This window comes from Butyricimonas muris (assembly GCF_046365375.1).
Taxonomy (GTDB): Bacteria; Bacteroidota; Bacteroidia; order Bacteroidales; family Marinifilaceae; genus Butyricimonas; species Butyricimonas muris.
On the sequence record NZ_JBKEIT010000007.1, the window covers coordinates 115344 to 173014 of the forward strand.

At 44.6% G+C, this 57671-nt stretch carries 46 protein-coding genes (2 of these 46 cut by a window edge); 20 read left to right on the forward strand and 26 right to left on the reverse strand.

The genetic code is table 11. The features are described from left to right. The 19 genes from ACK8P8_RS12895 to rimP all read right to left on the reverse strand — a co-directional run. Positions 1–303: the beginning of a FecR family protein gene (locus ACK8P8_RS12895; protein WP_369859670.1), read on the reverse strand. Its footprint begins 840 nt before the window's first position; 303 of the gene's 1143 nt are visible here — the first part of the coding sequence; the start codon lies at positions 301–303; its stop codon lies beyond the left edge, outside the window. A 531-nt stretch (positions 304–834) separates the two neighbouring features. After that, entirely contained in the window at positions 835–1395 is a 561-nt protein-coding gene (locus ACK8P8_RS12900) for an RNA polymerase sigma-70 factor (protein WP_303178476.1), read from the reverse strand. Positions 1396–1845: 450 nt separating this feature from the next. After that, the gene (locus tag ACK8P8_RS12905) at positions 1846–3126 is read right to left on the reverse strand and encodes a thioredoxin family protein (protein ID WP_227216914.1); all 1281 of its coding nucleotides are present in this window, start codon (positions 3124–3126) and stop codon (positions 1846–1848) included. A 15-nt stretch (positions 3127–3141) separates the two neighbouring features. Continuing rightward, positions 3142–3570 carry a hypothetical protein gene (locus ACK8P8_RS12910; protein WP_099291837.1) on the reverse strand — a complete coding sequence of 143 codons (429 nt, stop codon included), beginning with the start codon at positions 3568–3570 and terminating at the stop codon, positions 3142–3144. 21 nt (positions 3571–3591) lie between these two features. Next, on the reverse strand, positions 3592–4221 hold the full coding sequence (locus tag ACK8P8_RS12915) for a fasciclin domain-containing protein (RefSeq protein ID WP_099291084.1): 630 nt from the start codon (positions 4219–4221) through the stop codon (positions 3592–3594). Positions 4222–4231: 10 nt separating this feature from the next. Further along, on the reverse strand, positions 4232–5860 hold the full coding sequence (locus ACK8P8_RS12920) for a RagB/SusD family nutrient uptake outer membrane protein (RefSeq protein ID WP_255469378.1): 1629 nt from the start codon (positions 5858–5860) through the stop codon (positions 4232–4234). Positions 5861–5864: 4 nt separating this feature from the next. Beyond that, entirely contained in the window at positions 5865–9347 is a 3483-nt protein-coding gene (locus ACK8P8_RS12925; protein ID WP_410025967.1) for a SusC/RagA family TonB-linked outer membrane protein, read from the reverse strand. Between the two features lie 80 nt (positions 9348–9427). Beyond that, the gene (locus ACK8P8_RS12930) at positions 9428–10591 is read right to left on the reverse strand and encodes a FecR family protein (protein WP_186974675.1); all 1164 of its coding nucleotides are present in this window, start codon (positions 10589–10591) and stop codon (positions 9428–9430) included. A 91-nt stretch (positions 10592–10682) separates the two neighbouring features. Next, entirely contained in the window at positions 10683–11249 is a 567-nt protein-coding gene (locus ACK8P8_RS12935) for a sigma-70 family RNA polymerase sigma factor (RefSeq protein WP_186974674.1), read from the reverse strand. A gap of 112 nt (positions 11250–11361) precedes the next feature. Beyond that, complete coding sequence (locus ACK8P8_RS12940; RefSeq protein ID WP_186974673.1) at positions 11362–12549, reverse strand: TolC family protein; 1188 nt, start codon at positions 12547–12549, stop codon at positions 11362–11364. A gap of 17 nt (positions 12550–12566) precedes the next feature. Then, positions 12567–15671 carry an efflux RND transporter permease subunit gene (locus tag ACK8P8_RS12945; protein WP_186974672.1) on the reverse strand — a complete coding sequence of 1035 codons (3105 nt, stop codon included), beginning with the start codon at positions 15669–15671 and terminating at the stop codon, positions 12567–12569. A 124-nt stretch (positions 15672–15795) separates the two neighbouring features. After that, the gene (locus ACK8P8_RS12950; protein WP_186974671.1) at positions 15796–17064 is read right to left on the reverse strand and encodes an efflux RND transporter periplasmic adaptor subunit; all 1269 of its coding nucleotides are present in this window, start codon (positions 17062–17064) and stop codon (positions 15796–15798) included. Positions 17065–17166: 102 nt separating this feature from the next. After that, positions 17167–17595, reverse strand: a complete 429-nt coding sequence (locus tag ACK8P8_RS12955; RefSeq protein ID WP_369859675.1) for a DUF6769 family protein — start codon at positions 17593–17595, stop codon at positions 17167–17169. An 86-nt stretch (positions 17596–17681) separates the two neighbouring features. Beyond that, positions 17682–18059 carry a methylglyoxal synthase gene (locus ACK8P8_RS12960; protein ID WP_369859676.1) on the reverse strand — a complete coding sequence of 126 codons (378 nt, stop codon included), beginning with the start codon at positions 18057–18059 and terminating at the stop codon, positions 17682–17684. Between the two features lie 206 nt (positions 18060–18265). Continuing rightward, positions 18266–19372, reverse strand: coding sequence for a CapA family protein (locus tag ACK8P8_RS12965; RefSeq protein ID WP_369859677.1), 1107 nt, complete (start codon positions 19370–19372; stop codon positions 18266–18268). A gap of 43 nt (positions 19373–19415) precedes the next feature. Further along, positions 19416–19877 carry a protein-disulfide reductase DsbD domain-containing protein gene (locus ACK8P8_RS12970; RefSeq protein WP_227216927.1) on the reverse strand — a complete coding sequence of 154 codons (462 nt, stop codon included), beginning with the start codon at positions 19875–19877 and terminating at the stop codon, positions 19416–19418. Between the two features lie 100 nt (positions 19878–19977). Further along, positions 19978–22866: a translation initiation factor IF-2 gene (gene infB, locus ACK8P8_RS12975; protein ID WP_369859678.1), complete on the reverse strand. Its 2889-nt coding sequence runs from the start codon at positions 22864–22866 to the stop codon at positions 19978–19980. A gap of 41 nt (positions 22867–22907) precedes the next feature. Next, a complete protein-coding gene (gene nusA / locus ACK8P8_RS12980; RefSeq protein ID WP_099291075.1) occupies positions 22908–24146 on the reverse strand; it encodes a transcription termination factor NusA in 1239 nt (412 codons plus the stop codon). A gap of 15 nt (positions 24147–24161) precedes the next feature. Beyond that, positions 24162–24626, reverse strand: a complete 465-nt coding sequence (gene rimP, locus ACK8P8_RS12985) for a ribosome assembly cofactor RimP (RefSeq protein WP_099291074.1) — start codon at positions 24624–24626, stop codon at positions 24162–24164. A 276-nt stretch (positions 24627–24902) separates the two neighbouring features. On the opposite strand from rimP, the gene lpxD reads away from it, so the two are divergent. From lpxD to lpxA, 3 genes are read left to right on the forward strand one after another with little or no spacing between them, the layout of a single operon-like run. Beyond that, complete coding sequence (gene lpxD / locus ACK8P8_RS12990) at positions 24903–25934, forward strand: UDP-3-O-(3-hydroxymyristoyl)glucosamine N-acyltransferase (protein WP_369859679.1); 1032 nt, start codon at positions 24903–24905, stop codon at positions 25932–25934. Positions 25935–25936: 2 nt separating this feature from the next. Then, positions 25937–27340 carry a bifunctional UDP-3-O-[3-hydroxymyristoyl] N-acetylglucosamine deacetylase/3-hydroxyacyl-ACP dehydratase gene (locus ACK8P8_RS12995; protein ID WP_186974666.1) on the forward strand — a complete coding sequence of 468 codons (1404 nt, stop codon included), beginning with the start codon at positions 25937–25939 and terminating at the stop codon, positions 27338–27340. Between the two features lie 53 nt (positions 27341–27393). Beyond that, positions 27394–28173, forward strand: a complete 780-nt coding sequence (lpxA, locus tag ACK8P8_RS13000; RefSeq protein ID WP_303181649.1) for an acyl-ACP--UDP-N-acetylglucosamine O-acyltransferase — start codon at positions 27394–27396, stop codon at positions 28171–28173. Positions 28174–28248: 75 nt separating this feature from the next. Here the strand turns inward: lpxA and pckA are convergent, their stop codons facing one another. Together pckA and ACK8P8_RS13010 are read right to left on the reverse strand one after the other, a co-directional pair. Beyond that, positions 28249–29856 (reverse strand): phosphoenolpyruvate carboxykinase (ATP), encoded by a 1608-nt coding sequence (gene pckA, locus ACK8P8_RS13005; protein ID WP_369859680.1) that lies wholly within the window; start codon positions 29854–29856, stop codon positions 28249–28251. A 133-nt stretch (positions 29857–29989) separates the two neighbouring features. Next, complete coding sequence (locus ACK8P8_RS13010; RefSeq protein WP_369859681.1) at positions 29990–30562, reverse strand: DNA alkylation repair protein; 573 nt, start codon at positions 30560–30562, stop codon at positions 29990–29992. A gap of 246 nt (positions 30563–30808) precedes the next feature. Here ACK8P8_RS13010 and ACK8P8_RS13015 point away from each other — a divergent pair, with 246 nt between their 5' ends. Continuing rightward, on the forward strand, positions 30809–33160 hold the full coding sequence (locus tag ACK8P8_RS13015) for a S9 family peptidase (RefSeq protein ID WP_440132432.1): 2352 nt from the start codon (positions 30809–30811) through the stop codon (positions 33158–33160). A 21-nt stretch (positions 33161–33181) separates the two neighbouring features. Here ACK8P8_RS13015 and ACK8P8_RS13020 read toward each other — a convergent pair whose 3' ends face one another. Further along, positions 33182–33709, reverse strand: a complete 528-nt coding sequence (locus tag ACK8P8_RS13020) for a TlpA family protein disulfide reductase (RefSeq protein WP_369859683.1) — start codon at positions 33707–33709, stop codon at positions 33182–33184. Positions 33710–33863: 154 nt separating this feature from the next. On the opposite strand from ACK8P8_RS13020, the gene ACK8P8_RS13025 reads away from it, so the two are divergent. Continuing rightward, entirely contained in the window at positions 33864–34427 is a 564-nt protein-coding gene (locus ACK8P8_RS13025) for a cupin domain-containing protein (protein WP_369859684.1), read from the forward strand. A gap of 15 nt (positions 34428–34442) precedes the next feature. Here ACK8P8_RS13025 and ACK8P8_RS13030 read toward each other — a convergent pair whose 3' ends face one another. The 4 genes from ACK8P8_RS13030 to ACK8P8_RS13045 form a co-directional block, all read right to left on the reverse strand. After that, a complete protein-coding gene (locus tag ACK8P8_RS13030) occupies positions 34443–36149 on the reverse strand; it encodes an O-antigen ligase family protein (RefSeq protein ID WP_369859685.1) in 1707 nt (568 codons plus the stop codon). Between the two features lie 100 nt (positions 36150–36249). Beyond that, positions 36250–37140: a hypothetical protein gene (locus ACK8P8_RS13035; RefSeq protein ID WP_369859686.1), complete on the reverse strand. Its 891-nt coding sequence runs from the start codon at positions 37138–37140 to the stop codon at positions 36250–36252. A gap of 20 nt (positions 37141–37160) precedes the next feature. Next, entirely contained in the window at positions 37161–38060 is a 900-nt protein-coding gene (locus ACK8P8_RS13040; RefSeq protein WP_227216934.1) for a hypothetical protein, read from the reverse strand. A 103-nt stretch (positions 38061–38163) separates the two neighbouring features. Beyond that, positions 38164–40155 (reverse strand): hypothetical protein, encoded by a 1992-nt coding sequence (locus tag ACK8P8_RS13045; RefSeq protein ID WP_237961749.1) that lies wholly within the window; start codon positions 40153–40155, stop codon positions 38164–38166. 489 nt (positions 40156–40644) lie between these two features. On the opposite strand from ACK8P8_RS13045, the gene ACK8P8_RS13050 reads away from it, so the two are divergent. The 15 genes from ACK8P8_RS13050 to ACK8P8_RS13120 form a co-directional block, all read left to right on the forward strand. Then, entirely contained in the window at positions 40645–42027 is a 1383-nt protein-coding gene (locus tag ACK8P8_RS13050; RefSeq protein WP_227216938.1) for an MFS transporter, read from the forward strand. A gap of 362 nt (positions 42028–42389) precedes the next feature. Then, positions 42390–42755, forward strand: coding sequence for a DUF6364 family protein (locus ACK8P8_RS13055; RefSeq protein WP_369859687.1), 366 nt, complete (start codon positions 42390–42392; stop codon positions 42753–42755). Beyond that, positions 42752–43177 carry a type II toxin-antitoxin system VapC family toxin gene (locus ACK8P8_RS13060; RefSeq protein ID WP_369859688.1) on the forward strand — a complete coding sequence of 142 codons (426 nt, stop codon included), beginning with the start codon at positions 42752–42754 and terminating at the stop codon, positions 43175–43177. Before ACK8P8_RS13055 ends, ACK8P8_RS13060 begins: the two co-directional genes overlap by 4 nt. Positions 43178–44059: 882 nt before the next feature. Then, positions 44060–44857, forward strand: coding sequence for a leucine-rich repeat domain-containing protein (locus tag ACK8P8_RS13065; protein ID WP_369859689.1), 798 nt, complete (start codon positions 44060–44062; stop codon positions 44855–44857). Between the two features lie 223 nt (positions 44858–45080). After that, positions 45081–45482: a VOC family protein gene (locus tag ACK8P8_RS13070; protein WP_369859690.1), complete on the forward strand. Its 402-nt coding sequence runs from the start codon at positions 45081–45083 to the stop codon at positions 45480–45482. An 8-nt stretch (positions 45483–45490) separates the two neighbouring features. Beyond that, positions 45491–45850, forward strand: a complete 360-nt coding sequence (locus ACK8P8_RS13075) for a hypothetical protein (protein ID WP_186974661.1) — start codon at positions 45491–45493, stop codon at positions 45848–45850. 146 nt (positions 45851–45996) lie between these two features. After that, positions 45997–46596, forward strand: coding sequence for a TetR/AcrR family transcriptional regulator (locus ACK8P8_RS13080; protein ID WP_369859691.1), 600 nt, complete (start codon positions 45997–45999; stop codon positions 46594–46596). Continuing rightward, on the forward strand, positions 46593–47195 hold the full coding sequence (locus ACK8P8_RS13085; protein WP_099291062.1) for a TetR/AcrR family transcriptional regulator: 603 nt from the start codon (positions 46593–46595) through the stop codon (positions 47193–47195). The genes ACK8P8_RS13080 and ACK8P8_RS13085 overlap by 4 nt, the downstream gene beginning before the upstream one ends. 75 nt (positions 47196–47270) lie before the next feature. Then, positions 47271–48722 (forward strand): TolC family protein, encoded by a 1452-nt coding sequence (locus ACK8P8_RS13090; protein ID WP_369859692.1) that lies wholly within the window; start codon positions 47271–47273, stop codon positions 48720–48722. 42 nt (positions 48723–48764) lie between these two features. Next, the gene (locus ACK8P8_RS13095; RefSeq protein WP_227215814.1) at positions 48765–49754 is read left to right on the forward strand and encodes an HlyD family secretion protein; all 990 of its coding nucleotides are present in this window, start codon (positions 48765–48767) and stop codon (positions 49752–49754) included. 9 nt (positions 49755–49763) lie between these two features. Further along, the gene (locus ACK8P8_RS13100; protein ID WP_369859693.1) at positions 49764–50936 is read left to right on the forward strand and encodes an ABC transporter permease; all 1173 of its coding nucleotides are present in this window, start codon (positions 49764–49766) and stop codon (positions 50934–50936) included. Between the two features lie 99 nt (positions 50937–51035). Further along, the gene (locus ACK8P8_RS13105; RefSeq protein ID WP_369859694.1) at positions 51036–52226 is read left to right on the forward strand and encodes an ABC transporter permease; all 1191 of its coding nucleotides are present in this window, start codon (positions 51036–51038) and stop codon (positions 52224–52226) included. Positions 52227–52268: 42 nt separating this feature from the next. Continuing rightward, on the forward strand, positions 52269–53336 hold the full coding sequence (locus ACK8P8_RS13110; protein ID WP_369859695.1) for an efflux RND transporter periplasmic adaptor subunit: 1068 nt from the start codon (positions 52269–52271) through the stop codon (positions 53334–53336). A 141-nt stretch (positions 53337–53477) separates the two neighbouring features. Further along, positions 53478–56609, forward strand: a complete 3132-nt coding sequence (locus tag ACK8P8_RS13115) for an efflux RND transporter permease subunit (protein ID WP_369859851.1) — start codon at positions 53478–53480, stop codon at positions 56607–56609. Then, positions 56606–57671 carry the 5' portion of a TolC family protein gene (locus ACK8P8_RS13120; protein ID WP_369859696.1) on the forward strand. The gene runs 347 nt beyond the window's last position, so 1066 of the gene's 1413 nt are visible here — the first part of the coding sequence; its start codon is at positions 56606–56608; its stop codon lies off the right edge, out of view. Before ACK8P8_RS13115 ends, ACK8P8_RS13120 begins: the two co-directional genes overlap by 4 nt.

Consider the following 57671-nt stretch of genomic DNA (forward strand, 5'->3'; position numbering starts at 1 on the left):
GTATAATGATAAACCTCCCACCAGAAGGATGGCTGCTGCCGCACTCCAACGCCAAACAATGGAACGTGTAGTACGTTTACGGCCTTTGTGAAAGCGGGATAATTGATATTCTACGTCTGTTTTAGAGTAATAATCGTTGAGTTCTGCCAGATCGATATAATCGGTTGAATGGTAAAGTTCACGATTTTCCTCGCTCTCCCGTAGCCAAGCGTCCAACTTTTCCTCTTCTTGTTTGTCGGTTTGAGTAAGTCGTCGTTTGATAGCCAAGCGGCACATTTTGATATATTTTTCCAGTTTCTCCATAGGTCTTTTTTCATGGGGAGGTTAATCTGATGCTCCCGTTTGACTATAGAACAACTAAATTTTGGAAGGGTATGAGTTTTTTTTGAAATATTTTTTCAATAGTTATTGTTTCGTGATGAATTGATTGCCAGTATTGCTGTTGATGTGAAAATATAGAATTTGGTGTAATGGATTGATTTTTATTGGTTTCTGTCCTATGTCCTATGGTTGGAAAACATTGATTTGATGAGGTGAGAACCTATATTATTTCTAAATAAATTCTGTATGAATTTCATATGAATTCCGCTTTACTTCCGTGTAAAACGCTATTAGAACCCTATTAAAGCGCTATTAAAACCCTATACTATAATAGCGTTTTAATAGCTCATTAAAAGGGTATAAATAACTTTTCAAGTACTACTGCACCGGAATTGATACGAGATTCATCATTGATTCATGTATTTCTTCAACATGTATTCGGTATGATTATATTTTGGAAACGACTTAAAACCAGAGGGATATGTTGATTGTTCTTGGTCGGTTTGTTCGTGATTAGTGCAGGGACGTGAGGAAAAGACAGAATATGATTTTGGATAAACTTTCTCGTAGTTGTCTGTAAGCAACCATTTTGTGGGATTTTACAGTCACGATGCTAATCTCCATAAGTTCCGCTATCTCTTGGTTCTTTTTCCCTTCCAAGTGGTAACGGATCACTTCTTTGCATTGCGGGGTAAGCGTGTCTATGGCCTTGTAAAGTAAATGGCGGGTTTCTTCATCCCACACGGATTTCACGAGAAAACTTTCACTCTCCATTTCCCTGCGCATTCGTTCATTGTATTTTTCCTGTATTTTTAAATGTTTCAGGTCATTCAAAATACGGTTGCGTATCATGCGATACATGTAAGCGGAAAGTGCCGGTTCCGATTCGAAAGTTAGGTCTGCCGTTTCCCACATCTGCACGAATGTATCTTGTACCACGTCTTCTCCTTGCTGAGTATCAACGAGAAAACGAGAGGTGAAAGCCACGAATTTGTTGAAATTACTTCTAAAATATTCGTCGAATATAATACTTTCCCCGTTCGTAAAATGTATATGTTTACTTCCCCTCGGCATAAAGCATCCTTATAATTATAGAGGATTTATAAGTATCAATAGTACCGTATATGAGCGGTATAGCTTGTTGATTGAAGCTTATTAATCCAACGTTTATTAAATGCAAAATTAATCAAAATCTATCAAAGAGAAAATGATATTGTTGATTCTTTCATTTTCATGGAAATCAATAGATTAACAATATTACCTTTTCAGAGGTAAAATCTTTCGATTGCCGTAAAATCCACTATCATTAAACGTTCGTTTATTGCTACCTCTCTTTGTCTATCTGGATCAGGATTATACGGGGATAATTCTGTTGCTATTCGGAATAGGTAAAGTTACGCTTAAGGTTCCTAAATAGTGGTGGTTGATAACCCGTAAATATCGGTATTAAGAATAAAACGAGCCAGCCGGAGTTTTGTCACTTGGCTGGCTCGTCGCGGGTGGTTAGTTCCGCGTGTTGCTTGTTTATTTCTCGTTTATAGCGTCTAACTTTTGTTTTACTTGGGCTTGCAGGTTGGGGTTTCCCGATTGCATGGACAGCATGTAGGCTTGTGTGTAAGCCTCTTTTGCTTTGGTGATTTCCTTTAAAGTGACGAGGCAGTCGCCGCTTGTCAGGTAGTACCAGAATAGATTTTGAGGTTGAAGCTGTTCTCCGGCTTTTTGACCGAGAGTCAAGTAAGCGTTCAGCCATTTCAGTACGGTACGGGCAGCGTCGTCGCTCAAATCCCCTTTGGTTGCCGCTAATAAATCGGATATGAAACTTTGGTATTCCTGCAACATGACGTTGTCTCCCGTTCGCGTGAGATAGTTGTCAATGAGTTGGACATAGGTTGCTTGATCCTTGTGACCGTAAAGTGCGTTGTAGGCATCGCCTAAAATTGTCAGGAATTCAACGGGGGAATACGTGCTGTGACGTAACGAATCGAAGATGACTTTCATGTCCCCGTCCGCGCGTGCGATCTCTTTCTTGTAATCGAGGTCGTTTTCCTTGGCCAGTTTGTTGATCAGGCTCATGGTGTAGCTGAACATCGGGTTGGCTACACGGCGGAAGGGCATGATTTTCAAGTAGTCGTTCAGGTGACTGATGACAAATTCCACGTGCTCGTTGTTTTTCTCCATTTCGGAATATCCCATGATGATGGTGAAATCGGTGGGATTCAAGAGGTCTTCTCGGGGTTTGGTTTGCATGTATTGTTCGAATACTTTCTTGACTCGGGCTTCCCAACCTTGTCCCCGGCGTTCCTGTATGATATAAGGCGCTTCATGCAGGATTTGCTGCATGACGTTCACGTCGTTTTTGTTTTTCTTGTGCATGTTCCACAATTCGTCGAAAGCGGGGAGTTCTCCCGTGGCTTCCTTGGCTTTTTGCAGCAAGCGGGTTTTGGAGGCGGCTCCCGTTACCCGGGTGACGGCTTTCCCGTTGTTGTCCATGAACACGAGGGTGGGCATGGCTTGAATCCGGTATTTGCGGGCAAGGTCTTTTTCCTTATCCACGTCGATTTGCACGCACACGAAACGGGCGTTGAAGTAGTCGCCGATTTCTTTGTCCGGGAATACTTTGGTGGCGAGTGTCTTGCACGGGCCGCACCACGTTGCCATGAAGTCCACGAACACGAGTTTATTTTCACTTTTGGCTTTTTTCAAGGCGTCTTGCAAGTTGCCGTTGAAAAAGTTGATGCCTTCTGCCCGGGAGGTTAATGTCCCGAGGCAACAAAGGATTAGGATTAAAAACTTTTTTACTAGCATGATTTTTTATTTGATTTATTCTACGATGATGACAGTTATCGCGTTTTCTACAACTTGGCTGTATCCCGGGTTTGTCAGGCGCACGGATATGGTGTAGGCTCCCGGTTGCGCGTTGTTTTCCAAGGGATATTCCAAGATTCCGCCGCCCCGGATGGATATTTCGTCACGGAATGTTTTAATGGCTTCCGTGCCGAGGGTGGAGGTGACGGATTCTATGGTGAAATAGATTTCCTCCGTTCCCTCGTATCCTTGCATGGCAATGCTTACCCACGGGGCTTTGTTCTGTATTCTCAAGGCATCGGTCACGGGATCGGGTGTTTTGTAAACGTACATGGTGTCCGGGACGTAGGCGGCGTTTTTCGTGATGAGGTATCCTTCCGTTTTCTCGTGGCAGGATAGGGCTATCGTTAATAGTATTCCGGCGAATAGTATTATTTTTTTCATAGTATTGTTTTTTGTCATGTTTTATTCTTCTTCTCCTATCGTGAATCTGTAATCCAAGGCGTGAACCAGACAGTTATCCGGTTCGATGTCCCCGGAAACAACTTGCAGCAGCCGTCCGGATTCCTCGAAGCGGATGTAGATGGGACGGGAGGCGTGTTGTACCACTCCGTTTTTTTCTTCTACCACGACGTAAGTCCAGATTTTGGTTCCGGCTAGCGTGGTGAGGGTTGTTCCTCCGGTACCGACGGTTTCATACAAGCCCGGTTCACCCGCGGGGATTTCTTTACGGTAGAGTTTACCGTCGATCAAGTGCTTCAAGAGGATGGTGCGGCACCACTCGGCATCCAGATCGCTGACTTGTTTCAGGTTGTGTTGCAGTAGATAACGGCGGATGGAATGGTTGGTCATCCCGAAGAAAGTGAATTCTTTGTGCCGCTCGTCTTTACCCTCGAATAATTTGACCATGTCGTCGCCGGCGTGGTGGATCATTACCCGCGTGGAATCCCAGTCGTAAGGGTGTGCCTGCATGTATTCCAGCATGTTTTTGCCTTCATGCCGACCGTCGCTGATTCCGGAGTAGTAGAAGTTGTCTTTCGTGCAGGAGGTTGCTCCCGCGAATATTATTAATACTATTAATATATTGAGTTTCATGCTTGTAAGATTATTGGTTATATCTGTTCCAAAATAGATTCTGTCTCATCAGGTCGTTGTTCGTGAAGAAGTTGGAGGATACTTCCGAGAATAAAGCCCCGTCCTCGATGTCTTTGTCCGTCAAGTACGAGAAGGCGGCGGGCAGTTCTTTCCGGATGTAGTCGTAACTGTCTTTATCGTGCAAGAAGCAGTAGCCGTTGCGCACGATATCGTAGAAGCGATGGTTCTCTTGGAATAGTTCTTTTTCTCTTTCCCGGAAGATGGCTAACTGAATGTTGTTTGCCAATCCTTTTTCCACGTCTTCGGCACAGGGATAGGCGTATTCGCTCTCTTTGGCCGCATCGACGATTCCTCCGGAGGCGGTCATGTTACCGTATGCCCGGCGACGGATCAGGTTGAGGTCGTCCACGGCGTCGGGTTTGTTTTGGCGGGCGCGACATTCCGCACGCAACAGGTAGATTCCTCCAAGGCGCCAGACGATTTCGTTTTGATTCAGACCGCGATATTGCGGTTCGGGGGTGTTGTCGGTGACATGGAAGTAGGGATACCTGAATTTATAGATGAAGGCTTGTTTAATCGTTTTGTTATCGTAGCTCTTCACGATGTTGTCGCCATCCTTGCGCGAGGTATCTGCCACGATGTTGCCGTTTACATTTTTCAGGTAGAGGAAGTCGGCATCCAAACCGTAGAAGTAGGCTTCACGGCGTTGGTCGTTCCGGGAATACATGTTGTTCACGGTTGTTTTGTGGATTTTACACCCGTAACTGTATCCCCCGACGGGGGCATAGCCGGAGGAGGTAATGATGGGGAAGCCGACGAAGTTGTTTGTTAAGTATCTGCTTTCCTGTGCGTTGTTTTCGAGTTCCCAGATGTTTTCGCGGTTATTGCCTTTCATGACGTCCAGCACGACTGATTCGGGGTTGATGGCCAACTGGTAGGAACCTACTTTTTGGTCGATAATCATCGTGCAGTATTCTTCCGCTTTAGCCCAGTATTCGGGTTCGTTTGCCACGCCGGCTCTCCAAGCGTACAGGTGAGCTAACAAGGCTGCCGCGGCTCCTTTGCTCCCGTAGTTTTTGATGATCGGGCCATCCAGACCTGCCAGTTCATCGTACACGGGAAGGTCCATCGCTTTCAGAGCCCATTTTTCAGCTTCGTCAAGGAGTTCTTTTTGGGAACTTTTAGCGAGAGGGGTGAAGTCCGTGGTTGAGCGGAGAATAACCATTTCCCCGTAATCCCGTGCCAGTCGCCAATACCCGACGGCGTTAGCGAAGTAGGCTTGTAACAGGTAGGGTTTCAGTTCTTCTTCCGGGATTTGGAAACGGTGAGCGTTTTCAATGATCAGGCTTGCTTGATAGATCAACCGATAGACGGAGCTTCCGTCAGCCGTGAGTCCCGTTGCCATGTTGCGCATGGATTGGTAGCGGCTATCTTCGTCGATAATCAAGCCCAGACCTAACCTGTTGGATTCTCCGTTGCGCAGGCGAAGCAGCAGTTCGGTCAACAGGGCTTCGGCGTCTTGGCGTGTCTGGAAGTAGTTGGTATATGTGGTCGCGTTTTCCGGTTGAACGTCGATTAAGTCCGTGCAACTGTTGAGCCCCAACACGATGGCTAATATAATACAGAATTGTTTCATCATCAGATTAAAAATTAAGGGTTAAACCTAATGTCCATTTTCGCGGCAGAGGGTATGATTTGCCGTCGTCCAATCCCGTGTAAACGTCGATGGTTTCCGGGTTGCCGTATGAATAGTTGCTCCAGCAGAATAGATTTTCCACGGTCATGAAGAAGCGCATACCGGAGAGTCCGGCTTTGCGTATCCAGTTGTCTTCGAAATTGTAACCCACGGTTAATTGACGCATACTTAGGGAGTGTACTTTTTCGATGTTGCTATCCAGCATGGGCTCTATTATTTTGCCGTATTTCGGGAAATCCGCCTTGTCCCCGGGAGCAGTCCAAAAGGTCACGTCCCGACTGTCGAAGAAGGCTTGCGGGATATTGGCGTAGAGTTGGTTGCCTGCGGTGCGAATGACTTTTCTGCCTAACGTGAAGCTGAATAACATGTTGATGTCGAAGTTTTTCCATTTAAGTTCGTTTACCCAGCCCCCGTAAGCGATAGGGAGGGGTGAGCCTGCGTTGTATTTGTCAGCCGAGCCGTCATGATCGAAGTCCGCTAGGTTGTAGTCCCCGACTTTGCCGCTTGTCTTGCTGCGATTGGTGACTCCGCCGATGTAGGTGGCGTCTCCGTTTATCTTGTAGTAGACGGGTACTTCATCATCCGAGTTATAGAAGCCGTTGTGTTTGTACACCATCATCCCGAATAGCGGACGACCGATGACAAACCAGTCTTGTTGGTTGTTGCGCAGGATGGAGATGTCTTTGTCGCTGTAAGAGTCTTCCAAGCGGTTCCATACTTTAGCCACGTTGAATCTCGTGCGCCATGTTACGGCTCGATCGCGCAGGATGTCTGCCAGTATTTCAAGTTCGATACCTTCGTTGGAAACGGCAATAGCATTTTCTTTGCGGGAGCTCACGGGAAGGAATCCCCCGGGTAACCCGACGTTCATGATTAATGAACTGGTATATTTGTAGTAATAGTCCAGTTTCAGGTTGACGCGGTAGTTGAACATATCGAGGTCTAATCCCAAGTCGTATTGTTCGGTTTTTTCCCAAGTCAAATCCGGTGCCACAGGTGTACCCGTGTAGACGCCCGTGCGGAACTGGAAGGAGGTCATGTTGGCTCTCATCAAGCCGTGGGCGAGGTATGCATCCGAGAATATTTGTCCGGAGGTTCCGTAACTTCCCCGAAGTTTTCCCCAGTTTAACCAATTGCCTGTCCAGCGTTTTATAAATGGTTCCTCCGAGAAGCTCCATCCCAAGGCAATGGAGGGAAAGTTTGCCCAACGATTGCCTTCACCGAATGTGGATGAGCCGTCGCGGCGGAAGGTAAATTCCATCAAGTAGCGCTGTTTGAAGTTGTAGCCGATACGCCCGAAGTAGCTGACCATTACTTTTTCTTCGAAGTCGGATTCATAACTGGTAGTTGATTCCCATCTCGGACTTTGTTCTGTCCCGTAATTGTAAATCGGGGAGTTGATCGAGGGGTCGTAGTAGTTGACGTTGTCGCTGCTGCCGCGTTTCCCGTATCCCCCGATGTAATGGTTTTGTTCTTTATTGATGTTTAAACCGAGCATGATGTCAATGTTGTGGATTTCGTTGAAGCTGCGGTTGTATTTGAACAGTTCTTCCGTGGAGATCATTAAGTTACGCATGATATCTCCTTGAGATTTGTTTTCGTGATAGGATTCGTCCAGAGTGCTGGGCGTAAATTTGTTCATGTTGTTTTGGGAGTAGTCTATACTACCGGACGCGGAGAGGCTGAATCCTTTGAGGAATTTGTATTCAAGGAAAAGGCTGGCCATAGCCCGGTAGTCGTCAGTTCTGTCCTTGATGCCCTTGGTCGCGTCCAGCCATTCACTGACGATTTCGTCGCTGGCTCCTTCATAAGTTTTCATTTGTTCGGGGACGACGCTCATTTTCTCGTAGCGGCTGCTTCCGCTGCCCGATTTGTTCATGGTTCTGTCGACGTATGCCAGATAGATACGAGAGTCTAAACGCAGGCTTTGAGTGAGTTGAGCGGTCGTGTTGGATATGAGGTTGCCCCGGGTATAACCGCTATTGACCATGATACCTTTCTCGTCATAGATCCCGGCTCCGATCATGTACTGGAATTTGTCGGAACCGCCCGAAGCCTGAATGTTGGCATTCAGGACTTTTCCCGTGCGGAAGGCGTATTTCCACCAGTTGGTGCAATTGTTGTAGTAAGGGTCCAAGCTGTCCTGCAGGTTCATTTCTACCCGAACGTTTGACGTCTGTCCGTTTTGCCAAAAAGCGTCGTACACGCCGGCTTTATTCCAGATTTCCTCGTAGGAGGTAGGCCAGTAGAAGCCTCTGTTTACCCCGAATACCATGTAATAGTTTGTTTGGTTTCTTCGGTTTAAAAGTTGCAGGTAACGATCCATGCGTCCCCCGGTTTGCACGGGGTATTCCATGACTTTAGACCAAGTGTAGGATATGTTGGCAGCGAATTTTGCCGCCCCGGCTTTTCCTTTTTTAGTGGTTACCAGAATGACCCCGTTGCCCGCACGGGAACCGTAGATAGAGGCTGCAGCCGCGTCTTTCAATACTTCGACGGATTCGATCATGCTCGGGTCGAGGTCTGCCAGTGTATTGGTTCCTGTTACCGGAGAAACGAACGAGTGCATGGGTACTCCATCAACTACCCAAAGCGGTTGCCCGTCGCTGGCTCCGTCCACGAGCAGGGAGTTGAAGCCTCGCACGGCGATAACCGAGGCACTGCCGGGGGCTCCCGATTGCTGGATAATGTTGACTCCTGCCAGACGTCCCTGCAACATGTTCGTGATGCTTGCAGACGGAAGTTCTTTCATTTCATCCGCTTTCACGGAAGATATGGCCGAGATCATTTCCCGTTTGTTTTGGGAACCGTAGGCCCGCACGACAACTTCGTCCAGATCGGCAACGTCTTCCTCGAGTTTGACGCGTATCGTGTCTGTCTTTTCGGTAAAAGGCACGGATTGTTTCCGGTATCCCACGAACGAAAATTCCAGAGCTCCGCTTGTCATCGGCAAGGTGATCGAGAACCAACCGTTTACGTTCGTGGCGGTTCCCACGGTGGTTCCGGCGACTCTCACGGTTACTCCCGGAAGCGGAACGGCTTGGCCGTCTGTTACAAATCCTTTTATTGTCACGGATTTTTTTTCATCCGCGAGTTTTTGCTTGATGGCAATCACGTTATCTTGGAATGAAAATATTAATCCGGTTCCTTGCAGGCAATGTGCCAGCACGTCTTTTACCATCATTTGGCGAGCGTTCACGTTCACTTTGCCCGCGGCACGTATGTCTTCGCTCTTGTACACGAACATGTAGTCCGTCAACTCTTCGATTTGTTGAAATACTTCGCTCAGGGTTACGCCTGACATCTGTAAATCGATGCGTGTTTCCTGTCCGTGTGCTACCGCGCGGACGGAACACAAGCCCAAAAGTGTAAATAACGCTAATAATTTCATTTCTCTTAGCGTTTGTTGAATTTTTGGTTTTTGTTTCATAACTTTGTTCTACTATTTTAATTAACATTTCGTTAGTATCGTGGAGTTACTAACGTGTAAGGGGATGTGGGGACATCCCTTTACTTTTTATCTAACACGTAAATTGTTTTTCCGACATAAGTGAATCGTACACCGCAAGTTGCTTGAAGGTGTTTCAGTACACCCTCTATTTCTGCATAGCGATTAGAGTGCAAGTAAAAGCGAACATCTTTTAATGACGGATCCGAGTAGATTACCTCGAAATCATACCAGCGGGAGAGTTCTTTGAAAATGTCTTCCAGACGGGCATCACTGATGGCGATTCTTCCATTGTGCCAAGCGAGTACCGTGTGAACTTTCACTTTTTGAACCGACAATGAACCGCTTTCCGGGTTAAACACTGCTTGAAGGGAAGGTGTTAACACGAGGCTTGTGTCGATACCCGGATAGTGTTGTATGACCTTGCCTGTCACGAGTGTGGTAATTACGTTTTGATCGTCCTCGTAGGCACGTATATTGAAACTTGTACCTAGTACCTGTACGTTCATTTCTTTTGTCTGTACGATAAAAGGGATTTGTTCATCTCGTTCTACTTCAAAATAACCTTCTCCTTCCAGAAATACTTCCCGCATTTCGCCACTAAAAACTTCGGGATACCGTAACGAGCTTCCCGCGTTCAGCCACACTCGGCTACCGTCTGATAACATTACGTTAAATTCGCAACCATAAGGGACGGTCAATTTGTTGTAACGTATCTGTTTTTTGTCGTTATTTGTTTTGTTCGTGTACTCTAGTCGCCCGAAATCGGTCAGCCGGATATCTATTTCATCGGAACGCAGTGTTGTGGAATCACCAAGGGGAAGAATGATTTCTTCCCCGTTATTTAGGGTTAATACCGGCATTTGCCGGCTTGTCAAAGGTATTGTTACCGGACGACGGACTTCCTGTTTCGCTGTTGACCACCACCATGTGGTTATCCCGATGGCTATGAATACGATAGCTGCTGCCGCGTAGCGAACCTGTAATCTTTGTAATCTTCGGGAGCGGATTCGTTGCATGGTTCGTTTTTCCGCTTGCATGTCGTTTACCTGATCCCACCGTTCAGCCCATTCGACACGCCTGAATTTTCGGACTTCTTCCCGGAAGAGTAGTTGTGCTTCTTCGTCTTTTTTTAACCAATGATTGAATGCTTGCTGTTTTTCTTCATCCATGGTTCCGGTCAGGTAGTCATGTATTCGTGTACGTTTTTCTTCTATTGTCATCATAGCTTTGGTTTCTGTCTATAAGATAATAGTAGAAAAGTGAAAATGGGTGAATGTATTTCTTCGTTTTTTTTTTGAAAAAGTTATATCTTGCTTATAAACAGGATTGTCGGAATTGCATGAAAAGGAATATTGCCGGGTCGGGAAATTGCCGGCGAAGTTGTTGCAGTCCATGATTGAGAAGGGTTTTGACTGTATTGACGGAAACGTTTAAGGACTCCGCTGTTTCTTTGTATTTTTTCTTTTCCACGATAATGGAGAGAATAACGGCACGGGTTCTTTCAGGTAATTGGCGGATAGCTTCGCGGATAGCCTCGACGAGTTCGGGGGAGAACGTTATAGCTTCTTCCTCGGTGGCTTCGAACGAGAGAAGTTCGGCATAGGTGTATTCGCGGGTATTTCGAATTTTGTTTACACAGAGGTTGCGCACGGCCCGGAAGAGAAACGCGGCTAACGTGTCCGGGGTGACGCGGGTGTATGCATGGGTGTTGATGAAATGGTAAAAAACGTCTTGTACGATATCTTCTGAGAAAGTATCATCATTGAGTAGGGAGTTGGAAAATAGAATAAGAGGTCTATAATAACGCCGAAAGAGGAGACTTCCTCCTTTATTGACATTCTGTTTGAATGTATTGAGGATATCCGTGTCCGCGATTTGCATGTAGTTCCTTATTTTATTTTCCTCAAAGGTAGATAATAAAATTCAGAATATAAAATAAGGAAGAATTCAACCTTGCTGAATTCCTCCTTGTTTTAGTTGAGTTTCCTGTGCTCTATAGTTTGTATTGATACAATTGAGCCAAAATGTTGTGGTATTCTTTTTCCACGTCCAGATAGCTTTGTTGGCTGTCGTAGAAAGTGGTGAGTTCGACGAAATAGTCGATCACGGAGAGTTGTCCGGCGTTGAGGGCTTTGTTGAGCAGTTCCACGTTGCGCTGTTGTTCAAGGACTTTGGCGTAGTCTTCACGGGAGATCTGCAAGGCTTCTGCCTGATGGTAGAGTTGTTGCAGGCTGGTGCGAAGATTCAGCCGGTTGTCTTCGAGAGAGGCTGTGGCGAATTCTGCTTGGGCTTTGGCTTTTTTGACGGTGTTTTTGTTTTCGAAAAGGGGGATGGATACTCCCACGACGAAACCGTTGGACGCGACGTTACCTGATGAGGCGCTACGTTTGTAACCGACGTCGAATTTGGGCAAGGAGAGGGAGCGGTTGAGTTTCACTTCCCGTTTGGCAATCTCTTGCTCTTCGGCTAAGCCTTTCAAGTTCGGATCGGCGGCGATGAAATCGGCTTGCAATTGCTCGAAGTCGATTAAGCTTTCCCCTGTCGGGTATTCCGTGTTTTGGAACGGGATCGGGTTACCGCCGTTCAAGTTTTGCAGTTGTTCCAACGCGGCGTTCAGTGCGGCTTGATTCAAGCGGCTTTGGTTCTGGGCGTTGAGTAATTCCAATTGGATTTTATTTAATTCCAATTGGTTGGCGTCTCCTGATGCTAACCGTTTTTGATAGAGGGTAAACATGGACTCGGCATTACTTAATCGTTCGTCCAGCAGGACTTTTTGTTTGCGGAGATAAACGATCTCGATGCAGGTTTGTTTTGCCGTCAGAAGAAGTTGTTGACGGTAAGCCGCAAATTGAAGGTCGAATGTACCGGACTTTAACGCGGCGATTTTGTTCTTATTCGCATACGTGTTGGGAAAGTCCAACGATTGTTTTACCGTGAATGAATATTCCGAACCGGGGTTATTCCGATTGCCCCACATTTGTTCCCACTCGAATGTCGGGTTAGCCAGAAATTTGCCGGTTTGAGATTCCAGTTTTTGGGCGTCGGTCATCTTTACGTTGGCTTGCAACGATTTGTTGTTGTTCTCGACGCTTTTCAGAACCTCGTCAATGCTGCTTTGGGCCCTCGCGGAGAGGATGCCCAACAGCATGATGCTTAATATGTATAATTTATATGTATTCATATTGTTTGTTTCAAAGGTTACGCTTCCAAGTTTTCGATATTTTTTTGCTTGTGGTTAAGCAATATGTACATGATCGGAACCACGAAGCCGTTCAACAAGGTGGAGCTTAATAATCCTCCCAAGATAACTTGAGCCAGCGGGCTTTGGATTTCATTGCCCGGAAGGTCTCCCCCGACTGCAAGCGGAATCAATGCCAAGGCGGAGGTTAAGGCTGTCATCAGAATCGGGTTCAACCGATCGAGAGAGCCGTGAATAACACTCTCGTATAATGAAAAACCTTGTTCCCGCAGGTGGTTGTAGTGCGACACGAGCAGGATTCCGTTGCGGGTGGCAATACCGAATAACGAGATGAACCCGATAATAGCGGGAATGCTGATGATTCCCGAGGTGAACCAGATGCTGATGATTCCTCCGATGATAGCCAAGGGCAAGTTCAGCATGATGATTCCGGATAAGGGCATACTGTGAAATTCGTTGAACAATAACAGGAATATCAACATGATAGAGATCAATGAGGTAAGGAACAAGGTACGTGAAGCCGCTTGTTCACTCTCGAATTGACCGCCGTATTCCACGTGATAGCCTTCGGGCAGGGAGATTTGTTCGTCTACTGTTTTTTGGATATCTTTCACGACACCGTTCAAGTCACGTCCTGCCACGTTGGCGGATACGACTATTTTTCGTTGCACGTTTTCCCGGCTGATGGTGTTCGGTCCCACGGAAGGGAGTATTTCAGCCACGTAGTGGAGCGGTACTTTTTGTCCGTTGGCGTCAATCATCAAGTTACCGATTTCTTCCATGTTTACCCGGTTGTTGTCGTGTACTTTCACGGTGAGGTCGAATACCCGACCGCCCTCGTACACTTGGGATATGACTCTACCGGAGAGTGCCACGTTGATGAACTCGGAGAATTCGGGCAAGGTAATGCCGTATTTGGCGAGCATATCCCGTTTCGGTTTGATTTGTAGTTGCGGGCGCTCGATTTGTTGTTCCAGAGTCAGATCGGCGATGCCGTCGATGCCTTGAATGGCGTCTTTGATTTGCCCCCCGATGGTGTACAGTTTGTTCAAATCGTTACCGAATAGCTTAATGGCTATGTTTGCTTTCGTTCCGGACAACATGGCGTCGATACGGTGGGAGATCGGTTGCCCGATTTCAATGTTCATGCCTTGTAGTTTACCCAATTGCTCGCGCACGTCGGCAAGAAATTCTTCCCGGGAGCGTTTGTCAAGTTCGAAAGGAGCTTCGATTTCCGATACGTTGACTCCCAAGGCGTGTTCATCCAATTCGGCACGTCCGGTCTTGCGGGCAACAGTCTGTATTTCCGGGATACCCAGTAATATTTCTTCTGCCATCCGTCCCATCTTGTCGGATTCTTCCAGTGAGATACCCGGCATGGTGCTGGTATTGATGGTGAGCGACCCCTCGTTGAACGGGGGCAGGAAGCTACGTCCCAATCCGGTCATGATGATGATCGTGAAGATTAACAGGGCGGCACTGGTTCCGATAACCACTTTCTTGTGGCGGAGAGCCCATTCCAAGGCTTTTTTATACCATTTTTTCAGCGTGCGGGAAACAATGGGTTCCTTCTCGCTTTTTTTCAATGCTTTCGGGGTGGTGAGGATATAGCTGCATAATACCGGGGTTAAGGTCAAAGCTACTACCGTGGAAGCGAAAAGTGCCACGATGAAAGCGATTCCCAGCGGTATCAACATGCGTCCTTCCATGCCGGAAAGGAAGAACAGGGGCAAGAAGCAAGCCACGATGATTAGCGTGGAGTTCAGAATGGGCATACGTACTTCTTTGGATGCCTCGAACACGATTTTTAGGGAAGAAAGACGTTCGCCCATCGGTCTTTGTTGATTTTCCCGCAGTCGTTTATACACGTTTTCTACATCGACAATGGCATCATCGACCAAGGATCCGATGGCTATGGCGAGTCCTCCCAAACTCATCGTGTTGATGGTTAATCCCAAGGCGTGTAAGGTTAGAATTGCCACGAGTAATGACAAGGGCAATGCTACCAGCGATATAATGGTGGTACGTACGTTCATCAAGAAGAAGAAGAGTACGATAATCACGAAGATTGCCCCCTCGAATAGGGCTTTCTGTATGTTGGAGATTGAACTCTCGATAAAACGGGATTGACGGAAAATGTCGGAAGAGATTTGCACGTCCGAGGGCAATGTCTTTTGCAATTCCGAGATGGCGTTGTCCAGTTTGTCCGTTAATTCCAAGGTGTTGGAATTAGGTTGTTTAGTGATTGTGATTAACACGGCAGGATGTCCCTTTTCGGATGCCAGTCCCAGTTTGGGTTCTTTTTGCCCGATTTGTACCGTGGCGATGTCCGATAAAAGGACAGGTATATTGTCTACTGTTTTCACGACTCCTTTGCCGAGTTCCTCAACATTGTCAGTCGCGAGAATGCCTTGCACGATGTACTCGTTACCGTACTCGTAGAGGATACCTCCCGTGGAGTTCTGGTTCATGTTGTCCACCACGGCCAGTACTTCGTCCATGGTGATGCCGTAGTGTTTCATACGGGCAGGATCGAGAAGTATTTGGTACTCTTTGATATCGCCGCCGATAACGGTTACCTGTGCCACGCCCCCCGTGGAGAGCAGGCGGGGACGGATTGTCCAGTCGGCAATGGTACGCAAGTCCTGTAAAGAGGTCGTGTCGGAGGTCAATCCGAAAATCATCATTTCTCCCAAGATGGAGGATTGCGGACCGAGAGTGGGACTTCCCACGTTACCCGGAAGGGCATCTCCGAGGGTAGATAGTTTTTCGGAAACAATTTGTCGTGCAGTGTATATATTGGTGCCCCAGTCGAATTGCACCCACACGACGGAGAATCCTGTCGTGGAGGATGATCTCACGCTGCGCACGTCGGTTGCTCCGTTTACCGCTGTTTCGATGGGGAAGGTTACCATCCGTTCTACTTCTTCGGGTGCCATACCCTGTGCCTCGGTCATGACTACCACTGTCGGGGCATTCAAGTCCGGAAATACGTCCACTTCCATTTTGTGCGCCGTGTAAGAACCCCACAAAAGCAGGACAATCGACGCGATCATTACCACCAGTCGGTTGTGTAATGAATATTGTATGATCTTATTTAACATCCGAAATTAATTTATGATTTTAAATTTTAGATTTAAGAATTTCCCTCTCTAACTCCTCTTGTAGACAATTGATAACGCTGTATATCTTTTCATTTTCAATTTTCAATTCTCCATTTTCAATTGATTAATGTTCATGGCTATGTCCATGAGGTATTGCACCTGACGCGGAGGCCATTTTTACTTGGTAGGCTCCTTGAGTTACGACACGGTCGCCGGGGTGCAGTCCTTTCAGTACCTGTACTTCTTTGCCATTGTTGGCGCCAAGGGTAACCTCTTGTTTGCGGTAGCCTTCGTCGTCGATTTGCACGTAGACGTAGAAGAAGCCCATTTCATTTGTCAGTGCGGAAACGGGGATACTCAAGGTATTTTCTATCGGGGATGAAATAAGATATACTTCAACAAATGAGCCGGGGATGACTTCTCCCTTGTTGTCAAATTCGAATGACACGGGTACGAAGAATGAGTTGTTGTCGGAAGTCTTTCCGAAAGAGAGCAGGCGTCCGTTCAGGTCTGCCAGTTCGTACACGTGGTTGTCATACGGGGTTTTGAAGTTGGCGCTATTGATGCTCTTCAGTGCGTTGTAGTATCTTTGGGATACCTCGGCACGGAGTACTAACCGTTGGTTTTGTGAAACGGTTGCCAGTGCCTGTCCGGCTGTGATGTATTCTCCTTCTTTTACCAGTATGTTTTTGATATGCCCGTTGAGCGGGGCGTTTACACTTACACCTTTCTCTGTTTTGGCTCCCGATACGGCCTCGTATGCTGTTCTGGCGTTCTCGTATTCCAAACGGGCGGCTTCGAATTCTTTTTGAGAGATGATTTTATCTTTCACGAGCGATTCAGCCCTGTCGTAATTGGCTTTTGCCGTTTCGTAGGTGGCTTTTACTTTCGTGTAATAATCTCCTTCTGCCATGTTCTTGGACGATATTTGGAATAGGGATTGCCCTTTTTTGACGGCGGTACCTTCACTCAATTTGTTGGAGGTAAAGGATACTATACCGTTGCTGGTGGCAACGACAACTGCTTCGTCGCCGGGGGCTGCCATTATTTGTCCGGAGGTTTTTACCACTTGATTGAAACTGCCGGGCTGTATCTCTTGTACTTCGAAATTTGTTTTAGCGGCTTGCTCTTTGGAAAAGATTATCTCGTCGCTGTGTTTTGCTTCTTCTGCCTCGTGGCTGTGTGCGGCGTGTTCTTCCGCGGTTTCGTGGTCGTGACTGTGATCGTGTTTCGGATCATGATCGTGATCTTTGTCATGGTTGTGGTCATGAGCATGGTCGTGTCCTGCATGGGTTTCCGTTTCGGAATGTTTGTGTTTGTCTTGTGATGAGTTACTCTTGCATCCGACAAGTGAGATTGCTAATATTGTAATAGCATAAAAAAATGTTCTCATATGAATAAGTTATTTGTTATGAGTATATAAATCGAATAAATGTAGGTAATGTATTTTACCGGATCGCGGTGAATACAAAGAATGAAATCCGGAACGATTTCTTTAAGCTAATACGGTAGGTGGTGCACGTCCGGCAGAAGTCATGCTCCACGTGATGGCGTGGAGTCGTTCCCGATAGAATGTGGGCGGTGTTATTCGCGTGTCTTCCGGGAATAAGAATAAATAGTTTTCTCCTGCAATGATAAATAACGGGAGAAGTAGATGCTCCGGAGTCAGTTCCGGACAACATGAACATTTATGATTATGTTCTTTTATTATATCTGTTTCAAAAAGTTGTTTTACTTCGCATTCTTTTTCACAAGAGTTGGAACCATGATTGTGTTGACAAGTATTCCCTTCTTGTTGTTCGATGCAATGTGTTGTGGTGAAACAGATGAGAGAGCCATGATGGTGGTGAGGTAAAACCGTTGTCACCAGCATCGTGATGCAGGCAACAAGAAGCGGTATAATTGCTAACTGGCGTTTCCTCATGGCGCATATTATTAACTATCTGCAAATTTAGGGTATAGAATGCAGATATGCAAATGTTTGCGTGAGGTTTAATAAATTATTAACAATTACTTGTTCATGATTTCGAATCCGCGAAGCATCAATTCAGCCGAGGCAGGATTGGTTGCCAATGGTACATTATGTACGTCGCAAACACGCATGAGCATTTGTACGTCCGGTTCATGAGGATGTTTGTCCAGTGGATCACGGAAGAAGAAGACCATTTGTACTTTATGTTCCGCGACCTGTGCCGCTATCTGTGCATCTCCCCCGATAGGGCCTGAAAGCAAACGTTCAACTTTTAATCCCGCGTCTTGAGCGTGTTTCCCGGTGGTTCCGGTTGCGATGATTTCAATGTTTGCCGAATGCATGAAATCATAATGCCTGTTTAGGAAAGCGACCATTTCTGCTTTTTTCCCGTCGTGTGCAATTACTGCTAGTTTCATAGTGTGATTTTTTTTACGTTACAGCAAATATATAATTAAGTCGGGCAAAAATGAAATGATTCGGGGGAAAGTTTATAGGGTTTATAAGGTTTGTAAAGTTTATAAGGTTTAAAAGTGACGGGAGTTCTTCGGGTATTATTAATCAGCAACTTTGCTGCTGTAGACGAAACATTTGCGGGTGTAATAGACTTTATGAACCTTATAAACTAATTCAGTATGGAGTCGGTTTGTTTGAAAAAGCGTTTGCTTTTGATGAGGTGGTAATCTTTTATGACGCTGTCGGAGAGGGCTTCGGGGACGACGTAATAGCGGGTGCGTCCTTCCTCGAACGGGCGGTAAGTGTAGAACTTGATTGTTTCCATGGTGTAACGGGTGGTTTTTGCTTCCGGGCGGGTTAAAGTTAAGCGGATACAAATGCCTCCGTCGGTACCCTTATAAGATTGGTTTGAAATGAAATTACCGAGTGAATAGGCGGTAACTCCAACGGTGTCTTTGCCCGATAAGATGTATTCGATAGGTTGTACCACGTGGGGGTGTGAACCGATGACGATGTCTGCCCCTTGTGCGTGTAGCCATGTGGCGAGGGCTTTCTGTTCTTTATTGGGGGAGGTGTGATACTCGTATCCCCAATGCATGAAAGCAATGATATTGGTCGCCGAATCTCGTTTGGCTTGCTGAATATCCCGTTTGATAACCGTGGTGTCGATGAGGGAAACGACAAAACCTTTCGGGATGGGAAGTCCGTTTGTACCGTACGTGTAGTTTAACAGTGCGATTTTGAAATTGTCTTTCCGAAGGTAGAGCGGATTCCTTTTTTTATAACTTAACGTATCCATGAAGATGCCCGTGTGGGCGATGCCCAGCGAATCGAGGTAATAAATTGTTTTCGTGATGCCTCGAGCCAGTTGGTCGCAACAATGGTTGTTCGCCGTGACGAACGTCGTTACTCCCAGACGTTGCAGATCTCTTGCTATTTGCCAAGGAGAACTGAAACGAGGATACCCGGAGTATTCTTTATCGGAGAGGGTAGTTTCCAAGTTCGCGATTACAAAATCCGAGTCGTGCCAATAAGGTGCGATATACCGGAAGCATTTCAGGTATTTGTAATCTTTCTCGGTCGGGTTGTGTGCGTCGTATATCTGGGGTAGATGTTGGATGATATCCCCGCAAAAGAATAAAGAAACGGTGTCGGGTGTTGCCGGTATCTGTATAGCATGATCTGCCCGTGCAGGTTTCTTCTCCTCTTTGCAGGCGAGAAGAAGGATGGTAATCCATGTGATCAGAATGAGGGTATGTCGAATCCTCGATGCCATACGAGAGAGGTATAAAAAAAGCCGTCCGAAGACGGCTTTCAATTTATTTCTTCAATTCAAATTCAAATTCTTCTTCGGCGGGAGGAATACATTGAGAGCCTGAGCAAGCCATGTATTCAACAGTACCTACCAGTTTACCGGTGTCCTTTTTCAATTTCACGCGTTGAACGAAAGTAACTGTTTCCTCGAAATATTTCAATTCCATGTTGAATGCTTCGCTTTTTTCTACTTTCGCTTCTGTGGTAGCCTTGAATTCGCCAACTAATTCAATATCGGATGATTCGTCTTCGTCCATGATGAAAACGGTTGGTTGAGGACCATTCTCCGGAAGTTTCGTATCATACAGGTGCCAGCCGCTTTCAATGGTAGCCTTGCAGATGATGTCATAAACACCTTCGCTGACTTTCTTGAAAGTAATTTGCCATTTCACCGGTTTTAAAACCTGTGAGTTTGCAGCTCCAACCATCATGGTTAATATTGCTGTAAGAATTAAAAGTCTTTTCATGAGTAAATCAATTAGTTTTTAAAATAATTCCTCTCTAATATTTAGTGACGCAAAGTACAAAATTATCGAGAGAATTTGTCTTAGCTTATAGTTAAAAAAATTATAATGTTTTTTTCACTGCTACTTGTTCAAAGCTTTCCACGAAATCTCCCGTTTGAATATCGTTGAAATTGTTGATGTTCAAACCGCACTCGAATCCTTTGCTGACTTCTTTCACGTCATCCTTGAAACGTTTCAATGAACCGAGTTCTCCGGTAAAGATCACGATACCATCGCGGATCACGCGTACTTTCGAGTTACGGGTGATTTTTCCGTCTCTCACGAGACATCCGGCAATGGTGCCCACCTTGGTAATCTTGAATGTTTCAAGTACTTCCACGGTAGAAGTGATTTCTTCCTTGAATTCGGGTGAAAGCATACCTTCCATGGCAGCCTTGATTTCCTCGATAGCCGTGTAGATGATGGAGTAGAGTCTGATGTCGATCTCTTCTTTCTCCGCCAGTTTGCGAGCACTCAAGGAAGGACGAACTTGGAATCCGACGATGATGGCGTTGGATGCTGCAGCCAGCATGACATCGCCTTCGGAAATTTGTCCTACCGCTTTGTGGATCACGTTCACCTGTATTTCTTGGGTCGATAGCTTGATCAAGGAATCGGATAATGCCTCGATAGAACCGTCCACGTCTCCTTTCACGATGATGTTCAGTTCTTGGAAGTTTCCGATAGCAATACGTCTTCCGATTTCATCCAGCGTGATATGTTTCTGGGTACGCAGTCCTTGTTCGCGTTGTAATTGTTCGCGTTTGTTTGCCAATGCACGCGCATCTTTTTCGTTCGCCATCACGTTGAATTTGTCACCGGCTTGCGGAGCACCGTTCAACCCGAGGATTAATGCCGGGCATGAAGGTCCGCCTTCTTCCATTTTGGCGCCGCGTTCGTTGAACATGGCTTTCACGTGTCCGAAATATTGTCCGGCAAGCACAACGTCTCCGACGTGGAGAGTACCGCTTTGCACGAGTACGGTAGCCACGTATCCCCGTCCTTTATCCAAAGAGGATTCAATGATAGACCCCGTGGCTTTTTTATGCGGGTTGGCTTTCAGTTCAAGAATTTCAGCCTCGAGTAATACTTTTTCAAGAAGTTCCTCTACGTGTAAGCCTTTCTTTGCGGAGATTTCTTGACATTGGTATTTACCGCCCCATTCTTCTACCAGATAGTTCATGGCTGCCAGTTCTTCGCGAATCTTGTCGGGGTTGGCTCCCGGTTTATCAATTTTGTTGATAGCGAATACAATCGGAACACCTGCCGCACTTGCGTGGTTGATGGCCTCAACGGTTTGCGGCATCACGTTGTCGTCGGCAGCGATGATAATGATAGCGATATCGGTTACTTGAGCTCCGCGGGCGCGCATGGCGGTAAATGCCTCGTGTCCCGGGGTATCAAGGAAAGTTACCGTTCTTCCGTCTGCCAGTTTTACGCTGTAAGCCCCGATGTGCTGGGTGATTCCTCCCGCTTCTCCGGCGATTACATTTGCTTTACGGATATAGTCGAGCAAAGATGTTTTACCGTGGTCAACGTGTCCCATGACCGTAACGATCGGGGGACGGGTTTCCAGCATGTCTTCCGTTTCTTCCTCCTCTTCATCAATGGCTTCTTGAATGTCAACACTGACAAATTCAACATCGAATCCGAATTCTTCCGCCACGATATTGATGGTTTCTGCGTCCAGACGTTGGTTGATGGATACGAACAGACCGAGTGACATACAGGCCGAAATGATCTCCGCCACGGAAATATCCATCATGGTAGCTAACTCGCTAACCGTAACAAATTCCGTGAGTTTAAGAATATTCTTCTCCAGTTCGGCTTGTTCTATTTCAGCCTGCATTTTTTGATGCACGGCATCCCGTTTGTCTCTCCGGTGCTTGGAAGATTTGGTTTTTCCCTTACTTCCCAGACGCGCAAACGTATCCTTGATTTGTTTTTGAACATCTTCTTCCGAAATCTCAGCCTTGCTGGCTTTTTTCTTCTTGATTTTTTTGAGTTTCTTCTTGTTCTCTTCCTGTTTAGCTGTTTTAGGAGCATCGATAGTGATTCTTTCATCCTTTTTCAGAATACGTTTCCGTTTTTTACGGATCTCCGTATCATCAGAATCTTCTTTTCCGTCTCCACTGACCGGAATATTCTTCTTGAGAGCAAGTTCATCCGTGCTCTTGGGTGGAACAAGTGATTTCTTTTTAAGTTCCCGTTTATCTCTTTCGCGCTCTTGTTTGCTTTTTTTCGGGGGACGGGTGCGTTGATTGATGGCATCCAAGTCAATGGAACCCACTACTTTCACGTCCTTTATAGTCGGGGTGGAAGATTTATAGTTGACTTCCTGTCTTCCGGTATAGGTATTTTCTTCCTCTATTTCCGGTGCGGCCTCTTGTTTTACTTCCTCTTTCGGTTGTTTTATAAGAGTCTTCGGGGAAGATTTGAAAGGAGCTTGATTTTCTTCACGCTCTTGCTTTTGCGCGTGAACCGGAGTTTCTTTTACCGGGACTTCAACAGGTGTTTCCTCTTTTTTTTCTTCTATTTTCTCCACTCTTTTTTCTTCTTTTTCCTCGACAGGCTTTTCCTCGACCTTTTCTTCGTTTTTGGGCTTATTCAGTTTATTCAGGTCGATGTGATCCACGACTTTTATCTTGCTTTCCAGTTTTATCTCGTCTTTCACGGAAATAAATTCCGTTTGATGAGATTCCGTATTTCCCATATTGTCGATGCTCACGGTCTCTTTTTTTAGCCGGGTATTTTTCAAGTCCACGCGATTGGATTCTTTTTTAGCCTCGCTATCCGTGGAGAACTCTTTGGCAATCAAAGAGTATTGGTCATCAGTTAATTTTGCGTTTGGATCAGATGAAATCTTAATCCCCTTCTCTTGTAGGAAATCCACTATCGTGGACAAGCCTACGTTAAATTCTCTAGCAACTTTACTTAGTCTAACTGCCATATTAAGATTTTATTTACAAGCATTCATAATCTTGAGCGTCCTTATTCAAATTCAGCTCTTAAAATTCTGAGAACATCCCTGATGGTTTCTATCTCAAGATCAGTCCTGCTCTCTAATTCCGACTCACTTAATTCCAGTACGCTCTTGGCTGTATCACAACCTACGCGATTCAGTTCTGCAATGATCCACGGTTCTATTTCATCCGAGAATTCTTCCAGCTTCACGTCTTCTTCTTCCTCTTTCTCTAATTCGCGGTACACGTCGATCTCGTATCCCGTGAGTTGGCTTGCCAGTTTGATGTTCAAACCGCCTTTACCGATTGCCAGTGATACTTCTTCCGGATTAAGGTATACGTTTGCTCTTTTATTGCTTTCGTCAAGTTCAATTTTGTTGATCTTGGCGGGGTTCAAAGAACGGGTTATATAAAGTTGTATATTATTCGTGTAATTGATCACGTCGATATTCTCGTTTCTCAATTCCCGGACGATTCCGTGGATACGTGATCCTTTCATTCCCACGCAGGCTCCAACGGGGTCGATACGGTCGTCATAAGACTCTACGGCCACTTTTGCACGTTCGCCCGGCACCCGAACCACGTTTTTAATGGTGATCAGACCGTCGAATATTTCCGGTACTTCGTTCTCGAACAATCTTTCAAGGAACACGGGTGATGTTCTGGAAAGAATGATGTAAGGAGAAGCGTTTTTCATCTCCACCCGGATTACCACGGCACGAATGGTGTCACCTTTCTTGAAGAAATCACTCGGGATTTGTTCTTGTTTGGGTAATATCAATTCGTTGCCTTCATCGTCCAGTACCAGAATCTCTTTTTTCCATACTTGGTAAACTTCCCCGGTCACGATCTGTCCCACTTTCTCTTTGTATTTCGTGAAGATGTGGTCTTTCTCCAGCTCGAGGATACGGGCAGAAAGGTTTTGCCTTAATGCCAAAACCGAACGGCGTCCGAAGTCTTTGAATTTCACCTCGTCGGTTACTTCTTCTCCCACTTCGTAATCCGTGTCTATTTTCTTCGCTTCGGTCAATGATATCTGTGTATTCGGGTTCTCAAATTCTTCGTCTTCAACCACGACACGATTTCTCCAGATCTCCAAGTCCCCTTTGTCTATATTGATAATGATATCAAAATTTTCGTCCGTCTCATATCGCTTGATGAGCATATTTCTGAAAATGTCTTCCAACACTCTCATCAAGGTAGCTCTGTCAATATTTTTTAGCTCTTTAAATTCTGCAAATGAATCAATCAAATTAATGTTTTCCATTTTATCTCGTGTGTTTTAGAAAATAACAATGTCTTTTACCTCCTTTATGTCTTTGAACTGAATGCTCTTATCTATTTTTACAAGGCTCTTTTTCTTTTTCCCTTCAACAGCGACTTTCTCTTCACATTCAAGTACGATGCCTTCGTCTGAATAAGATTTTAATATGCCTTGTATTTTTTCACCCGTTAGCAGCTTTGCCTCAACTTCTTTGTTCAGGTTCTTCTCGTATTGCTGCGCTACTTTGAACGGGTAACCGATTCCGGCACTTGCAACGGTTATGGCGAAATCTTCGGTCTCCCGGTCGAGTTGGGCATCCAATTTTTTGCAAACCTCTCTACACTTGCCCACGTTGACACCTGTCAACGAATCGATGTAGACCTCGAGCGAATTATCCGCGGATATGGATACATCCACCAGGAACAATTCGCTTCCTTCCAGAATGGATTTGATTATTTCTTTTATTTCCTTTGTGCTTTTCATTCAATCCTTTAGTTTAAGATAACAGAAGAGGGGACGTCTCGCCCCCTCAGTGTTAATAACCGCTTGCAAAGATACAATTAATTCTTTTTATTCCAAAGGGTTCGCTGAAAAATCTAAAGAAAAATAGCTATTCGTCGCGTAAAACGAGCGGATTCCGGAAGAATGCAGTAGATTAGCGGCTTACGGAAGAAAATGGTTGAAAAAATGAAACATATTTGTCACATTCCGTCTGTTGTTCCAAATAAAATTTGTAAGTTTGCCGAAATTTTGTGAATTATGGAGTTTAAAGCAAAGGATATAGCAGCTCTGCTTGGCGGGGTTGTGGATGGAGATCCGGAAGTTATTGTGAATAACGTTTCCAAGATAGAGGAAGGAAAACCCGGTACGCTGGCTTTTCTTGCCAATCCCAAATACGAGCACTATGTCTACACGACACGGGCTTCAGTCGTTCTGGTAAACAAGACTTTTGAACCTGCCCACGAGTACGCCTGTACATTAATTCGTGTAGAGTCTGCTTATGATGCAATCGCCACCTTGTTGCAGATGTACGAGGATATGCGCCCGAAACCACAGGGGATAGAACAACCGTCTTATGTTAGTGAAAGTGCCACGATAGGAGAAAAGCCTTATATCGGGGCATTTGCTTATATAGGAAAAGGTGCGAAAATAGGTAATAACGTTAAAATATACCCGCAGGCTTATATCGGTGACGGGGTGACCGTCGGTGACGATACGATTATCTATGCCGGGGTGAAAATCTACTCCGGTTGTGTTGTCGGGAAATCATGTATCCTGCACGCGGGAGTGGTTCTGGGTGCTGATGGATTCGGTTTTGCCCCGGAAGGCGATCATTATAAAAAGGTTCCGCAAATCGGAAACGTGGTGGTCGAGGATAACGTAGAGATTGGTGCCAATACTTGTATAGATAGGGCTACGATGGGGTCTACGCTTATTCATAAAGGCGTGAAACTGGATAATCTGGTACAGATCGCGCATAATGTTGTTGTGGGAAGTAACACGGTTATTGCCGCCCAGACGGGAATTGCCGGGACAACGAAAGTCGGTGAGAATTGCGTGTTCGGCGGACAGGTGGGACTTGTCGGTCACTTGACAATCGGGGCGGGTACTCAAATCGCGGCGCAGAGCGGTATCACTTCCAATATCCCGGAGAAATCCGTGTTGCGCGGTTCGCCTGCTTTTGATTACCCGAAATATCAGAAATGCTACGTGATGTTCCGGAAATTGCCGGAAATGTACGGGCTATTGAGAGATTTAGAGAAAGAAGTTGCAAATTTAAAGTCAAAATAGAAATGTCAGTAAAGCAAAGAACTTTGAAGAGTGAATTCTCTTTGAGCGGAAAAGGCTTGCATACCGGTAAAATGGTAACGGCTACTTTTAAGCCGGCGGAAGAGAACTTTGGGTACAAAATACATCGGGTAGATTTGGAAGGAGCCCCTGAAATTCCCGCTTTGGCTGAATATATTAAATTGATGGATCGTGCCAGCTGTCTGGAAAAAGACGGGATTTGCGTGTTCACGATGGAACATGCCATGGCTGCTCTTTACGGTTGTGGTATTGATAATTGCCTGATCGAGTTGAACGGGGAGGAATTCCCGATACTGGACGGGAGTTCAAAATATTTCGTGGAAGCCATTGAAAAAACCGGAATCGAGGAACAATCGGCAGAACGGAGATATTTCGTGGTGAAGGAACAAATGGAATATTGCAGTGAAGACGGGCAAACCAAATTGACCTTGTTACCGGATACGGATTATAACGTGAATCTGGTGGTGGCTTACGATTCTCCTTATTTGCAGATGCAATATGCGGCCTATTCCGACAAAACGACGGATTTTGCCAAGGAGATAGCTCCTTGTCGTACTTTCGTGTTCTTGCGGGAATTGGAGATGTTGTTAAAACATAACTTGATAAAGGGAGGAGATTTGGATAATGCTATCGTGATTGTAGACCGGGAAATCTCTCAGTCAGAAGTAGATCATTTGGCGAAATTATTCAATCATGATTCCATAGAGGTAAAACAAGGAGTGTTGAATAACTTGACCTTGTATTTCGATAACGAGCCGGCTCGTCATAAATTATTGGATGTCATCGGGGATTTGGCATTATGCGGACGCTTTATCAAAGGACGCGTTATAGCTGAAAGACCGGGACATAAGGCAAACACGACGATGGCTCGGAAAATGTATAAAGCGATAGCACAAGCAGAACGCGAGGATGTTCGTCCGGATGTGGATACGGATTCCGAGCCTATGATGGATGTGAACAAAGTACGTGCTTTGTTGCCTCACCGTCCTCCTTTCTTGTTGGTGGACAAGATTTACGAGGTAACGGATGATATCGTGATCGGTTGCAAGAACGTGACCATGAACGAACCTTTCTTCGTGGGACACTTCCCGGAAGAACCTGTTATGCCGGGCGTGCTGATCGTGGAAGCCATGGCGCAATGTGGAGGTATCCTTGTATTGAATCAAGTGGAAGACCCGGAGAATTATTCCACTTATTTCGTAAAAATTGATGGAATTAAATTCCGTCGTAAAGTAGTTCCGGGAGATACTTTAGTGTTCAAGTTAGTCAAGATTGCTCCCATACGGCGCGGTATCGTGACGATGAGGGGATATGCTTTCGTTGGTAAAAATTTAGTTTGTGAAGTAGGAGAATTTATGGCGCAAGTTGCAAAAACCAAGAAGGATTAGTAAACTTGCACCCGTTAAAATGAAAATAATATATACTATTAAATAAAAAACGAATGAAACAACCGTTAGCTTATGTTCATCCTGAAGCACAAATTGCTGATAACGTGGTGATTGATCCGTTCGTGACAATTGACAAGAATGTTATCATCGAGGAAGGAACAAGGATTGGCTCGAATGTTACTATTCTGGAAGGGGCACATATCGGGAAGAATTGCAAGATATTTCCGGGTGCTGTTATTTCCGCTATTCCCCAAGACTTGAAGTTTAAAGGGGAAAAATCAATTGTTGTTATTGGAGATAACACAACCATACGTGAATGTGTTACTGTAAATAGAGGTACTGCCGCGAAGGGCATTACCCAAATTGGTAATAATTGTTTGATAATGGCTTACGCGCACGTGGCGCACGATTGTCGAATTGGAAATAATTGTATTGTAACGAATGCCTGCCAGTTGGCCGGAGAGGTTGAAATGGACGATTTCGCTATTCTGGGCGGAATGAGTGCCGTGCATCAATTCGTGCATATCGGACGTCACGTGATGATTTCCGGTGGTTCATTGATCGGAAAAGATGTGCCCCCGTACGTGAAAGCCGGAAGAGTACCTTTGTCTTATGCCGGTGTAAACTCTATCGGGTTACGTCGCCGCGAGTTCTCTAACGAGAAAATCAATGAGATTCAAGACATCTATCGGATTCTTTTCCAGTCCGGTCTGAATAATACAGACGCTATCGAACGGATTGAGGCAGAAATGCCGGCATCAAAAGAGCGTGATGAAATCATCATGTTCGTGCGGAATAGCAAACGGGGTATCATGAAGGGATATATGGGATAGCCTTATTTATAGATTAGAACAATAAAAAAGCACTTCTTGCGGGAAGTGCTTTTTTTATTGTGCTAATCCTGATAATTATAATTTCGGACCTGCTGCAACCAATGCTTTTCCGGCTTCGTTGCCTTCGAACTTCTTGAAGTTCTTGATAAAGCGTTCAGACAAGTCTTTTGCTTTTGTTTCCCATTCGCTGGCGTTGCTATACGTGTCGCGAGGATCAAGGATTTTCGGGTCAACTCCCGGCAATGCGGTCGGAACTTGGAAGTTGAAGTACGGGATGTCCTTGGTCGGGGCTTTGTCGATAGAACCGTCGAGGATAGCGTCGATGATACCGCGGGTATCTTTGATAGAGATACGTTTTCCGGTTCCGTTCCATCCGGTGTTCACCAAATAGGCTTTCGCTCCTTCTTTTTCCATCTTTTTCACCAGCTCTTCCGCGTATTTGGTCGGGTGCAATGACAAGAATGCCGCACCGAAGCAAGCGGAGAAGGTCGGGGTCGGTTCGGTAATACCACGTTCCGTACCTGCCAACTTAGCCGTGAATCCGGACAAGAAATAATATTTCGTTTGTTCCGGGGTTAAGATAGATACCGGGGGTAATACTCCGAACGCGTCAGCAGACAAGAAAATAACTTGTTTTGCAGCCGGACCCTTGGATACCGGTTTCACGATATTCTTGATATGATAGATCGGGTAAGAAACACGGGTGTTTTCAGTAACCGATTTGTCGTTGAAGTCAATCTTCCCGTTAGCGTCTACCGTTACGTTCTCCAGCAATGCGTCACGTTTGATAGCGTTGTAGATATCCGGTTCTGCCTCTTTGCTCAAGTTGATAACCTTGGCGTAGCATCCGCCTTCGTAGTTGAACACGCCTTCGTCGTCCCATCCGTGCTCGTCGTCACCGATTAAAAGACGTTTCGGGTCGGTAGACAAGGTAGTTTTACCCGTACCGGACAAACCGAAGAAGATAGCGGTATTCTTGCCGTCCATATCCGTGTTGGCGGAGCAGTGCATGGAAGCGATGCCGCGCAACGGGTTCAAGTAGTTCATGATAGAGAAGATACCTTTCTTCATTTCACCACCGTACCAAGTGTTCAAGATAACTTGTTCTTTGGTCTTCAAGTTGAAAACGGTAGCGGTTTCCGAATTTAATCCTAATTCTTTGAAGTTATCCACTTTTGCTTTAGCGGCATTGAAAGAAACGAAATCGGGTTCACCGTAGTTTGCCAATTCCTCCTCTGTCGGGCGAATGAACATGTTCTTTACAAAGTGAGCCTGCCATGCAACTTCCATGATGAAACGCACTTTCAGACGAGTACCTTCGTTAGCCCCGCAGAACGTATCCACCACGTACAATTTCTTGTTGGACAATTCTTTCACGGCTTTTGCTTTCAGGTCAGCCCATGCTTCTTCCGAGCAGGGTTTGTTGTCGTTCTTGTATTCGTCAGTCGTCCACCACACGGAGTCTGCGCTGGCTTCATTCATCACAAAGAATTTATCTTTGGGAGAACGTCCGGTATAGATACCGGTCATCACGTTCACGGCTCCGAGTTCGGTTACATATCCTTTTTCGTACCCTTCCAAAGTAGGGTCTGTTTCAGCCTTGTATAATTCTTCGTACGAGGGGTTGTGTAAGATTTCTTTTACCCCTGTAATTCCATAAATGCTTAAATCTAGTTTTGCCATGGCAATAAATTTATGTTTGTAAATTAATTAATTCTTTTTTTCTGTAATCAGACCACAAAAATAGGAAACATTTTTATAAAAACAATCAAGATTCCCACTCCAGCGAGTCTTTATATATAATTAACACCTCATCTTATCCGTCCCTGTGTTGTACCGTATTTATCCTGTTGTATACCATTTGCACGTGAGGGTCGATGAATTTGTTCGGGTCGATCTCCTGTATGTAACTGTCGGTAAATACGGGATTTAATTTATTGTCTATCCGGTTTCGCCCGATAGCGGTCAGTGCTGCGCTTTGCAGGAAAGGAGAGTCGGATTGCAGGTATCCGTCTACCCGGCTTTTCAAATCTTTACCTTTTGCAAGCACCAGCGTCCCGAAATATTCGGCGATCTCGAAGCTATGACAATGCTCTAACAATTGTGTAATTTTTTCAGTAATCAAATCCTCGACGGGGAACAAAAAGCACGCGACGATTTGTTCTTCCCGTCTTCCTGTACCCCACAAGAGTTGTGCCAATTTTTGTTCTTTAGGGTAACGGGTGGCCAAATTTTTTAAAGAGAGATAACTAGCCCCGATTTGTCCTCGGGTGTCAGCCCCCACGTTCTCCATACTGTCGAGGCTTCTTCCGTTTTGCAGGCGGAAAATACGGCGGCTGATTTCCTTGAAGGTTTGTTCCGTTTCTTTGCTTATCGGGTATACTTCCATTATTCCTCGGTGTATTAATGAAAAATTCGCATCGCAAAAGTAGAGATAAATAAATGATTCGGGGAAAGAAATTATATATTTTACAACATATACAAACGTTTGTGTAGAAGTTGCTTATATTAAAGTTTCTAAATGTGTTAAATATTTATTAAGATTTGGACGTGCAATCGTTCTATCACGAGATATCGCTAATTTCGTGCGGTGAAGTTGTAATATGAGTATATCAATATTTTAATAATACGAATGATGATAAAGTTTTTCACGAGTGCATTGCTTTGTTTTCTTGTTTTGACCGGTGTGTGTCAGAAGGCGAATTTCAAGCAGGCAGAGAGGTTTATGAAGATGGACGCGAAGAATCTGACCGGTTCGACGGTTGTCTATCCGAATTATTTGAAAAAGAGTGACAAATTCTGGTACTCGTACCGGAAGGCGGACGGGACACGCTATTTCTTCGTGGACCCCAAGGCAAAATCACAACGAGAGATGTTCGACCGGGATTTTATGGCGGCAGAGATCAGTAAAGTGACTCATAAACCCGTGAACAAAAGCGAACTCCCGATCACGGGCATTTCTTTCAAGGAAGATCAGAAGACGATGAAATTCATGGTTGACACGTTCCGTTTCGAGTACAATATTTACACGAAGCAACTTGTCAAAATTGATTCCGCCCGAAAGAAGCCGACTCCACCCGCTAAACCGAAAAGAACAGGATTGTTCGGGGCGTATTCCCCGGATAGTACCTATATCGTGTATGCCAAGGGACATAATTTGTACATGTTGCGCGTGAAAGATTCGGTTGAAACACAATTGACTACCGACGGGGAGTTGAAGTACTCGTATGCCGCTTCGGATTCGGATACCTCTACGTCAAGAAAGTCGGCACGTGTAACTTGGTTCGAAAATTCCGAACGTTTCTACGTGCGCCGTACTGACCGCAGGAAGATTAAATCCTTGTTTATCGTCAATTCCCTGAGCCAGCGTCCTGCGCTCAACGAGTACCAATACGTGATGGCGGGTGACGAGAACGTGCAACAGGAAGAACTTTATCTTTTCGATACCTTGAACAAGAAAGAGATCAAAGTCCCCGTGGAGAAATGGAAAGATCAGACCATTCGTTTGTTCACTCCCGGGAAAAAGGTGGAGAGTCTTTATTTCTTGCGGAAGAAAAGAACGTGTGACGAGATAGACTTCTGTCGGGTAAACCCGGAAACGGGAGAGGTTAAGGTGTTGTTTAACGAGATCAGCAAGCCTTATTTCAATAATGAATTTTTCCATTTGTCATTGTTGAATGACGGGAAAGATATTATCTGGTGGTCAGAGCGTACCGGGCACGGTCATTTCTATCTTTACGACGGGGAGGGTAATTTGAAGAATGCGATATCTTCCGGCGCATGGACTTCCGGGAAGATGGTTAAGATAGATACCGTCGGGCGTACCATTTATTTCGAGGGATACGGTCAGGTGAAAGGGGAATGTCCTTATTTCGCCCGGATAAACAAGGCTCGTTTGGACGGGAACGGTCAGGTGGAGATGTTGACGCCGGAGCAGGCGACTCACGAGGCGGCTTTCTCCGAGTCGGGACGCTATTTCGTGGATAATTACTCCCGTGTCGATCTGGAACCTGCGAGCGTACTGAGGGATAACAAGGGAAAGAAGATTCTCGATCTGGCTTCGCCCGATTTAACGGCTCTTTACGAGACAGGATGGCGGATGCCGGAACCGTTTACAATCAAGGCGGCGGACGGGGTAACCGATCTGTACGGTTACATGTGGAAACCGGCTGATTTCGATTCCACGAAAGTGTATCCTATCATTTCGTATGTTTACCCGGGTCCCCAGACGGAAGCTATCCCCTTGAAATTTAGCGTGAAATCGGCTTATAATACCGCGTTGTCGCAAGTAGGTTTTATCGTGGTGACTTTCGGGCACCGGGGTGGCAGCCCGCTACGGGACAAGTGGTATCATACCTTTGGTTATAACAATCTTCGCGATTATCCTTTGGCGGATGATAAATTCGGGATCGAGCAATTGGCGGATAGATTCTCTTTCATCGACAAAACGAAAGTGGGTATCTTCGGTCATTCCGGCGGCGGATTTATGTCCACGGCGGCAATATGTACCTATCCGGATTTTTACACGGCGGCAGTTTCTTCCGCGGGGAACCACGATAATAATATATACAACCAGTGGTGGGGGGAAACACATCACGGGATAAGGGAAATCAAATCGTTCGAGAAAAAGACCGTGAAAGATTCCGTGACGGGAAAGGATACCACGACCACGGTGGAGAAAGTGAAATTTGAAACCCGTATTCCCACGAATATCGAGTTGGCGAAAAATCTGAAAGGTTATTTGATGCTGGTGACCGGGGACGCGGATAATAACGTGCATCCGGCAAACACCCTTCGCATGGCTGATGCCCTTTTGCGTGCCGGAAAGAATTTCGATTTGGTGATATTACCCGGGCAGAGTCACGGTTTCTCTGGGATGCCGCAAGAATTTTACCAACGGAAAATGTGGTTCCATTTTGCCAAGTACCTGTTGGGTGATTTTTCTTCCGATCAGTTCCGGGAGATTGACGCTTTCATGCGATTATAAAAGAATGAGAGCCATTGGCTCTCATTCTTTTATAATCGCGTTGATTTTTTCGATCAATTGTTCTGTGGTTAACTCCATTTCTTCAATTGCCATCCAAGTTACGATGTTTTTCCGGTTCGACAAGTAGAGGCGGGGAATCGTGCTATTGGCGAAAAGTGAGAAAACTTCCCGTTTGGGGTCGAGGAAGAATGGCATCGTGAATTTTTCCTTTTCCCAGTATTTGTTGACCGTAGAAACGGTTTCTTCTCTGGAAACAGCGACAAGCCTGAAATTGGGGTTCTCTTTCAATTTTTCCCATACTTCCTCGATTTTCGGTAATTCCCGTTCGCAATCAGAACAAGTGGTCACGAAGAACACGAGCAAAGTCACCTGTCCTTCCAGTTCTTCGCTGTTCAATTCTTCCCCGGCAGCGTTCTTCACGGTAAAATCCGGCAGTTTGTCACCTGCCTCAATATAGTTTTCAATTTCACCCTCTTGGTCTTTATCTTTCACGCAAGAAGAAAAGAGCAACGCGAATAACGTAAGCAATATAACAGATATAATCTTCATAATCTTGTTTCTAATTTCAGCGTGAAGATAGTGAATTACATGGAATTATAAAAATATTACGTGTTTTATGCATCGAGAAGTAAGTATATATGCATAAAAACGAAAGCGGAAATTCTTGTATGTTTGCGTGTGATAAAATAAACGATTACTTATTATGGATAAAAAAGAGAATATTTTGCGAGAGGATTTTGCTGCTGCTCCTTGTCTGGTTGCCGGGTACGAGAACTTTATGGACGGATTGTTGGATATCGTGCGTTCCGGTATGATAGACGAAACAATGGGCGAACAGGTGAAAACGTACGTGTTGGATTTCGTGAGGAATAACCCGTTGGCTGCATTTGACCGATTCGCGGATGATACGTATGTTCGCGACTATATCGGACGGGATGCCCGCACGGGATGGGAAGCTATCGTGATGTCGTGGAAGAAGGGCAATCGTACCGCCATTCACTCGCACCCGCAGTTTGCCGGGTATACCTTTGCCGACGGGGAGTTCCTTGTCGAGATATTTGAACCTTGTGAAGGGGGTATCCGTCTGGTCGATGAATTGAGAATCAATGATGTTTTAGGATTATACGCCATCGGGGAAGCCGGAAAATTCGACAATCATATCCATCGTATCACCTGTCTGAGCGATACGGCGCACAGCCTGCACGTCTATTCGGACGATGCATTAAAGGGTAAAAAATTGGATGGGGTGAAAATATATCAAGATTAATGGGAAAGTGTAAAGTCAATTATCTATTATTCCAGAGTTCATAATCTTAGCTTTTATTCTCAAAAAACTTGTGTTTTCTATTTTGACAGGAGAATTTAAAATTTGATTTGCGACTTTTTTTGCATTTAAAGAATCTCTTTCATGCAGATAAAGCTTGAATAATTTATATTTTGGTGTTATTCGAGAAGGAATCATATTTAACGCAATGGTGTAATAAGTCTTTGCTTCTTGATATTTCTCTTGTTGGTGATAAATCGTACCTAAATCACAATATATTTCTAGACAAGGATAAATCAATAATGCATCTTTAAGAACTGGTAAAGCATTATTCCAATCCTTACTCTGAAACATTTGTTTTGCAAACCACATCATAAATTGGGGATGATATTTCAATTTATGATATTGTTTAAGAATATCGTCTTGACAAAAAGGCTCATTAAAATTATTGTATTCTTTCACGCGTGTATCTATTAAATAATAATAGTGCATTTTACATACTCCCAAAAACATAAATGTCGGAGCGATCCATAATATACCTATTAATAATTGATGGGAAATATCAAATAACAATAGTGTTTTGTGTGGCAAATTAGCTGTGAAGAAACAAAATATCAGTAGAAATATATATGCATCTGAAGGATATGAAAATAATGAAAATACAATCAAAACGATTAAACCATTATAAATAATAATATTATCATATTTTTTCAACAATGAAAATAAAAGGATCAAGAACAATATTAAGCCAGCAATACCCATCTCCACGGAAATCTTAATGAGTTCATTGTATGCATATTCGACATTATCCGCTAACATTGAATTATTAGATTGTGGATTTTTCTCGAAATAGTCAGCTTGATAGTGCATATAATTTCCTCTAAAACCATTAATTCCATGTCCCCATAGTGGTTTGTCCCTAATCATTTCTAAAGATCTTTCCCAAATGAACAGTCTGCCATTTGCTGAAATTGGTTTATATTGATACAATATAATTGACAACAAGATCACAATTATTCCACATCCTAGAAAGAGTAACAATTCCTTTTTTCTTGTCCATCTATGCCATCTATTTTTTAGTGGCGTTAGTAGTATGCAACTAAAAACAGCCAGCCATGCAGTTCTAGAATCGGACAAATAAAGCCCCCAAACCATAAACATGGAGCAGGTAATAAAAATGTACCCTTTTTTATTTTTCTGTTGCAAATAATTTTTACCTACACTCAACGCCATGATGAATGAGATTGCGAGAAAGCCACCTAATAATGCAGGGTTATGAAATGTTCCCGTGGTATTGAAAAACTGATGATACCCATAAATAACAAATTGGGATTGAAGAATAACTAAAATTGTTTGAATAACGCCACAAATAACGAGTAAATAGGTTATAACCCAGAAGAAAGATTGTAATCTAAATAATATGTACCAACAAGTTAGTGATAACAATTTTAATGAATGTAATTCATGACCACCTTGCGAGGTAAATAATCTACCGATGTAAAATACACAAAACACGAGTAAAATAATATCTATCGAAGATAGATGAATACTTTTCTTTAAAATCAATTGATAGATAACGGGTGGAGTAAGGATAATTATTAAAAGTAGGCTTATCTGGTTTTCTATAAAAATACCAGAATAAAAAATAGGAGCAAAAACAAGTATAAGGAATGCTGAACTTGAAATTCCTTTTGTCAAATGATATGTAAGTAAAACTTGTTTCATCTTAATTCTATAAGGTTGGTCAGAATATAGCATAAGAACATTCTATTACAATGAAATGCCTAAATATTCTCATGGGCTTTATTCTGACACAACTTTATCTTTATTTTTCATCAAGTACAAAGCAATCCCAAGAAAATTCATTATTATCGTAATCTATAATGGCTTTTACTTGTACACTTACAGGTTTTCCATCTAAGATTGCCGGAGCCCATTTTACTTCGGTGCTAAATAAGCGTCCCGGGAACATTTGCCCTGTAATAATAGGTTCAATTTGTCTGTGATGTAAATCATCTGTGTATTCCAGATTTGAAAAATAGCCATCTTTATTTACTATAAAACTGAATTTTATACTTCCTAATACGGGAGATGCGTTTACGGGATATTCAATTTTTTCCACGCTATAGCTGTTTTTAGAATAAATGTGCATAGCAACTTGGTGAATATACCTAGTCAAGTTGTATCTTTTCCCGTAAAATCTTTTATCCGGTTCTCCCCATTTTGGTCCTTCGTCAAGTATGACAAGGTCACCTTTTGTGTTCAAATTGATAGAGAAGGTTAAACTGGAAGTTATTTTTTTGCCATTTTCTCGACTCGCTTTCCAATTTCGTGAAATTGATATTACTCGTTTTATTTCGTTTACAAGAGCTGTATCAGAAAGGTTTTCAACAATACAATTTTTAATTTTTCCTCTTTTAGTTACAGAAAAATCAGTCTCAAAATTAATTTTACGTGAAATGTTGTTCGAATAGGCTGTGTTACTAAATAATAGATCAGATTCCGTAAGATTAACACGAAATGGTATATGCTGATGCAGTATTTGGTTCGATAACCAAATAGGGAACGAAACTGTAGCTTCTTTGCTTTGGAACATGACGTTTTCGTTGTTCATTTTTTTGCATTTTCTATTTTCAGCTTGCGTTGATAGAGTATGAAAGCTCAAGAAAATAGCAAACAGAAACCATGTACTTGTTTTGAATGTTTTAAAAATCATGTTATTGAATTTGGAATTGTTTATTTTTTACGTCCGCAACGAGCACAATATCCCCCGGATAGGGTGCCTGTTTTTTGGCCACAGTCGTTACACGTACTTAAAGTCGGGAAACAAATAGGACAATCCCACATACTCTTATTTGGGTTGTTATGATGGGTGCAATCACAATAACGTAACATCTTTCCGCAATACGTGCAGAAAGGATAGGGTTCGGTACTACCACCGCCACCGCCTTCTGAAGAACTGTACATCGCTACCGCATCATTCTTAAAGAAATCGTATCCTTCAAGGAGATTGTTCATTGTTTCACCCTCGTGATGCTCTTCGCTTACACTTGTGGTTTCTACGACTTTTCCTGCTTCGTATTTCTCGACTTCAGTGATTGCGCCATCCAGCGTCGTGTATATAACAATCCCTGAATACTCGGTGTTTTTTTGAGACAGATTGAATGAGTTAATCTGGCTTTCGCTTGATTTGCCGTTTTCGGGAAGAAGTGTCATGATCCGGCATATCATTTCACCTGTTGTTTTTTGAGAGATGACCATTTTTTGAGCTAGAGAAATCATGTCCTTGGAAGATTTTTTTTGGACATAGTATTTTTCTAAGGTGGTAATTGGAATATTTACAAAACTCGACTTTTCGTTAACAGTAACCACGGCGTTATTCCATTTAGGCGTAAAATTCACCGGGGTTAAGCCTGTGAATTCTGGAATATTCTCTTCTTCTTCGGAATTTATACCTCTTGACAAAGATTTTTGCAAGATGTTCTTTTGAATAGAAGTTTCAAAAAACGTTTTGGCGTCATTTACTGTCAATTTTGTAGAATTAATACGACTTGAAGATACGTTTTCTTTATTACAAGCATATACTATTAAAGAAAGTATAGTTGAAATAATAATAAAATAATTTCTATTTTTCATAGGTTTTGATTTTTGAAATAATACATAAATTTTTAATAGATGTGTTTTTGTTTTTTATATTTCCTCCTTTCTTTTTAGTTTGGTATTTATCCCGATTCTGAAATTATTGTTGATTATTTGTTATAATGTCATGATATATAAACAATTGCTTCCCATTTCTGTAAATGAAAGGGAGTTCCTCTATACCTTGATCCAGATTTTTCAACCAATATATCTTGTTTAATGGTATGTTCTTAAATTTTAAGTAGTTATACTTTGCGGTTATCGTATCTATTTCAATCCATCTATTATCCCAATACAATAATTTATACCGGTTACCGGGTATTATGGAGTTTTCTGCATTTAATGGAGCCATCCTGATCGTTTTTACTCTGACAGGAGATTCTAGGTGCAAATAGATATCGGGTTGTGAAGAAGCGGTTTGCATATTCTGATCGAACATTCGTTGGCTCTTAAAGTCGTATATATTTTTTTCAATAACTTGCAATTGTTGTTTATATGGACAAAGAGTGTCCGCATCGTCCATAATGGGTAACGGAGAAGCTGGCTCAGTGTAAGGATAATGAAAGGTGGAGTCAATTAAGAATTCCAACCAAGAAATATTAGAACGACGATTAGTGGCAGGCGAAGCATACTTAAAGTATTTAAAACTTCTCGACTCTGATATTTTGAAATCCTGCAAATAAGGTTGGGGGGCGTGTGATATTGTATACAGTAAAACAGAATCAGAAAAATCATCACGGTTGGCTCCATAAAATTTTCCTCCAATCATTTTTTTGGCGATATCAATCATTTTTCGTTTTCGTGGATATTTTCTACTCACAATAATGTCCCCTGTACTTTGAGATGAAGAGATAGGTGGAAAAGGTATGATTTTATAGCGACTGGCGCGTAAAGAATCTTTTTGTATATAGAATGGTGAGCTGAAATAAACAATCTCATTTCCCCTGAAAAATGCAGGAAAGTATAAGGTGTTGTACATGGCATTTATATATTCTACTTTATTCCTTTCATGATCGATTTTACCCCAACACACGGGTAATATACCAGAAGGGTTGTTATTAAAAGCGTATAAATAGGCTAAATTATTATCTGATTCTTCTTCAAATGGTAATTCTATTTTTACTGTCTCGTAATAACTACTTGTTACATCTTTTATACAAGGTGAGTCAAAATCAGTCGGAACTAATTCATTGGAAGATTTGGTAAAATAAGGACTATCACTTTGTGCAGCGTAAGTATTTCGGATAATATTCAAAGATTCTCCTTGTAGAGGTTCTATTGTGTCTAAACAATTGGTTTGGGGATTGAAATGTCGCCATTTCTTATTGTTATCTAAAAACGAACAGAAATAATGTCTCCCTTTCAATTCTTTGTATGCTGTATTGAAATTTACCATTAGAGGTATGCCGCATGCTCTTAAGATATTACATGCGTTATTCGCCGTATTTATACAATCTACATCTTGCCCGACAAATAAGTCATAGAAACCGATATGTGAGTTTAGAGGGGGGAAGCTAAAAAAGGATTGCATACTTGACACGTAATGGTGATAACGTTTCAAATAACCTGAAAGCTTTTTGTGATTCGTTTTTTCAAGGTGTTTAAACATGAGTTTGTTTAAAAAACGACCATTCTCAAAAAACGAAATTGTTTGAATTGAGCGATACGGTAAAATACATTCACAAAACTCGTTGAAAGACAAATGTCGGCATAGAGGTCCTTTTTGCCATACTTCAAAAGCATTATCAATATGTTGAATAATAAAATCGGCTGAAAGATGTTCGACATCCCAAACGAACGAAGAAGATAATTTAGGAGCTTTAATTATTATTCCTTCGTTTTGTTTAAATGCTTTATAGCTCAATTCTTGCAACTGATATCGTATTGTAGAGTCTTCAAGTTGCTCGTCTTTATAATCCTTGATAATCGTATAATATAAAGAGTCATACTTTTGATGATAGGTTATAATTGCAGTATCCATACTCGACACTTGTACTGTTGTGTAGTGCCATCTCATGTTTGAGAGCAAAAAACAAGCTGCCTTGTATTTCTTTGTTTCTCCTTTGTAATGATTCAGAACTTTTTCAAGCATTATACGATTATTTCCTGCCAATGCGAATGAATCATTAAGATCATAAGATGTAGATTGACAATTATAATTTATCAATATAATGGTGTAAATTAAGCTATAAACAGTCAAATTGTACAATCTAGGACTCATTGTATTAATAATAATTTGTTTTATATTTCATATATAAATACACGATCGACATAGAAAAGGATTAAATAGAAATTAAAAATATTTATTATTTGTACCTTGTGAAGATTTAAAGAGCCTTAGTATTTGGTATATAGCGATGTTTCTGGATATAAGTATTGTAGATAATCTTATCAAGAGTAATTTTTTTTACTCCTTCCTGTTAATATTGTATGTGTATTTAGTCAGCTTTTAATAGTTCTGTATGGTCAGAATTTAAAATGATTCAGTGATTCAAGTTGACATGAGTCATTTGGTAGATAACCAGAAAATATTATTTTTGCAGGCGTGTGAAAATGTTAGTAATAAATTAATTGTATGAGTGTGACAACAAAAAAGAAAGAGAGAGTAAAGTTTAGTAAAGCGTTTTGGGTTGCCAACACGGTAGAGTTGCTGGAGCGTGCCGCCTATTACGGGGTATTTGTCGTGATCACGTTGTATTTGAGCAACGTGCTGGGTTTCACGGATATTCAGGCTGCCACGATCGCGGGAGTTTTTTCCGCTTGTTTGTATTTATTGCCGACATTTTCGGGGGCTCTTGCCGACAAGATCGGCTTCCGGAAATCAATGTTGTTGGCGTTTGCCTTGTTGTCGCTGGGGTATTTGGGGCTGGGGTTGTTCCCGAGTTTCCTGTCCACGACGGGGTTGGTTGAATACGGCTACGTGACCAAGTTCACGGGGTTGCAGGAAAGCGGTTATCGTTACGGGATTATTCCGGTTATGATACTGATTATCGTCGGGGGCTCGTTTATCAAGAGCGTGATCTCCGGTACGGTGGCGAAGGAAACGGACGAGAAAAACCGTGCCCGCGGGTTCGCTATTTTTTACGGGATGGTGAATATCGGGGCGTTCTCCGGTAAAGTGCTGGTGACTCCCTTACGGGATGCCATGGGGCACGAGGGAATGATCGTGTTGAATTATTTCTCGGCGGCGATGACTTTTCTGGCTTTGATAGCGATTTATTTGTTTTACAAGAGTGATAAACACGCCGGGGAAGGGAAAACTTTCCGGCAGATATGGACGGGTTTGGTAAAAGTGTGTTCCAACGGGCGGTTGATCGTGCTGATTTTGATTATCACCGGATTCTGGATGGTGCAACACCAGTTGTACGCCACGATGCCGAAATACGTGACGCGCTTGGCGGGAGAGGCGAGTGCCATCGGTTGGTACGCTAACGTGAACCCGCTGGTGGTCGTGTTGACCGTGAATCTGGTAACTTCATTGATGCGGAAGAAATCGGCCTTGTTCTCGATGACCTGCGGTATGTTTATCATGCCCGTTTCCGCCTTGTGCATGGCGTCTGGGAATATGTTGGGAGGCGGGGAAATCCTCGGGCTGCACCCGGTGGCGTTTATGATGATAGTAGGTATCGTGTTCCAAGGATTGGCGGAAGTGTTTATTTCTCCCCGTTTTCTGGAATATTTCTCGTTACAGGCACCGAAAGGGGAGGAGGGGATGTACCTCGGTTTTAGCCATCTGCATTCCTTTTTGTCATCCATTTTCGGGTTCGGGTTGTCGGGATTCCTCTTGAGCAAGTATTGTCCTGATCGAGCTTTGTTCAGCAGCGAGGCAGAATGGGCTGCCGCTTCGGCTAATGCGCATTATATATGGTATTATTTTGCCGCTATCGCTTTGGTGTCGGCTATTGCCTTGATTATTTACGGTCGGGTGGTACGGCGCATGGATGCCAAAAAGGCTGTGGCATAAGGAATTGTTCCCAATTAGATACAAGACGTCTTCCGCTTTCGCGGGAGGCGTTTTTTGTTTTCGTGATATTCATGGTTATGGCTTGTGTCACGGACGGTTAATCGTAGTGTTTCTCTCTATTAGCTGTATAAGATAGGTTAATAATTAATATAATAGATAGTTTTACTAAATACTAGCGATAAATGAATCTCAATTTATTTACTATTCAATTCCTATTCTTTTACCTTTATAATAGGAGTTGAATGGGAGTTGAATAGGAGATGAATGGGAGTTGGTATATGGGAAGTATAACTTAGATTACATGATAATACTTTTTTCAGAACTGTTCTCTCCTTGTTAATTTCAGTTAATTGACAGGTCGTGTGGAGATAAACGTGAATCTGCGCTGTAAATATTTTAATGGTGTTTGTTCGGGAAATATGGATTTTTTCGTATCTTTGTTACTTAAGCACTTAAAAGAAAAAAAAGGAGGACCGATTATGGATGATATTTTGCGCATCAATCCGGCCTTGTTGCGAGAGGCTAAGCGGCAGGCTCGATTGAAAAATATAAGTTTGAATGAGATTGTGGAAGCATTTATTCAAAAGTTTATCAGTCAATCAAAAGAAGGAAATAAGCAAATTAAAATCACTCCTTTTATAGAAAGTTTAGGCGTGGATTTGAATTTGTCCTTGGATTTTGACGAAAGAGAGGCTTATCGTAAATATTTAGAGGAGAAATATAAATGAATCAGAAAGTATTTATTGACACGAATGTAATGGTGGATTTGTTGGCTAAGCGGGAACCTTTTTATGATACAGCCAAACAATTGTTTTCGTTGGTAGATTTAGGTAAATGTTCGGCAGTCGTTGCCGCAATCTCGTTTTCAACTACTGCTTACTTGCTTGAAAGGAAGTTGAGTTATGAAGAAATATATCTTGTTTTACGTCAGTTTTCTTCAATCGTGGAAATAGCCTCGATAGATGAACGTACGGTAAGAAAAAGCCTTTCCGTGACATCTCGGTTTCGTGATATTGAAGATGCTATGCAGCATTATGCGGCGGTGCAGTCGGGGTGTGATATTATTATTACTCGAAATGTAAAGGATTTTGTGCAATCCGATCTTCCTGTATTTTCGCCTGAGGAGTTTTTGAAAGGATTTGCGTTTTAAGTATTGAATTCGATGTTGAAAAAAAGAAACCGGCTCTAATTCATTTAGTTTAACACTAGAACACGGGGTGAGAATTCCAATGCCATCGGGTATTTTCTCTTTGTTAATTTCAGTTAATTGTCAGGTCGTGTGGAGATAAACGTGTTGCTCTTTACCGTGATTTTGATATTGAGAACAGCTTCTTTATGTGAGGTATAGGGCTGTTCACGTGTATACAGGAATATAATTTTGTGCCGAGAGTTGTAAAAGAATTGAAATTTTTTTCTATCTTTGTATTATGGACTGTGCGGGGAGCCGCCGATGATGTCCTGTTTACGATGTTGAGGTTATAATTTGCGTTTCCATGAAATAGGATTCAAGACGATTAGTCGCAGGGAACGGGATTGCAACACTCATGTCGTTGTATTCGTATATTCTTTATGGATATATAATATAGCGGTGTGGGGTTGCTTTTTCGTGGCGACGTTCCTATTTCACACGATTAAGTCAATTCCATGCCGTTACACTACAGCTCCGGGTTGACTTGTTCAGTCCGGAGTTTTTTTTGAGTTCCGGCTGAAATATAAATACTGGATAACCGGATGATTTTAGCATCAGGTTGTTTTTCAACAATGTAGACAAATTAGAAAAGAAATGGGTGCGGTTTTAAATTGAACTTACAATGTTTGCAACCAGCTGCTTGAGCCCGTACCCGGAAAGGGGAAAGTTAGCTCCTCCCCTTTCCTTATTTTGGAAAACGAGAGAGGGGAATAACCGGTAGGTAATACCTTGACAAGCTTAGAATACAGGAACGCGGGAGCCATACGCGACTACCACCCGCGTAAAGGGAGAAGGGTATGACGTTTTGCCCTCTCCCGTTTTTACTAACTTAAATAATGAAGTATGGAACAACAGGAAGAAAAAATCGAGATAGTCGTCAACACGCGAAAAACCAAGGAAATAAGATTTTACGTGTACGCGGACGAGTGTGTCGTGGATTGGGGTGACGGGAGCAGTGAGCGTTACGCCACACCCAAGCCGGGTATTGAGGATTCGGATTACTGGCGGACACCTAAAAGACCCTATTGTGAACACTCGTACCGCGGGGTTAATCGCGTGGTCACGGTGACTGTTTCCGCCAAGCAGTTATCGGAATTCATTATCGAGCATATCCCCGTGACGAGTGTCAGGCTTCGGTATTGCGTTCATTTAGGTCATTTTTTTTGTATAGATTGCGGTCTGAGGCAATTGTATCTTGGCGATAGCCCGCGTTTGTATTACCTTAAATGCTCTTGTAACAATTTGCGTAAATTGGATTTGTCGGGCTGCCCCGGTTTGATGGGGTTGGAATGTGATTGCAATTACTTGACGGAATTGAATTTGTCCCGTTGTTTCAAGTTGCACACGCTCGCTTGCCGTTTCAACAGGTTGAAAAAATTGCGGGTTGTCGAAGGGGCGGAAAAGATTCATACCGTGAAGTGTTGTTACAATGATTTGTCTGCGAAAGAATTGAACCGCTTGTTCCGGGATGTCACTTGGTTTGTAGATTTCGGCTGCATAGATTACGGTTTGAATCCTGGAGCTAGTGAGGCGAACAGGTTTTGGCTTGATGAGCATTGTTGGCATATCACGAATTGTTACATGGAGAAGAAGATGGAAAGAATATTACGGGATGCCGGTAAATGCCGTAAGGAGAATTGATGAACTTGGTTTTGTGGAAGTGTTAATCAAGTATGATGTCAGTTTTTTAATTTTGCAGGAGAGGGAAATATAAATCCCGGGTATTGTTGCAAGAAACTTATAAACGCTTATCTTTGTCAGTACATGCTCCTGAAACTTTATTATCGATGACAGAAAAGGAGTGTTCGAAATTTTAAATGTTGAATGTCAAATCGAGTAAACTAATTTCAAGAAACTACATGATATGAAATTTGCAGGGGTAAGATTGTTAGTTAAAGACTACAAGAAATGTTTCAAGTTTTACACGGAAAAACTTGGTTTTGAACCTCTTTGGGGGGACAATGAGAGTGGTTATGCTTCGTTCAAAGTAGCCGATGGGATAGAAGGGTTTGCTATATTTGTATCTGATGATATGGCTCCGGCGGTGGGTAACGCGGATAAAGAACAGCCCGTGGGATATCGTGAAAAATCAATGGTATCTTTTGAGGTGGAAAACGTGGAGGATGCTTATCGGGCGCTTCTATTGAAAGGAATCGAATTTGTCAATCAGCCGACCGATATGCCTGAGTGGGGAATGAGTGTGGTTCATTTTCGTGACCCGGAGGAAAATTTAATAGAGCTTTATACTCCTCTTCATGCTAAATAGGGTTATTGTTGGATTATAGAGATAAGGCGATACATTGTGTCAAGGATACGGTATTGCCAATGCAAAGAAAGCAATTTGAAGAATGTGGCTGTTGTTTAGACGAACAGTATAAACGATACGGGAATACGGAATGGCTTTTCGCGGAAATAATTGAAGAAGGACACGTTTATGAAATTGGTTACCCGGCGTGTGTTTGTCTGGAAGTGGTAAGCGGAAAAATAAAAGACGTGTCACATTGCGAATGTTCACGCCAGAGTGTATTGTATATTATCGGAAATTCGTTGCCCGATAAAAATATCAGTGTGGAAATAATTGAAACCGTTTTGGGGGGTGCGGAAAAATGTCGTTTTAAGGTAACCGTGGAGTAAGACCGGATTAGATTGACACGCCCCAAAAAAGAGTTCTTCTCTTTTAAGTTGCTATATCCCGTTGGTAACACTTTTTGTACTTTTAACGTACTACAGTTATCTTTCAATTTTTATCTTTATCTTTGCAAAGAGTAACAAATAGTTTTATGGCTGAACTTCGGGATGAAATAGTGAAAAAATCGTTACTCCAGTTTTTGAACCGGGGGTATAAAGGTACGTCTTTGAAAGATTTGGAGCAGGCGACAGGGTTGACGAAGGGGGCGTTTTATTATTATTTCAAGGATAAGAAGGAGATGCTGGAGGCCGGAATCGAACGTTATTTCAGTATCATGCGGGAGGAGAGTGACGAGGATGCGGAGCGGGTGGCGACGTTGCGGGAGTATATTGATTTGGTAATCCGGAACAAGGAGGAAGGTGCCGATTTGGCGCAGAAGTTTTTCGGGTGTTTCATTCTGGAAGTGTTGTTTTTTCAGCTTGTGCTGGAGGTGGCGCCGTTGTTTCCCGCTTTCAGGGAACGGATTTACACGTTGTCGAAAACTCGTTTGACACACTGGGAGCGCGTGATTCTGAAAGCGAAGCAAAAGGGGGAGATTCGGGAAACGCTGGATACTTCGGTGTTGGCGCGTAACTTGATGTCGGTGTCGAGCAGTATGTTGAATATTGAATTTGAGGAGCCGAATTTGCAGTATGTCTTTTCCGATATGCGGATGCAGTTCGAGCAATATTATATGTTGATAAAAAAATGAACGGAACGAGGGATACCATTATCGAGACCGCTTTCCTGTTGTTCCTCAAGAAGGGATACAAGGCGGTTACTCTCACGGATTTGGAAAGAGCCGTGGGGATGACGAGAGGTACTTTTTATTATCATTTTCTGAACAAGGAGGAGGTATTGAAGGAAGGTGTCACGAGGTATTACCGGATGTTGAATTGCCGGAGGGCGGAGGAGATTGGGCGTGTACATTCCTTGAGGGAGTTTATTGATTTGACGATACATAATTTGCTGGAGATAGAGAATTACGGGGCAAAGCGGTTTGATAGCGATATCCCGGAGATTTTGTGCCTGTCGCTGATGGTGGAGGTGATTTCGCTTTACCCGGAGTTTAAACAGATGGTGAGTAACACGAAAATCTCGTGGATGTCGAAGTTGGAAGGGGTGATTCTGGAGGCCAAGAAAAATAAAGAGATACGGGATGATGTGGATACGTCTATTTTGGCAAAGAATTTGCTGAATATCAGCGTTGGGTTGATTCATTACGTGGTCATGCATCAAGATATAGCTTACGCTTTGTCGTCCGTGCGTTACCAGTACGAGCAGCTTTATTCGCTCGTGAAAGTGGGGTGAGATTTTTATAAAAGAACATACCGAAAAGTATAAAAACTGATAGAATTGAAAGAGGAAAATAAAAACGATAAGGTGATGAAAAAGTTTACAGTATGTAAATTAGGAATCGGTTGGAGTGTTGTTTTTCTGAGCTTTACATTGGCAACGAATGCGCAGCAAGTGTTAAGTTTGGAGGATTGCCGACGCTTGGCGGTGGAGAATAACAAAAAACTGAAAATTGCAGACGAGGAGGTGAAAGCGAGTGAGGCACAAAAGGCCGAGGCTTTCACGAAATATTTGCCCGGCATTGATGCCATGGGGGTGTACCTGCGTAACCAGAAAGAGATTAATCTTTTGTCGGAAGACGCGCATTTGCCCGTGGGGACTATCGGGTCGGACGGGAAGTTCACGTTTCGTCCGGATCAGTTGATGGTCGGTGCGGACGGTAAGCCGGTTATGGTGAACGGGCAGTACGTGCCGAAGGATTACGCCCTTCTGCCGAAGGAGGCGATGTCCGTGGATGCCCGTAACTTGGGAATCGTGCAGGTGGGGGTGACGCAGCCGGTGTACATGGGCGGAAAGATTAGGGCATATAACCAGATAGCGGGGTTGTCCGAGCAATTGGCGAAAAGCAAGCGCGCGCAGGAGATGCAGAACGTGATTCTGGCGACCGACGAGGCGTACTGGCAGATTATATCGCTGGTTAACCGGAAAAAGTTAGCGGACAAGTACGTGCAGACGTTGCAGAAGTTCGTGAACGATGTTGAATTGATGCACTCGACGGGAGTGGCGACGAAAGCGGACGTGCTTTCGGTGCGGGTGAAGTTGAACGAGGGGGAGATGGTGCAGACGAAGGTGGATAACGGGTTGAGTTTGTCCCGGATGTTGTTGAACCAGATTTGCGGTTTGCCGACGGATACCATCGTGGCGTTGCAAGAGGAAATGACCGAAACGGAAGTGGAAATGGTGCCGGAGGAATCTCTCGAACAGGTGTATAGCCGTCGCCCGGAAGTGGCGAGCCTGCAATTTGCCTCGGATATATACAAGAAAAAGGAAAAGATTGTGCTTTCAGAGTATTTGCCGACGGTGGCACTGACGGCAAATTACTTGAGCAGTACGCCTTCTTTTTATGACGGGGTGCGTAGTAAGTTCGAGGGAATGTGGAGCGTGGGAGTGGGAATAAAAGCACCGCTCTTTCATTGGGGGGCTTCCCGCAAGAGCCTGCGGAACGCGAAAGCACAGACCAATGTTATGAATTACAAGTTGGAGGAAGCGAAGGAACAGATAGAGTTGCAGGTGAATCAAGCGGAGTTTAAGATGAAGGAGGTCGCGAAGAAGTTGAAAATGGCGGAGAAGAATCTGGAACGCGCGGAGGAGAATCTGAAGTTCGCTAACCTTGGCTTTAAAGAGGGTACGATTCCCGTGTTGAATGTGCTGGAAGCACAGACGGCATGGCTGACGGCTAATTCCGAATTGATAGACACGAGGATTGAGGCAAGGTTGTGTAAGGTTTATTTGGAAAAAGCGTATGGAATTTTGGATTTATGATTTTAGATTTTTGATTGAGAGATTATAATATATAAGGAAGTTATGAAAGAGGAAAAAAAGGTTAGCGGGAAGGTATTGATGTTCACAGGGATTGTGATTATCGTATTTTTAGTGGCTATTTTTGGATTTATATTCTGGGAGCCGGTGCCGGAGGTGATACAAGGGGAAGCGGAGGCGACGGAAGTTCGGATTTCCGGTAAGGTGCCGGGGAGAATCGAGAAGTTTCTGGTGAACGAGGGCGACCGGGTGAAGAAGGGGGACACGGTGGCGATTCTGGATAGTCCGGAGGTGTTGGCGAAGTTGAGTCAGGCACAGGCGGCGGAGGATGCAGCCCAAGCGATGAGTAATAAGGCTCAGAAAGGTGCCCGGGAGGAGCAAAAAGCGATGGCTTATCAAACTTGGAAGAAAGCACAGGCGGCTCTTGAGGTTGCCCGGAAATCGTATGAACGGGTGCAAAAGTTGTACGAGGGTGAGGTGATGTCCGCCCAGAAACGGGATGAGGCGGAAGCTAATTATAAAGCTATGCTGGCAACCGAACAGGCGGCTAAAGCCCAGTACGAAATGGCTAGAAACGGGGCGGAGAAAGAAGATAAAATGGCTGCCGAGGCTCAGGTAAACCGGGCGAAAGGGGCAGTCGAGGAGGTGAGTTCCTATATCAAGGAAACTTTTTTGGTATCCCCGATTGACGGGGAGATTTCGGAACGCTACCCGAAAGTGGGTGAGTTGGTCGGAACGGGTTCTCCGGTGATGAACGTGTTGGATTTGGAGGATATGTGGGTGGTGTTTAACGTGCGGGAGGATTTGCTCGGAGATTTGAAGATGGGTGCCGAGTTCACGGGTTATATTCCGGCGTTGGGGGATAAAGAGGTTCGTTTGAAAGTGACTTATTTGAAGAATATGGGAACTTATGCCGCTTGGCGGGCGACGAAGACAACCGGACAGTATGACGCGAAGACCTTTGAGGTGAAGGCGGTGCCGATGGAGAAGGTGGAAGGGCTGAGGCCGGGGATGAGCGTTTTAAAAAAAATTTAAAATTGAACTATGCGTGAAAATATAAAGGCGGTGGGGGCGCTGATGAAGCGGGAGATTCGGATGCTGGCAGGGCATCGGATTTACTGGTTCGTGATGGTTTTTGCCCCGCTGTTTTGTTTTTTGTTTTTCATGGATTTGTTGAAGGACGGGTTGCCGAAGAAGTTGCCCGTGGCGGTCGTGGATGAGGATAACACGACGACTTCACGTTCGTTGGTGCGTTCGCTGAATGCTTTTGCCCAGACGGATGTGGTGATGCGGTCGGCGAATTTCAGTGAGGCGAGGGAGGCTTTGCAACGGGGGGATGTGTACGGGATATTTTATATCCCGGCGAACTTCCGGCGGGATGCCTCGACGGGGAGCGAACCCGTGTTGTCGTTCTACACGAATGATACCTACTTTTTGGCGGGTTCGCTGCTCTACAAGGATATGCGTATGCAGGCGAATCTGGCGAACGGGGCGGTGCAACAAACTTTATTGTTGGCACGAGGGGAGAATCAACCCGTGTTGACGGCGAAGTTGATGCCGGTGGTGTTGGATACCCACCCGTTGAATAACCCGTGGTTGAGTTACGCCATTTATCTGGCGAATTTCCTGTTGCCCGCGTTCCTGTGTATGTTCGTGATGTTTACCACGGTGTATAGTATCAGCGAGGAGATTAAGCAGAGGACTTCGAGGGAGTGGTTGAGTGTCGGGAACAACTCGATTGTCGTGGCGTTGTTGGGTAAATTGCTCCCGCAGGCGATTATTTTCACGATTATGGGTATGTTGTATCTGTCTATCCTGTACGGTTACGCTCATTTCCCGTTGAATAGCGGTTACTTCCCGATGTTTCTGGCGATGGTGTTGATGATTCTTTCGGCGCAGTGTTTCGCGTTGTTCGTGACGGGGATTAGTCGGCGCAGTCGGATAGCATTGAGTGTATGTGCCTTGTGGGGAGTGTTGTCATTCTCTATTTGCGGTTTCACGTATCCGGTACGTTCGATGCCGGAATTGGCGCAGATCGGTTCTAACCTTTTCCAGATGCGTCACTATTTTTTGATTTACGTGGATCAAGCTTTGAATGGTATACCGATGATCTATTCATGGCAGAATTACGTGGCATTGGTAGTGTTCCTGTTTTTGCCCCTGTTTATCCTGCCGAAATTGAAGTTGGATTTGTTGGAGTTTAAATATATGCCGTAAGCCGCGGAGCGGCTTACGGGTTGCAGGTTACAGGTTGCATTTGCCTGCGGTAAGTTGCAGGTTGAAATCTAAAATCATAAATCATAAATCTAAAATGGAATGATGGTTTTTTGGACAGATATATATTACGTTTTCAAACGGGAGTTTTACTCGATTTTTCGGGATCATGCCGTGTTGACGTTTTTTGTGGCGTTGACGTTGGGTTACCCGATCGTGTACACGTTCATTTATAGTAACGAGATCGCACGGGAGGTGCCTGTTGCCGTGGTCGATCATTCGAAGTCGGCGGCGAGTCGGGAGTTTATCCGGAACTGGGACGCGACGGCAAGCGTGGATGTCGTGGCACGTTGTGCGGATATGGAAGAGGCGAAGATTTTGATGTATAAAAAAGATATTTACGGGGTTCTGGAGATACCGGAGGATTTTAGCAAGAATATAGCTCTCGGGGAGCAGGCGCACGTGTCGCTGTTCTGTGATATGGGGGCTTTGTTGAATTACAAGGCTTTGCTTATGGCGGCAACGGATGTGGCTTTGCAAATGAGTAAGGATATCCAGATACGGGGTATGGAGTATGCCACGAAGATAACGGAAGAGATTAAAGCGTCGCCCGTGAAGATTCAGGACGTGAAGTTGTTTAATCCGCAGGGTGGTTTTACTTCTTTCCTGATTCCGGCGGTATTGATTCTGGTGATTCAACAATCTTTGTTGCTGGGAGTGGGAACGATTGCCGGGACGGAACGGGACAGGCGTCGCAAAAGAAGCCAGTTGCCCGTGGGATGTCATTTCTGTCGTCCCGCGCGGGTAGTGTTGGGTAAGGCGTTCGCTTATCTCCCGGTTTATTTTGTCATGGGGTATTGGGTATTTTTTATCGTGCCCCGTTTGTTTGGGATGACACAGATCGGGGAACGGGGGGAATTGATGTTGTTTTTGTTCCCGTTCTTGTTGGCGTGTGTCTTTTTCGCGATCGCGATGTCATTCTTGAGCCGGGAACGGGAAATGCCGTTTCTGATATTTGTATTCACGTCGGTACCGTTGATGTTTATTTCGGGGATCTCGTGGCCGAAGTCGGCTATCCCGGAGTATTGGGTATGGTTCGGCAAGTTGTTTCCCTCGTCGTTCGGGATAGACGGTTTCGTGAAAATTAATAACACGGGTGCCACCTTGTCAGAGGTGTTGCCGGAGTTCTGGGGATTGTGGATTTTAGTGGCGGTTTATTTTATTGTGGCATGTTTGTTGTATAAAATAGAGTATAGAAAGCTAAAAAATAAAAAAGATTTAGTAATTTCGTAACTAGGGCAGAAAGATACTGGCTCTGAACGTTTAAATGAAAAGATGATGAAAGGTGTTGTGCTTCCCCTGCTGGGGATCGTTTTATTGTTGTGTGCTTGCGGGAATAATAAGTCCGGGCAAGAGCGTACGAGAGCAACGGTGAAAGCCGATACGGTGAGAGATTACCGGGGAGAATTGTCTGTTGTTTATCCGGGGAAGGTTAAGGCTGCCTCGGAGGTGAAATTGTCATTTCGGGTAGCGGGTCCTATAAAAAACGTGTTCCCGGAGGTGGGGGCATTTGTGAAAAAAGGTCAGTTGCTTGCGCGGATAGACCCTCGGGATTACGAGATACAGTTGTCGGCGACCGAGGCGAAGTATAAGCAGGTGAAGGAGGAAGCCGGGCGGGTGATGGAACTGTACCGGCGGGGAAGTGTTCCAGTGAATGACTATGACAAGGCGGTGTCGGGAATCAACCAGATCACGGCGAAGTATAACGCGCATAAAAATGCGTTGGAGGATACGCGTCTGACGGCTCCTTTTGACGGGTATGTACAGCATAAATATTATGACGCGCATGAAACGGTAGCGGCGGGTTATCCGGTAGTGTCGATGATTAACAGTAATTATTTTGACGTGGAGATTGATATTCCGTCAAGTGATTTTGTACGGCAGGATCAGTTTAAGGAGTTTTTTTGCACGATAGATGTATTTCCGGGAAAGGAGTTTCCTCTTGAATTGATAGAAATCACGAGAAAGGCTAATTTGAATCAGCTTTACCGGATGCGGTTGCGTCTGAAGCCGGTGGAGGGGTTGGATATTGCTGCCGGAATGAGCGTGAACGTGACGATAAGTTATAATCCTAACATGGATGCACTGGTGATTATGCCGTTGTCCGCGATCTTCGAGGATAACGGACAGGCTTCCGTGTGGGTGTATAATCCGGGGAAACAGGCCGTGGAGAAACGTCCCGTGCAGTTGAAGAAGTTATTGAGGACGGGTGAAGTGATCGTTTCCGAGGGATTGGTTCCCGGTGAGATTGTCGTTTCGGCAGGTGTGCATAGTTTGAAGGAGGGGATGCAGGTGGAGTTGTTGAAGCCGGTATCGAAGACGAACGTGGGGGGACTGCTTTAATTTTAGATTTAAAATTTTAGATTTAAGATTCGGCAGCTATGCTGCCGTGAACAAAGCGTCCCGCGGTGCCCATTGACCTTATAAACTTTATGGACTTTATAAACTTTATGAACTTTAAACGTTGCGAAGCAACAAAATATGATGAATCTCGCGGAATATGCATTGAATAATAAGGCGCTGGTGAAGTTTTTTATCGCCGTGCTGGTGATTGGGGGTATTTTTGCTTTTATCTCGATGAGTAAGCTGGAAGACCCGGAAATCAAGGTGAAACAAGCTATGGTGGTGACGGTTTACCCGGGGGCTTCGGCGCATCAGGTGGAATTGGAAGTGACGGACGTGTTGGAAAAATCCATCCGTTCGATGGGGGCTATCGGTAGTATAGAGTCGAAGTCGATGGCTGATTTGTCGATGATTACGGTGGAGTTGGAGAGTACCGTGGGACCGGATGAGTTGGAACAGAAATGGGATATTTTGCGCCGCAAGGTTACTAATGCGCAGGCGCAATTGCCGGATGGGGCACGGGCTTCCGTGGTGATGGACGATTTCGGTGACGTGTACGGGATGTTTTACGCGATTACGACGGACGGTATCGGTGACGAGGAATTGTTGGACTATGCCCAACTGGTGAAACGTGAATTGCAGGAAGTGGAAGGTGTGCGTCGGGTGGAGATTTACGGGAACCGGACGGCGTGTATCAATATAGAGATTTTGCAGGATAGAATGGCAAATCTCGGCGTGCATCCGATGGAGGTGCTTGCCACGTTGAATAACCAGAACAAGACGGTGTATCCCGGTTATTTTAACAGTGGGGATCAGCGTTTGCGGGTGGCGGTCAATGATAGTTATCATTCGGTAGAGGATATAAAGAATCTGATTATACAGGGACACGAGGACGATCAGTTGCGCTTGCGGGATATTGCCAGCGTGACGGAAGGATACGAGGAACCTTCCCGCAACGAGATGCGCTATGACGGAAAAAGGGCTTTCGGGCTTGCCGTGTCCATGGAGAAAGGCGGGAATATCGTGAGTCTGGGAAAGAAGGTGGATCGGGAACTGGAACAACTGAAAGAATCGAGGATTCCCACGGGTGTTGAGTTCCACAAGGTGTTTTTTCAGCCGGACAGGGTGAATGACGCGATAAGCGTGTTCATGGTTAACCTGATCGAGTCGGTGGTTATCGTGATTCTGGTGCTGATGCTGACGATGGGATTCCGGAGCGGTGTGATTATCGGTACCGGGTTGGTGATTATCGTGCTAGGTTCTTTCGTGGTGCTTTATTTGTTTGACGGGACGTTGCAACGGGTGTCGTTGGGTTCTTTGATCGTGGCGATGGGGATGCTGGTGGATAATGCGATCGTGATTGTAGACGGTATCCTTGTCGATCTGGAACGGGGAGTGAAGCGTCCGGCGGCGTTGACGAATATAGCGAAGAAGACGGCAATGCCTTTGTTAGGAGCCACGTTGATAGCGATACTGGCGTTTTTCCCGATATTTATATCCCCGGATACGACGGGGGAATACGTGCGGGATTTGTTTATCGTGCTGGCGGTGTCGTTGTTGTTGAGTTGGGTGCTGGCATTGACGCATATACCGATTCATGCGGATCATTCTTTGAAGGTAAAAGCCAAGAAGAGCGGAGAGCAGTTGTATGACAGTAAGATATATCGTTTGTTCCGGCAATTCCTTTCTTTTATGCTTTGGCACAAGTCGATGGCTATCGGGGTGGTTGTGGTGTTGCTGGCGATCACGGCTTTCCTGTACCGGTATATCCCGCAAGGATTTTTCCCGGATTTGAGTTACACGCAGTTATATATAGAATTCAAGATGCCGGAGGGCACGAGAGTGGAGCGGGTGGAATCCGATTTGGCGGAGGTCGAGGACTATTTGATGAACCGCCCCGAGGTGACACACGTGACGACGAGTATAGGGGGTACTCCTGCCCGCTACAATCTGGTACGGTCTATTGCCGAACCGTCGATGAGTTACGGGGAGTTGATCGTGGATTACACGACCCCGGAGGCGTTGAAAGAAACGATGGAGGAGATACAGGATTATCTCACGGCGAATTATCCGGACGCTTACGTGCGGATGAAGCGGTATAACCTGATGTACAAGAAATACCCGATAGAGTTGATGTTCACGGGACCTGATCCGGCGGTGTTGAAGGAGTTGACGGAGAAGGCGGAGCAGATCATGCGGGATGAACCCGCGGTGATGCTGGTGACGAATGATTGGGAGCCGATGACGCCGACTCTGATGGTGAATTATTACCAGCCTATTGCCCGAGCGATTGGTCTTTCCCGTTCGGACGTGGGACTTTCCATGCTTTCCGCCACGGATGGAATGCCTATCGGCTCGTATTACGAGGGGGTGCATGCCAAACCGATTTATCTGAAGAGTCTGGATAGCAAGGGCGAGAAGGTGGAAGCCTTGGATAATATTCCCGTGTGGAGTATGTTGCCCTCGACTGCCGCTTTGAATGAAGAAACGCTGAAAGGTTTGTTGATGGGGACGACTTCGGGTGAAGATTTGTTGTCACAGACGATCGGTTCGATTCCGTTGAATCAAGCTACGCGGGGAATCACGATGAAGTGGGAAGATCCCGTGGTGCGTCGCTATAACGGGCAGCGTGCTTTGCGGGCGCAATGTAATAATGCCCCCGGGTATACAGCCGAGAGCGCCCGGAAGCTGTTATTGGCGAAAATCGACACGATAGCGTTGCCGGAGGGTTACGCGATGCAATGGTTGGGAGAACATAAGGCGAGCGGGGATTCCATGCGTTACTTGTTTGCCAATATCCCGCTGGCGGTAATTTTGATGATCGCTATATTGATCATGTTATTCAAGGATTTCAAGAAACCCGTCATTATATTCTGTTGTTTGCCTTTGGCGGCAATCGGTATCGTTTTGGGAATGTTGATCAGTGACAAGGAATTTGGTTTCGTGGCGATAGTCGGGGCGTTGGGGTTGATCGGTATGATGATTAAGAACGGGGTGGTGCTGTTGGATGAGATCGGGTTGCAAATTGCTTCCGGGAAGGATCAGACACAGGCATTGCTCGATTCGTCTTCTTCTCGTTTCCGTCCGGTGATGATGGCGTCGCTGACCACGATTCTGGGAATGGTGCCGTTGCTGGGTGATGATATGTTCGGCTCGATGGCGGTGACGATTATGGGCGGTTTGTTGGTGGGGACGGTGATCACGCTGGTGTTTATCCCCGTGTTGTATGCCGTATTTTTCAAGGATAAAAAAGTAACAGGTAAAGAGTTATGAGATACGCGTTAGTAATATTGTTGTCGGTTGCCTGTAGTTCGGTTTTCGGACAGGTACATCTGGATTTGAAGAAATGCCGGGAAATGGCATTGGAGAGCAGCAAGAAAATGGCTATTGCCGTGAAGCAAGAGGAAAAGGCGGAAGCGGACAAGAAGTCATATCGAGCCAATTTCTTGCCTAAAATCTCGGCGACGGGCTTGTATGCTTACATGCAGAAAAAGACTTCGTTCACGATTGACGGGGGGTATTTGCCGACATTCGTGCCTCAATTGGACGGGACGTTGAAGCCGAATTATTTGTTGAACCCGTTGACGAACGAGCCGTTGATTGGACCGGACGGGACCCCGATATTTAATCAATACGCTTTTATGCCGGATATTGATTTGGAATTAGGCTTGCGGGGGGCGTATTCGGCGGGAGTGATGTTGGAACAACCCGTTTACATGGGTGGAAAGGTACGTTCCGCTTACCGTATGGCTTCTATCGGTAAAGAAATGGCAGAGATTAATAAAGAGTACAGTCGGGCGGAAGTGATTACCGAGGCGGACGAGGCGTACTGGCAATATTTGCGGGTGGTGGAGTTGGTGGCTTCCGCCGGGAAATATAAATTGGTGGTATCCGAGCTGGTGCGCAACCTGACGGATGCTTTTGAAACGGGGATGGCTTCCCGTAACGATTTGCTGAAAGCACAGGTGCGTCTGAATGAGGCGGAGTTAATGTTGCAAAAGGCGGAGAACGGGAGAGCTTTGTCGGGTATGAATCTTTGTCGGGTGATAGGCATAGATCTTCATTCCGCGTTGCTGGTGAATGATTCTTTGCAGGAGAACGTGACGCCGGGGGTATTGGACAGCAATGAAGGGGTGGAAGGACGCCCGGAATATAATTTGTTGGAAAAAGAGGTCGAGTTGAAGAGCAGGGAGGTTGCCTTGACACGTTCCGATTTCCTGCCTGAATTAGGGGTATCCGCATCATACGGGTATCACGGGGGTATCTCGTTAAACGGGAAGTCCACGGATGTTTCTTCTTTTTCCGCAATAGCGTCATTGAAGATTCCTATATACA

Bases quoted from the DNA above. Each gene is read 5' to 3' on its own strand.
- ACK8P8_RS13105 (WP_369859694.1), top strand. From the start codon at position 51,036: ATGATGGTTTTTTGGACAGATATATATTACGTTTTCAAACGGGAGTTT.
- nusA (WP_099291075.1), bottom strand. From the start codon at position 24,146: ATGGAAAACATTAATTTGATTGATTCATTTGCAGAATTTAAAGAGCTA.
- infB (WP_369859678.1), bottom strand. From the start codon at position 22,866: ATGGCAGTTAGACTAAGTAAAGTTGCTAGAGAATTTAACGTAGGCTTG.
- ACK8P8_RS12940 (WP_186974673.1), bottom strand. From the start codon at position 12,549: ATGAATACATATAAATTATACATATTAAGCATCATGCTGTTGGGCATC.
- ACK8P8_RS13095 (WP_227215814.1), top strand. From the start codon at position 48,765: ATGAAAGAGGAAAAAAAGGTTAGCGGGAAGGTATTGATGTTCACAGGG.
- ACK8P8_RS12905 (WP_227216914.1), bottom strand. From the start codon at position 3,126: ATGCTAGTAAAAAAGTTTTTAATCCTAATCCTTTGTTGCCTCGGGACA.
- ACK8P8_RS12920 (WP_255469378.1), bottom strand. From the start codon at position 5,860: ATGATGAAACAATTCTGTATTATATTAGCCATCGTGTTGGGGCTCAAC.
- ACK8P8_RS12950 (WP_186974671.1), bottom strand. From the start codon at position 17,064: ATGAGAACATTTTTTTATGCTATTACAATATTAGCAATCTCACTTGTC.
- ACK8P8_RS13100 (WP_369859693.1), top strand. From the start codon at position 49,764: ATGCGTGAAAATATAAAGGCGGTGGGGGCGCTGATGAAGCGGGAGATT.
- ACK8P8_RS12910 (WP_099291837.1), bottom strand. From the start codon at position 3,570: ATGAAAAAAATAATACTATTCGCCGGAATACTATTAACGATAGCCCTA.
- ACK8P8_RS13025 (WP_369859684.1), top strand. From the start codon at position 33,864: ATGGATAAAAAAGAGAATATTTTGCGAGAGGATTTTGCTGCTGCTCCT.
- lpxD (WP_369859679.1), top strand. From the start codon at position 24,903: ATGGAGTTTAAAGCAAAGGATATAGCAGCTCTGCTTGGCGGGGTTGTG.
- ACK8P8_RS13010 (WP_369859681.1), bottom strand. From the start codon at position 30,562: ATGGAAGTATACCCGATAAGCAAAGAAACGGAACAAACCTTCAAGGAA.
- ACK8P8_RS12995 (WP_186974666.1), top strand. From the start codon at position 25,937: ATGTCAGTAAAGCAAAGAACTTTGAAGAGTGAATTCTCTTTGAGCGGA.
- ACK8P8_RS12955 (WP_369859675.1), bottom strand. From the start codon at position 17,595: ATGAGGAAACGCCAGTTAGCAATTATACCGCTTCTTGTTGCCTGCATC.
- rimP (WP_099291074.1), bottom strand. From the start codon at position 24,626: ATGAAAAGCACAAAGGAAATAAAAGAAATAATCAAATCCATTCTGGAA.
- ACK8P8_RS13080 (WP_369859691.1), top strand. From the start codon at position 45,997: ATGGCTGAACTTCGGGATGAAATAGTGAAAAAATCGTTACTCCAGTTT.
- pckA (WP_369859680.1), bottom strand. From the start codon at position 29,856: ATGGCAAAACTAGATTTAAGCATTTATGGAATTACAGGGGTAAAAGAA.
- ACK8P8_RS12970 (WP_227216927.1), bottom strand. From the start codon at position 19,877: ATGAAAAGACTTTTAATTCTTACAGCAATATTAACCATGATGGTTGGA.
- lpxA (WP_303181649.1), top strand. From the start codon at position 27,394: ATGAAACAACCGTTAGCTTATGTTCATCCTGAAGCACAAATTGCTGAT.
- ACK8P8_RS13040 (WP_227216934.1), bottom strand. From the start codon at position 38,060: ATGAAAAATAGAAATTATTTTATTATTATTTCAACTATACTTTCTTTA.
- ACK8P8_RS13115 (WP_369859851.1), top strand. From the start codon at position 53,478: ATGAATCTCGCGGAATATGCATTGAATAATAAGGCGCTGGTGAAGTTT.
- ACK8P8_RS13030 (WP_369859685.1), bottom strand. From the start codon at position 36,149: ATGAAACAAGTTTTACTTACATATCATTTGACAAAAGGAATTTCAAGT.
- ACK8P8_RS13085 (WP_099291062.1), top strand. From the start codon at position 46,593: ATGAACGGAACGAGGGATACCATTATCGAGACCGCTTTCCTGTTGTTC.
- ACK8P8_RS13070 (WP_369859690.1), top strand. From the start codon at position 45,081: ATGAAATTTGCAGGGGTAAGATTGTTAGTTAAAGACTACAAGAAATGT.
- ACK8P8_RS12900 (WP_303178476.1), bottom strand. From the start codon at position 1,395: ATGCCGAGGGGAAGTAAACATATACATTTTACGAACGGGGAAAGTATT.
- ACK8P8_RS12935 (WP_186974674.1), bottom strand. From the start codon at position 11,249: ATGCAAATCGCGGACACGGATATCCTCAATACATTCAAACAGAATGTC.
- ACK8P8_RS13090 (WP_369859692.1), top strand. From the start codon at position 47,271: ATGAAAAAGTTTACAGTATGTAAATTAGGAATCGGTTGGAGTGTTGTT.
- ACK8P8_RS13060 (WP_369859688.1), top strand. From the start codon at position 42,752: ATGAATCAGAAAGTATTTATTGACACGAATGTAATGGTGGATTTGTTG.
- ACK8P8_RS12930 (WP_186974675.1), bottom strand. From the start codon at position 10,591: ATGATGACAATAGAAGAAAAACGTACACGAATACATGACTACCTGACC.
- ACK8P8_RS13110 (WP_369859695.1), top strand. From the start codon at position 52,269: ATGATGAAAGGTGTTGTGCTTCCCCTGCTGGGGATCGTTTTATTGTTG.
- ACK8P8_RS13045 (WP_237961749.1), bottom strand. From the start codon at position 40,155: ATGCTTGAAAAAGTTCTGAATCATTACAAAGGAGAAACAAAGAAATAC.
- ACK8P8_RS12925 (WP_410025967.1), bottom strand. From the start codon at position 9,347: ATGAAACAAAAACCAAAAATTCAACAAACGCTAAGAGAAATGAAATTA.
- ACK8P8_RS13015 (WP_440132432.1), top strand. From the start codon at position 30,809: ATGATAAAGTTTTTCACGAGTGCATTGCTTTGTTTTCTTGTTTTGACC.
- ACK8P8_RS12965 (WP_369859677.1), bottom strand. From the start codon at position 19,372: ATGGCATCGAGGATTCGACATACCCTCATTCTGATCACATGGATTACC.
- ACK8P8_RS12945 (WP_186974672.1), bottom strand. From the start codon at position 15,671: ATGTTAAATAAGATCATACAATATTCATTACACAACCGACTGGTGGTA.
- ACK8P8_RS13065 (WP_369859689.1), top strand. From the start codon at position 44,060: ATGGAACAACAGGAAGAAAAAATCGAGATAGTCGTCAACACGCGAAAA.
- ACK8P8_RS13020 (WP_369859683.1), bottom strand. From the start codon at position 33,709: ATGAAGATTATATCTGTTATATTGCTTACGTTATTCGCGTTGCTCTTT.
- ACK8P8_RS12960 (WP_369859676.1), bottom strand. From the start codon at position 18,059: ATGAAACTAGCAGTAATTGCACACGACGGGAAAAAAGCAGAAATGGTC.
- ACK8P8_RS13035 (WP_369859686.1), bottom strand. From the start codon at position 37,140: ATGATTTTTAAAACATTCAAAACAAGTACATGGTTTCTGTTTGCTATT.
- ACK8P8_RS12915 (WP_099291084.1), bottom strand. From the start codon at position 4,221: ATGAAACTCAATATATTAATAGTATTAATAATATTCGCGGGAGCAACC.